Raw genomic sequence first — 54567 nt, 5'->3', positions numbered from 1 at the left:
GTCCAGCGGGTGACCGAGCAACAGCACCACGCCGCTGCCGGCCTCGGCGACCGCGGCCATCGCGGCGCGCAGGCTCCAGCGACCCGGTTGCTTGACCATCAGCAGGTCGCGCAGCGGGTCCATGTTGTGCACGCGAACCAGGGTCGGCTCTTCGGCGCAAACGGTGCCCAGAGTGAGGGCCATGTGCACGTCGCCTTCCACCGAATCACGATAGGTCACCAGGTTGAATTGGCCCAGTTCGCTGTCCAGTGGCTGCTCGGCAATCCGCTGAACGGTACGTTCGTGGATCATCCGGTAGTGAATCAGGTCGGCAATGGTACCGATCTTGATGTTGTGTTCGGCCGCGAACGCTTCCAGCTCAGCGCGACGGGACATGGTGCCGTCGTCGTTCATCACTTCGCAGATCACGCCGCTCGGCTCGAAACCGGCCATGCGCGCCAGGTCGCAAGCCGCTTCGGTATGACCGGCACGGGCCAGGGTGCCACCGGCCTGGGCCATCAGCGGGAAGATGTGGCCCGGGCTGACGATGTCTTCAGCTTTCGCGTCTTTCGCGGCAGCCGCTTGCACGGTGCGCGCGCGGTCAGCGGCGGAGATACCGGTGGTCACGCCTTCGGCGGCTTCGATCGACACGGTGAACTTGGTGCCGAAACCGGAACCGTTGCGCGGCGCCATCAGCGGCAGCTTCAACAGTTCGCAGCGCTCGCGGCTCATCGGCATGCAGATCAGGCCACGAGCGTGCTTGGCCATGAAGTTGATGTGCTCGGCCTTGCAGCATTCGGCGGCCATGATCAGGTCGCCTTCGTTCTCGCGGTCTTCGTCATCCATGAGGATGACCATCTTGCCTTGGCGGATGTCTTCAACCAGTTCTTCGATGCTATTGAGCGCCACAAGGCACCCCCCTTCTTTCGAATTTAGAGCTTCAGGATTTGAGGTAGCCGTTTTGGGCCAGAAAGCTTTCAGTGATGCCACCGGACGTTGGCTCTGCAGCCTTGTCGCCCAACAGCAGGCGCTCCAGATAACGCGCCAGCAAGTCGACTTCCAGGTTCACCCGGCGACCTGGCTTGTAGGACGCCATGATGGTTTCGCTCAAGGTGTGCGGGATGATCGTCAGCATGAATTCGGCGCCATCGACCGCGTTCACGGTGAGGCTGGTGCCGTCGACAGTGATCGAGCCTTTATGGGCGATGTACCTGGCCAGCTCCTTCGGCGCGCGAATACGAAATTCCACGGCGCGGGCGTTGTCGCTGCGCGAGACGATTTCGCCGACACCGTCGACGTGACCGCTGACCAGGTGCCCGCCGAGACGGGTGGTCGGGGTCAGGGCTTTTTCCAGATTGACCGGGCTGCCGCTTTTCAGGTCATTCATGGCAGTGCAGTCGAGGGTTTCACGACTGACATCGGCGGCGAAGCCGTCGCCCGGCAGCTCAACCGCCGTCAGGCACACGCCGTTGACCGCGATGCTGTCGCCGAGTTTGACGTCGCTCAGGTCGAGCTTGCCGGTTGAGACGTGCACCCGCACATCACCGCCCTTGGGGGTCAGTGCACGGATACTGCCGATGGATTCGATGATGCCGGTAAACATGGGGTTCTCCTTGAGAACGAAGCCAGCGCTAAGGCGATGGCCGGGAATTATACGCTCGCCGAAAGCACCGGCGTCGCAGTGACTCGCCAGTCATCGCCAACCGCGCGGATTTCAGTGATTTTCAGCTCGGGAGCGTCTTTCATATAGGCCAGCGGCCAGTCCAGCAGCGGACGCGCCGTGGAACCGAGGAACTTGCCGGCGATGAAGATCACGAATTCGTCGACCAGACCAAGCTGGGCAAACGCACCAGCCAGTCGCGGGCCGGCCTCGACCAGCACTTCGTTGACGCCACGATTGGCCAGTTCGATAAGCAACTGATGCAGATCGACCTGACCGTCGTCACCCGGCACGATCAGGCACTCCGGGCCGTTGGCATATTGTTCTTCGACCGCCATGCAGGTGGCGACCAATGCCGGGCCGGCCTTGAAGAACGGCGCATCCAGCGGAACCCGCAGGCGCCCATCGATCAGCACCCGCAGTGGCGGACGGCTCAGGGCCAGCGCGGTTTGTTCGGCATCCAGCCCCAGCTCATCGGCGCGTACGGTCAGGCGAGCACCGTCAGCCAGTACGGTGTCGGCGCCGGTCAGTACCACGCTGGCCTGTGCGCGCAAACGCTGCACGGCGGAACGCGCGGCCGGGCCGGTGATCCACTGGCTCTCGCCGCTTTCCATCGCTGTGCGACCGTCCAGGCTCATGGCCAGTTTGACCCGCACAAACGGCAAGCCGTGTTCCATGCGCTTCAGAAAACCTTGATTGAGCTGGCGCGCTTCAGCTTCGAGCACCCCGCTTTCGGTGGCGATGCCGGCATCAGCCAGACGCTGCAAGCCACGCCCGGCAACCTGCGGGTTCGGATCACGCATCGCCGCGACCACCCGGCCGACACCGGCATTGACCAACGCATCGGCACACGGCGGCGTGCGGCCATGGTGGCTGCACGGCTCAAGGGTGACGTAAGCCGTCGCGCCCCGGGCCAGTTCACCGGCAGCGCGCAGGGCGTGGACTTCGGCGTGGGGTTCGCCGGCGCGCTCGTGAAAGCCTTCGCCGACAATCTGCCCGTCGCGCACAACCACGCAGCCAACCCGAGGATTGGGGTGCGTGGTGTAGTGGCCCTTGCGCGCCAGTTCCAGCGCGCGCGCCATGAAGTGAGCGTCGAGGATGGCCTGCTCGGCGGCGCTGGTCATTCTTTCACCGGCTCGCGGGCAAGGCGGTCGATCTCTTCGCGGAACTCGTTGAGGTCCTGAAAGCGCTTGTACACCGACGCGAAACGGATATAGGCCACTTCATCGAGCTTTTGCAGCTCGGCCATCACCAGTTCGCCGACCACGAGGGATTTGACCTCGCGCTCGCCAGTGGCGCGCAGCTTGTGCTTGATGTGGACCAGAGAGGATTCGAGGCGCTCGACGCTCACCGGACGCTTCTCCAGGGCGCGTTGCATGCCCGCGCGGAGTTTTTCTTCGTCGAAGGGTTGGCGGCTGCCGTCGGTTTTGATCAGGCGCGGCAACACCAGTTCGGCCGTCTCGAACGTCGTGAAACGTTCGCCGCAGGCCAGGCATTCACGCCGGCGGCGCACCTGTTCGCCCTCGGCGACCAGACGCGAGTCGATGACCTTGGTGTCGTTGGCACCGCAGAAGGGACAGTGCATGGTGGCTGGCAACAAAAAAAGGGAGGGCCATGGTAGCGCATCCCGGTGGCAAGACAAGCCATAGGGTTTGCGGTATACAGACTGCCATGATCGTTTGATCCATGGATTTCATTTTGCTGGAGCTGCCAATGCCGCTACGACCGCTCGTTTTGCTCAGTCTTTTCGCCCTGCTGGTGGCCTGCGGCAGCGACAAGCCCAAGCCGCAGCCGCCGACACCAGGCCCTGCGCCGCAACAGGCGCAGAAAAAAGCCAAAGAGGCTGCCGATCTGGGTCCGCTGCCGGCCTATCAACGTGAACTGAGCGGCACTTTGCAAGGCGTGCCGGCCGGTGCCGAAGTCGAACTGGCGCTGCTGGTGATCGACGAGAAGTCGCGCCCGCAGCAATTGCTCGCCAGTTCCAGCCTGATCGGTAACAACCAGATCCTGCCGTTCCGCCTGCGTTTCAATCCAGAAGCCTTTCCAGCCGGCGCCAGGGTTGAGCTGCGCGGTCGGGCCACGCAGTCCGGCCAGTTGATCCTGCATCTGCCGTCGCAAACCATCACCCAGCCGACCACTCAGGCGCTGGGCCAACTGCAATTTGTCAAAGCACCATGACGGCACCGCTCGACCTGCAACAGGCGTTAGGTGAATTGCTCGGCGATGCCCGGCTCAAAGCCTGTGCATTGCCGGGCACTGACTTGCAGCTATGGCTGATCGACGGCGACAACATGCACCGCGAATTCAGCCCCGACGAAACCCGCCGTATCCTCCACGAGCCACCGTATTGGAGCTTCTGCTGGGCCAGTGGCCTGGCGGTGGCGCGTTATCTGGCGGCGTTTCCCGAGTGGGTACGCGGCAAGCGGGTACTGGATTTCGGCGCTGGTTCCGGGATTGCCGGGATTGCCGCCGTGAAGGCCGGCGCGCTGGAAGTGGTGGCGTGTGACCTCGATCCGCTGGCGATTGCTGCCTGCCGGGCCAACGCCGCACTCAATGATGTGCAAATGAGTTACTCGACGGATTTCTTCGCCGAGGCCGATCGTTTCGACCTGATCCTCGTGGCAGACGTGCTGTACGACCGCGAGAACCTGCCATTGCTCGATGCGTTTCTCAGCCGCGGGCGTGAGGCGCTGGTGGCGGATTCGCGGGTTCGGGATTTTCGCCATCCGTTGTACCGGCGCATCGAAATGCTCGAAGCCATGACCCTGCCGGATCTGGCCGAGCCGGAAGAATTCAGACATGTCAGCCTTTACCATGCGCGGCGTGACTAGAAGCTTCGCGAGCAGGCTCGCTCCCACAAGGGGTGGGTGAACGTCAGAGATCCAATGTGGGAGCGAACCTGCTCGCGAAGGCGTCCTCAAAGACGACACCTCTCTAAAATCTGCCCCCGCTTCCGGCCCCTCCCGCCAAGCCGTATAGTTGCCCCATCCACGCTTTTACGAGATCCCCCATGAGTCAGCAAACGCCGTACATCTTCGACGCCACGACTGCCGATTTCGACCAGTCGGTGATCGAGGCTTCCTTCAACAAACCGGTGCTGGTGGATTTCTGGGCCGAGTGGTGTGCGCCGTGCAAGGCGCTGATGCCGATGCTGCAAGGCATCGCCGAGAGCTATCAGGGCGAACTGCTGCTGGCCAAGGTCAACTGCGACATCGAGCAGGACATCGTCGCCCGCTTCGGTATCCGCAGCCTGCCGACCGTGGTGCTGTTCAAGGACGGCCAACCGGTGGACGGTTTTGCCGGTGCGCAACCGGAATCCGCGGTGCGCGCCCTGCTCGAACCGCATGTGCAGATGCCGGCGCCAACCGCTGCCGATCCGTTCGAGCAGGCTCAGGCGCTGTTCGATGAAGGGCGTTACGCCGATGCCGAAGCGGCGCTGGTGGTGATGCTCACCGAAGACAACAGCAACGCCAAGGCGCTGATCCTCTACGCCCGCTGCCTGACCGAACGCGGCGAACTGGGCGAAGCGCAAACCGTGCTCGATGCGGTCAAGAGCGATGAGCACAAGGCTGCACTGGCCGGGGCCAAGGCGCAGATCAAGTTCCTCGGCCTGGCTCGCGACCTGCCGGATGCCGCTGACCTCAAGGCGCGTCTTGCGCAGAATCCGCAGGACGACGAAGCGGTGTATCAACTGGCGATCCAGCAGCTGGCGCGCCAGCAATACGAGGCGGCGCTGGAAGCCTTGCTCAAGTTGTTCATCCGCAACCGCAGCTACGGCGAAGGGTTGCCGCACAAGACCCTGCTGCAAGTGTTCGAACTGCTGGGCAACGATCACCCGCTGGTGACCGCTTACCGGCGCAAGGTGTTTGCGGCGCTTTATTAAGCGCTCACTCGATCCAGCTGTAGAGCGGCGTATCCCCGCCGCTCGCCACCTTCACCCGTGCACTATGGCGCAAGCGCACCAGCAGGCGTTTGCCCGCCGCCGCGCTGCCGGTCAGGCCCTCAAGCTGATCCAGCAAGTCCGGGCCGCTGAGCTGACCGGCGTTGCGCAACAGGTCCTGCGCGACTTGCCACAACGCATCGTCCTGGTTCTGCGGTTTCGCTGCCGGGGTCAGCACTGCCGCCTGCGGCTGCTCGCTCTGCGTGTGCGCCCCAAGCGCCGCGCCCAGCTTCGCCCAATCGCTGTCATCCAGCTCCACCGTCAAATCCACCGGCATCGCGCCGACGGTTCCACGTATCCGCAACATCTGCTTCGCTCCTGCACATTTCTGACCTGCATGCTCCCACGGGACTTGTGCAACGCCAAGCAGGCGGGCAAACTCTGCGCACTTTCGTTATAAGATTACATAACAAACTCTTCACTTTACTTTCCGGAGATCGCTATGCGCCGTCTGCTGCTCGCTTTGCCGTTTGCCCTGTTGCCGCTGGCCATCGCCCACGCCGCCGATGAGCACGATCATGACCACGAGCACGGCAGCCTCGGCGCCCATGAACATGGCGTCGGCCGGCTGAACGCTGCGCTCGACGGCCAGACCCTGGAGCTGGAACTGGAAAGCCCGGCAATGAACCTGGTCGGCTTCGAACACGCTGCCACCACCGACGTCGACAAAGCCAAGGTCGTGGCCGCGCGCACCAAACTGGAAAACCCGCTGGCGCTGTTCAACCTGCCAGCCGCCGCCGGTTGCAAAGTCACCAGTCAGGAACTGCAAAGCCCGCTGTTCGGCGACAAGCCGGATGCCGACGACCATGACGATGATGACCACGACGAAGATGCCAAGGGCGGTGAAGCGCATCACCACGATCACAGCGAGATCCACGCCCATTATCAATTCAGCTGCGCGACCCCGGGTGCTCTGAAGACGCTGGATCTGGCGAACATCTTCAATACCTTCCCGGCGACCCAGAAAATTCAGGTACAACTGATCGGCCCAAGCGGCCAGCAAGGGACGGAAGTGACGGCCAAGGCGGCTGCCCTGAAATTCTGATCACACCGACAATCCCCTGTTGGAGCGGGCTTGCTCGCGAATGCGGTGGATCAGTCAACATAGATTTGGCTGATCCATTGCATTCGCGAGCAAGCCCGCTCCCACAAGGGGTTATGTGTTCACTTCATGAAACTGGTGCCATGACCCAAGCACTCATCGAACTGTCCGACCTGGGCTTCAACTGGCCCGGTCACCCGCCGCTGCTGGACATCCCGGCGTTTCGCCTGGAACCGGGCGAAACCCTGTTCCTCAAAGGCCCCAGCGGCAGTGGCAAGACCACCCTGCTCGGCCTGCTCGGCGGGGTGCAAAAACCCGGGCGCGGCAGCATTCGCCTGCTTGGCCAGGAGCTGACCGAACTGGGTGCCGGCGCCCGCGACCGCTTTCGTGTCGATCACACTGGCTACATTTTTCAGCAGTTCAACCTGCTGCCGTTTCTCTCGGTGCGCGAGAACGTCGAGCTGCCCTGCCACTTCTCGAAACTGCGTGCCGAACGGGCGAAACAACGTCACGGCAGTGTCGATCAGGCCGCCGCCACCCTGCTCGCCCACTTGGGCTTGAAGGATGAAAGCATCCTCGGTCGTCGCGCCGACTCACTGTCGATCGGGCAGCAGCAACGGGTCGCCGCCGCGCGCGCCTTGATCGGCCAACCGGAACTGGTGATCGCCGACGAACCGACCTCGGCACTGGATTACGACGCCCGGGAGAACTTCATTCGCCTGTTGTTCGCCGAATGCCGCGAAGCCGGATCGAGCCTGTTGTTCGTCAGCCACGATCAGAGCCTTGCGCCGCTGTTCGACCGTCACCTGTCCCTGGCCGAACTCAATCGCGCCGCCACGTCTGCCGAGGTCTGAGATGTATCTGTTTCGTCTGGCCATGGCCAGCCTGGCCAACCGCCGCTTCACCGCCCTGCTCACCGCTTTCGCGATCGCCTTGTCGGTGTGTCTGCTGCTCGCCGTCGAGCGCGTGCGCACCGAAGCCAAAGCCAGTTTCGCCAGCACCATCAGCGGCACCGACCTGATCGTCGGCGCCCGCTCCGGTTCGGTGAACCTGTTGCTGTACTCGGTGTTCCGTATCGGCAATGCGACCAACAACATTCGCTGGGACAGCTTCGAACACTTCGCCAGCAACCCGAAAGTAAAGTGGGCGATCCCGATGTCCCTCGGCGACTCGCATCGTGGCTACCGGGTGATGGGCACCACCGAGGCGTATTTCGAGCATTACCAGTACGGCCGCCAGCAACATCTGGAACTGGCTGATGGCCGGGCGTTTGCCACCGACCCGTTCGAAGTGGTGCTCGGCGCCGAAGTGGCCGAGGCGCTGCATTACAAGCTCGGCGACCAACTGGTGCTGGCCCACGGTGTGGCGGCGATCAGTCTGGTCAAGCACGACGACAAACCGTTCACCGTGGTCGGCATTCTCAAGCGCACCGGCACCCCGGTGGATCGCACGTTGCACATCAGCCTCGGCGGCATGGAGGCGATCCACATCGACTGGCACAACGGTGTGCCGGCCCGGGGCAACGGGCGGATCAGCGCCGATCAGGCGCGCAACATGGACCTGACGCCACAGGCAATCACCGCGTTCATGCTCGGTCTCAACAGCAAGATTTCCACGTTCGCCCTGCAACGCGAGATCAACGAATACCGAGGTGAGCCGATGCTGGCGATCCTTCCGGGCGTGGCCTTGCAGGAGTTGTGGAGCCTGATGAGCACCGCTGAAAAAGCGCTGTTCGTGGTCTCGTTGTTCGTGGTGCTGACCGGGTTGATCGGCATGCTCACGGCGATTCTCACCAGCCTCAACGAGCGTCGCCGGGAGATGGCGATTCTGCGTTCGGTCGGTGCGCGGCCGTGGCACATCGCAAGCCTGCTGGTGCTGGAAGCCTTTGCGTTGGCGCTGACCGGGGTGATCGCCGGGCTGGCGTTGCTGTACATCGGCATCGCCGCCGCGCAGGGTTACGTGCAGGCCAATTACGGGCTGTACCTGCCGCTGGCGTGGCCGAGCGAGTATGAATGGACGCTGCTCGGTGGCATTCTGGCAGCCGCGCTGCTGATGGGCAGCGTGCCGGCCTGGCGTGCATATCGCCAATCCCTGGCTGATGGCCTGTCGATCCGTTTATGAGGATGTTCACCATGCCCCGCGCTGTACTTGCGCTGCTGTTGCTGGTTGCCCTGCCCGTGTGGGCAGCGGCGCCGAAAGACCTGACCTGGTCGGAAATGATCCCGCCGGACGCCGCGCCGGAAGTACCGAACATGACGCCTCTGCACGACATGTCGAAGATGAGCGATGCACTCTCCGCCGAGTCCGCGCCGGCTGCCAGGCAGGACCTGCCCAACGCGCCGGTGGTGCCGAGCCTCGACGGTCAGAACATTCGTTTGCCGGGCTACATCGTGCCGCTGGAGGTCAACGAAGAGGGGCGCACCACGGACTTCCTGCTGGTGCCGTATTTCGGCGCCTGCATCCACGTGCCGCCACCGCCGTCGAACCAGATCGTGCATGTGAAAAGCGAAGTCGGCGTAAAGCTCGACGAGCTGTATCAGCCGTACTGGGTCGAGGGGCCGCTGCAGGTCAAGGCGTCCACCAGCGAACTGGCCGATGCCGGGTATCAGATGGATGCCGACAAGATTTATGTGTATGAACTGCCGGAGTGAATCCCGACAGTTTTGTACCGGTTGATCAATCGCCTTCGCGAACAAGCCCGCTCCCACATCTGGAATGCATTCACCTGTGAAAGCGGGCTTGCTCGCGAAGGGGCGGCAAAGGTTCCACAAAAAACCACCCCTTCACTGTTTCATTGAGCTGAGTCAAAAGACCGTATCAGTTGGCTTCATACCATAGGGCATCAGACATTTTTAACGTCCTTTTGGAGCTCCCATGAACAAGTCCTTGCTCAGCGCTTCGCTGTTTGCATTCGCGCTCGCAGCCCCGCTCGCCCACGCCCACGAAGCCGGCGACATCATCGTTCGCGCCGGTGCGATCACCGTCAACCCGAAGGCCGACAGCTCCAGCGTCAAGGTCGATCAGGGTCCGTTGAGCGGCACCAATCTGGGCGGCAAGGCGACCATGAGCAGCGACACCCAACTGGGTCTGAACTTCGCCTACATGCTGACCAACAACATCGGTATCGAGTTGCTGGCCGCCTCGCCGTTCGAGCATGACGTAAAAATCAAAGGCACCGCGCTACCAGCTGCCAACGGCAAACTCGGTACCCTGAAACACCTGCCGCCAACCCTCAGCGTCGTGTACTACCCGCTGGATGCCAAGTCGCCGTTCCAGCCGTACATCGGCGGCGGCATCAACTACACCTGGATCTACGACGAGCACGTCGGCAGCGAAGCCCAATCCAACGGCTTCAGCAACTTCAAGGCGAAAAATTCCTGGGGTCTGGCCTGGCAGGTCGGCGCCGACTACATGCTGACCGACAACATCATGCTCAACGCCCAAGTGCGCTATATCGACATCGATACCCGCGCCACCGTCGAGAACAACGCCGTGGCGCCGGGCACCCGTGCCAAGGTGAATGTTGATGTCGATCCATTTGTGTACATGGTGGGTCTGGGCTACAAGTTCTAAGGCAGATTCAACCAAGAACGTTCACGTGGTGGTGAATGAGGCTTTGGGTGAGCAGGCTTGGAACTGACGACGATCACGTGTGATCGATCGGGGATAAATCCCCTCGCCACAGGAATAGCGACATATTCCGGCCGTGAAAAAGGCGCCTGTAAAAAGGCGCCTTTTTCATGTCTGCGATAAACCTACTTGTCGAGCAACCGCGCCAGCCCCACACGCATCGGCGTCGGCTCTGGCAGCTTGAAACGCTCCAGCAAACGCGCGTTGTTCGCCCGCGAATGACGGATGTCACCGGAGCGCGCCGGGCCGTAGCTGACCGGGGGCAAATCGCCGACCACTTCCTGCAGCGCTTGCAGCATCTGCTTGAGGTTCATTGCCTGATTCCAGCCGACGTTCATCGCGCCCACTTCCACTTCAGGCTTGTCGATCGCCTGCACCAGCACATCAACCAGATCCTCGACATAGAGGAAATCGCGGGTCTGCTCGCCATCGCCGAACACGGTGATCGGCAGGCCTTTCTGCGCCCGTTCGCTGAAAATGCTGATGACTCCGGAGTACGGCGAGGACGGATCCTGGCGCGGCCCGAAGATATTGAAGAAGCGGAAGATCACCGGTTCCAGGCCATGCTGGCGGCGGTAGAAATCGAAGTAGTGCTCGCCGGCCAGTTTGTCCGAAGCGTACGGGGTCAGCGGAGCCTTTGGCGTCTCCTCGTCGATCGACTCGCCTTCACCGTTGTTGCCGTAGACGGCAGCGCTGGAAGCGAACAGCACACGCTTCACACCGGCTTTGCGCATGGCTTCGCAAACATTCAGGGTGCCGATGAAATTGCTCTGGTGAGTCTTCACCGGATCGTCCACCGAAGCCTGGACCGAGGCCACCGCTGCCAGATGCGCCACCGCGCTGCAACCTAGCATCGCCTGTGCGACCAGCGCGGCATCGGCGACGTCACCGACGATCAGCTCGACCTGCGGATTGTCCAGCGGCAGGTTGGCGCGTTTGCCGGTCGACAGATCATCGAGAATCCGCACCGAGTGACCCTTGGCGAGCAGCGCATCCGTCAGGTGCGAGCCGATGAAACCGGCGCCGCCGGTGATTAAAACAGGGCCTTCAGCCATGACGATAAAACCTATCCAGTAAAGCCGGGAGTGCCGCGCGCCAGGCGCGTGGCTTGATCCCGAAAGTGTGCAGAATTTTCTTGCAGGCGAGTACCGCGTGCTGTGGTTCTTCGGCGGCGTCCGGCCGCGCGGCATGTGCCTGGGCGGTCGGGGCTTCGATCGCCAGCTGATGCAAATTGCGAGCTTCGGTCAAAATCGCCTGACCGAGCGCCAGCGGCGTGGTCGCTTCATGGCCGGCGTAATGGTAAGTGCCCCACAGCGGCGCCGCGCAATCGAGTTGCTTGAGCACCGAAATGATCACCCGCGCCGCGTCATCCACCGGCGTCGGATTGCCCCGACGGTCGTCGGCCATGAGCAATTCGTCCGGTTGTTCGGCGCGGGCGAGAAAGCGCCCGAGGGTGCCTTCAGGGCTGTCATCGAGCAGCCAGCCGAAGCGCAACAGCACGTGTTGCGGGCACGTCGCACGAACGCTTTGTTCGATGCGCCACAGCGCCTGACCGCGCAGGCCCAAGGGCACCGGCTCGTCTTTTTCGCTGTAGGCAGTCGCCCGCGAACCGTCGAACACCCGGTAACTGGAAGGCTGCACGAGGATGATGTTGTGGTGCTGGCACAGCTCGGCCAGCCGCTCGATGGCGCGCTCCTGCCCGGCCAGACGGCTTTCGCTGACGGTTTCGGCCTGGAACCAGTCGAAATAGTAGGCGAGGTTGATCAACGCATCCGGACGGGTGTCGTCGAGCAGTTGCGTCAGGCTCGCGGCATCCCAGCCGTCTTCTGGCGGGCGGGGGGCGAGGAAACCGATGTCTTCCTCTGCACCGAGGCGAATCAGCGCCTGCCCAAGGGCATTTCCGCCGCCCAGTAACATAAGGCGCATTCGCATAGAGTCAGCAGGCCCAGTCTGATTGGAACGATGGCTTTAACGACAGTGTTTGTGACACTGCCGTCGATAATTGCCGGAATCGTTGCATTTTGCGGGTTTAGTGCGCAACCGTCACCCGTAAAGTGTAGATCGCCGGGAATTGTGCTGAATCAACTGGCCTGCTCGCGATGAAGCCCTGCCAGCCACTGGAGATCCCAGTGGTACTTGCATCTTGCCGCCCCCACCCGCATAACTTAAGCATGAATCTGCCCATCTCCAAGGACGCGGCCCTGGCAGGCTTTCACCCCGCCGTCAGCGCCTGGTTCAGCAGCACCTTCCCGACGGTCACCGCCGCCCAGGCCCGCGCATGGCCGTTGATCCGCCTGCGCCGCTCGACGCTGATCGCCGCGCCCACCGGCTCCGGTAAAACCCTCACCGCGTTTCTCGCCGTACTCGACGATCTCGTCCACCGTGGCCTGGAAAACCCCGACGGCCTGCCCGACGAAACCCTGGTGGTCTACGTTTCGCCGCTCAAGGCGCTGTCCAACGACATCCGCATCAACCTGCAGAACCCGCTGACGGGGATCACCGAGCAGTTGCGCCAGATGGGCCTGCCGCAATTGCAGATCACCACGGCCGTGCGCACCGGCGACACCCCGCAAAAAGAACGCGCCGCCATGCGCAAAAGTGCGCCGCACATTCTGGTGACCACCCCGGAATCGCTGTACGTGCTGCTCGGCTCCGAATCCGGGCGCAAAATGCTCGGCACCACGCGCACGGTAATCGTCGACGAAATCCACGCCATGGCCGCCGGCAAGCGCGGCAGTCACCTGGCCCTGAGCCTTGAGCGACTGCAAGCGCTATGCGCCGAACCACTGACCCGCATCGGCTTGTCCGCCACACAGAAACCGGTCGAAGCCGTGGCGCAATTTCTCGTCGGCCATGATCGCCCCTGCGAAATCATCGACATCGGCCACGCCCGTCCGCGGGATCTGGGCATCGAAGTACCGCCAGTGCCGTTGTCGGCGGTGATGCCCAACGATGTCTGGGAACGGGTCTACGACCGCCTCGCCGAGTTGGCCCGCGAACACCGCACCACGCTGATTTTCGTCAATACCCGGCGTCTGGCTGAACGCTTGAGCCGACACCTCAGCGAGCGTCTGGGCAAACACGCGGTAGCGGCGCACCACGGCAGTCTGGCCAAGGAGTTTCGCCTCGACGCCGAACAGCGGCTCAAGCGCGGCGAGCTGCAAGTGCTGATCGCCACCGCCTCGCTGGAATTGGGCATTGATATCGGTGAAGTCGATCTGGTTTGTCAGATCGCCTCGCCGCGTTCGATTGCCGGATTTCTGCAACGAGTCGGGCGCTCCGGGCACCAGGTCGGCGGCACGCCCAAAGGCCGGTTGTTTGCCACCACCCGCGACGACCTCATCGAATGCGCCGCCCTGCTCGACTGCGTGCGCCGTGGCGAACTCGACACCTTGCACATTCCCGAAGCGCCGCTGGATGTACTGGCACAGCAGATCATTGCCGAAGTCAGCTGCCAGGAATGGTCGGAAGACGCGCTACTGGCGCTATTTCGCCAAGCCTCGCCGTATCGCGATCTCGACGAAAAACACTATCTGGCGCTGCTGACGATGCTCGCCGAAGGCTACAACGGTCGTCAGGGCATCCGCAGCGCCTACCTGCATCGCGACGCCGTCAGCAGCACTCTGCGTGGCCGCCGTGGCTCGCAACTGACCGCCGTGACCAGCGGCGGCACCATCCCGGACAACGCCGACTACAGCGTGCTGCTGGAGCCGCAAGGCCTGAACATCGGCAGCGTCAACGAAGACTTCGCTGTGGAGAGCATTGCCGGCGACGTGTTCCAGCTCGGCAATACGTCCTATCGCATCCTGCGGGTGGAAACCGGCAAGGTGCGGGTCGAGGATGCCCAGGGTCAGCCGCCGACCATTCCATTCTGGCTCGGCGAAGCCCCGGGGCGCAGCGACGAATTGTCCTCGGCGGTGGCGCGCCTGCAGGCCACCCTCGACAACCTGCTCGGCGCCAGCCCCGGCGACCTGCAACCGGCGCTCGACTGGCTGACCGAGATCCTCGGCCTGAATGCCGCCAGCGCCGAGCAACTGGTGGAATACCTCGCCCGCGCTCGCCTGACCCTCGGCGCCCTGCCCTCACAAGACACGCTGCTGATGGAGCGTTTTTTCGACGAGTCCGGCGGCACCCAGTTGATCATCCACTCACCGTTCGGCAGCCGCATCAACCGCGCCTGGGGCCTGGCCTTGCGCAAGCGTTTCTGTCGCACCTTCAACTTCGAATTACAGGCTGCTGCCAGCGAAGACGCGATTGTCCTGTCGCTGTCCACAAGCCACAGTTTCGAACTCGATGACGTCTGGCGTTACCTGCACAGCAACAGCGCCGAGCACATCCTGATTCAAGCGGTTCTGGACGCGCCGTTGTTCGGCGTGCGCTGGCGCTGGAATGCCGGGGTGGCACTGGCGTTGCCGCGTTTTACCGGCGGGCGCAAAGTCGCGCCGCAGTTGCAGCGGATGAAAAGCGAAGACCTGATCGCCAGCGTATTTCCCGATCAGATCGCCTGTCTGGAAAACCTCGCGGGCGAGCGGGAAATTCCCGAGCATCCGCTGGTGGAGCAAACCCTCGATGACTGCCTGCACGAGGCCATGGACAGCAAAGGCTGGCTGGCGCTGCTGCGGCGCATGGAGCGTGGCGAGGTGCGTTTGCTCAGCCGTGATCTGCCGGCGCCGTCACCGCTGGCGGCAGAGATTCTCAGCGCGCGGCCGTACACCTTTCTCGACGACGCACCGCTGGAGGAGCGCCGGACCCAGGCGGTCATCAATCGGCGCTGGAGCGATCCGCAATCCACCGATGATCTCGGTGCACTGGATGCCGACGCCATCAGCGCGGTGCGTGAAGAAGCGTGGCCGACGCCGGCCAACATCGATGAAATGCACGAGGCGCTGATGAGCCTGGCGTGCGTCAGCGAGGCCGAAGTGCAGGCCAACGAATCTTGGCGCGAATGGTTGAACACGTTGACAGACAGTGGCCGCGCCTGCCGCCTGATGATCGCGCCACAGTGCTGGTTGTGGCTGGCGCGAGAACGCCTGACCTGCCTGCTGGCGCTTTATCCACAGGCTACGCTGCAACCGCAGCAGGAGGCCTTGCCCGGTTTCGACGAACCCTGGAGTTTCGATGACGCACAGGTCGAAGTGATCCGCGCACGGCTCGGCGCGTTTGGTCCGCTGCCGCTCGCGGCGATTGCCGGACCGCTGGCGCTGCCCACTGCGCAAGCCTCGCAAGCCCTCGCGCAACTGGAACGCGAAGGTTATGTGCTGCGCGGTCGTTTCACCCCGGGCGTGGCGGTCGAAGAATGGTGCGAACGGCATCTGCTGGCGCGTATCCATCGTTACACGGTCAAGCGTTTGCGCCGGGAAATCGAACCGGTGGCGTTGCAGGACTTCATGCGTTTCCTGTTCGACTGGCAGCACCTGTCCAGTACCACGCGCGGTCAGGGCAGCGCGGTGTTGCCGGCAATTGTCGGCCAGTTCGAAGGCTACCCGGCTGCGACCTCGGCGTGGGACAGCGACATTCTCCCGGCACGGCTCAAAGACTATTCGCCGAGCTGGCTGGATGACCTGTGCCGCAACGGCAAACGGGTGTGGACGCGGCTCAGTGCCCGGCAGAAAGTCAGCGGCACGGCCCTGCGCAGTACGCCGATTGTGCTGCTGCCACGCAGTCAGGTCGGGTTGTGGAGTGCACTGACCGAGCAGACGCCGGTCAGCGAGCTATCACCGAAAACCCAAAAGGTCCACGCGGCGCTCAGTCAGCACGGGGCACTGTTTTTTGATGAACTGATTCATGAAGCGCACCTGCTGCGCACCGAGCTGGAAATCGCCTTGCAGGAACTGGTTGGCGCCGGTCTGGTAAACGCCGACAGCTTCGCCGGCCTGCGCGCGCTGATCACCCCGGCGAGCAAGCGCCAGCAGCGCAGCAGTCGACGCGGACGCGGCGCGTTTGTCGGTGGCATGGACGATGCCGGACGCTGGGCATTGCTGCGCCGAGGGCCGTTGGTGGAGAACAGCCAGACGCCTTCGCCGCAAACCCTGGAACACATCGCCATGACCTTGCTGCGGCGCTACGGCGTGGTGTTCTGGCGCCTGCTGGAACGCGAGGCGGATTGGCTGCCGAGCTGGCGCGAATTGCTGCGCACATTTCATCGGCTGGAGGCCCGTAGCGAGATTCGCGGCGGACGATTTGTCAGTGGTCTGGCGGGAGAGCAATTTGCCTTGCCGGAGGCGATTGCGCTGCTGCGCGAGGTACGGCGACGGCCCCATGACGGCAGCTTGATCGCCGTGTGCGGGGTGGATCCGCTGAATCTGGCCGGGACGTTGTTGCCGGGGGCGAAGGTGCCAGCGTTGGCGAGTAATCGGCTGGTGTATCGGGACGGTCTGCCTGTCGCTGCCGAAATTGCCGGCAAGCAGGTTTTCTGGACAGCGCTGGATCAGAACGCCATGGAACAGGTGCGCAGCAAGCTGATACGGCATTGATGTGAGCTGGACGGACGTCTTCGCGAGCAGGCTCGCTCCCACAGTGTGATCGCGTTCCCCCTGTGGGAGCGAGCCTGCTCGCGAAAGGGCCAGCAATCCCACTCCAGAAATTTGCGCTAGGTCCGCGATTCCTGCGGCATCTTGCTCGCCATCAGCTCCCCCTCACCCTGACGACCGGGCAACAAAACCTGCTGTGGATAAGTCTGCGCGAAATGCACCACCGGACTGTTATCCACAAGCTTTTTCAAACGCTGGTTGAACGCCCGACTCACCGCATACTGCCCGCCCGACACGGTACGGAACTGCGCGGTCAGCACCACCCCGTTCAAATCCATCTTGTCCACGCCAAACACATCCAGCGGCCCTTGCAGGTTGTGCTTGAGGAACGGGTCTTCGCGGATCGAATCGCCGGTCTCGCGAATCAGTTCGATGGCCTTGTCGACATCAGTGTCGTAGGTGAACTGCACCGAGAAAAACGCATAGGCAAACTGCCGCGACTGGTTGGTGACCGCCTTGATCTGGCCAAACGGCACCGAGTGCACGAAACCCTTGCCGTCGCGCAGGCGCAGGGTCCGAATGGTCAGGCCCTCGACCGTGCCGGCGTGCCCGGAATCGAGCACCACCCAGTCGCCGATCGACAGCGTGTCTTCGATGATGATGAACAGCCCGGTGATCACGTCCTGTACCAGTTGCTGCGAACCGAAACCGATCGCCAGGCCGACCACCCCGGCACCGGCCAGCAGCGGCGCGACGTTGATCCCCAGATTGGCCATGGTGGTGATCGCGCAGATCACCACCAGGATGATTTTGATCGCGTTGCGCAGCAGCGGCAGGATGGTTTTGACCCGGGTGCTGGGCTGGCGCGACGAGCGTTTGCTGACTGGTGGTTTCAGCGCTTCCTGAATCGCCGTGTCGAGCACCACCCATAACAACCAAGTGACGAGGAAGATCAGGCCGATGCTGCTCAACGCGTTGCTGATCGCGCGGCCGACGGTGCTGCTCTGGGCGAAATCGAGCAGAGAGACGCCCCAGATACGCCCGAGAATATCGATAAAGGCAACGGCGATGACGATCCGCAACAAAGCGTGCAACAGCCTGAGAAACCGCTCCTTGTAAGCACTGCTGCGCTGGATCGCTTCGGCCTTTCGCGACTTGAACAGGTGCTGAAGAATGGTGCTGAGGAACACCGTGCCGATCAGCAGCACCGTGGTGAACAACGCACAGCGCAGGGCTTTCTGGTTGTCCTCGCCGATGCCGATCAGATTGACCGCCGAGACCAGCACCATCAGCACGATCGGCCAGTACCAGAGCCCGGAAAAAATTCGCAGTGACTCCTGCAACGAAGGTTGTTTCAGGCGCTGCGCCAGCGGCCGGTTGCGGATCAGGTGCGCCACCGGCCGGCGCAGACGAATCACCAGCAGACCGAAAATGATTGAAGCGATCAATCCGGTGAACACAGCGATGCTGCTGGTGATGTTGCCGCCCAGCTGGCGGGCGATCTGCGGGCTGGTCAACGCGTCACTGAGGGCGGCGAGGAAGCCGATCAGGAACAGTGGTTTCGGGCAGTAGTCGCGGATGATCCGCGCGGCGGGCCGTTTGTGGCCGACGTTGAACAGCACCACCACACACAGCAACATCGAGGTGGAAAAAATACCGCTGCTGGTGGCATACGCCAGACACAGCGCCAGCGCCCGCCCAACCGAGGCTTGCAGAAAGTGGCTGACGTACAGCGTCAGCGGCAGGCAGACCAGCGCCGGCAGTGTGTACGGCAGCAGATAGCCGAGCAGGTCCTGACTGCGCTGGCGGGTGCGCAGCCAACGACCTTCGCACAGACGTTTGGCCAGCAGGCTGCCCAGTACCGTGAGCAGCGCAAAGGCGCCAAGCCACACCCCGGACAACATCAGGAAATCCCCGGCGACGCTCCAGCCCGAGCGATCCGATGGCTGGTTGACCAACTTGTCGACTTCGTCCGCCGCGCGGTCGGCACGCAGGCGCCAGGCGTCGACCAGGTGCTCGTTGAGGTCGAGTTTGTCCTGCACGTCGTCGATGCTCGAACTGATCGCGCCGAGCAGACCACCCTGCACTATCGGCTCGGGCTCGGCGGCCTTGGTGGCGGTGGCCGGCACGCCGGGCAATGCCGCGGCTTCCAGTTCACTGGCGCCGAGAAACAGCAGTGCTCCCAGCACAATGGCGATCCTGAACTTGATCAAAACTCCGTTCTCCGTTGGCTGAACCTGTAAGGAACTGATCAGTAATTGCACGGCAAGTTCAAGAGCCCCCTTACCCCATTGGCAGCGGTCCGACGTTTCGCGAGGTATGGGGTGAGGGGGAGCGCTTTTGATCTTTGCGCCCAAGGCAAATATCAAATGCTCACCCCCGTATTTTTCCGCACAACCCAAACCCCGACACTGCGCTCCATTCAAACCTCTACCGGAGTGCTGTCATGCCCATTGCCTTGCTCGCGCTGACCCTCAGCGCATTCGCCATCGGGACGACCGAGTTCGTCATCGTTGGCTTGCTACCTACCATCGGCGCCGATCTGGGCGTCAGCCTGCCGTCCGCCGGATTGTTGGTCAGTCTCTATGCGCTGGGCGTTGCCATCGGCGCGCCGGTGCTGACCGCCCTCACCGGCAAAGTCCCGCGCAAACTGTTGCTGCTGTCGCTGATGGTGCTGTTCACCCTCGGCAACCTGCTGGCGTGGCTGGCGCCGAGTTATGAATCGCTGGTGCTGGCGCGGATCGTCACCGGCCTGGCGCATGGGGTGTTCTTCTCCATCGGCTCGACCATCGCCACCAGCCTGGTGCCCAAGGAAAAAGCCGCCAGTGCGATTGCGATCATGTTCACCGGCCTCACCGTGGCCCTGGTCACCGGCGTGCCGCTGGGCACGTTCATTGGTCAGCATTTCGGCTGGCGGGAAACCTTCCTCGCCGTCTCCGCACTGGGTGTGATCGCCTTCATCGGCAGCCTGTTGTATGTGCCGAACAACATCGCCCACAGCAAACCGGCATCGTTGCTGCAGCAACTGCAAGTGTTGAAACAACCGCGCCTGCTGCTGGTGTACGCCATGACCGCCATCGGTTACGGCGGCTCGTTCATCGCCTTCACCTTCCTCGCGCCGATCCTGCAGGACCTCTCCGGCTTCAGCGCCGGCACCGTCAGCCTGGTGCTGCTGGTGTACGGCGTATCGGTGGCGGTCGGCAACATCTGGGGCGGCAAACTGGCCGACAAACGCGGGCCGATCAGCGCCCTGAAAATCATTTTCTCCCTGCTGGCGGCGGTGCTGTTGGTGCTGACCTTCACCGCTGGCAATCCATGGCTGGCGCTGGCCACGGTGCTGGTGTGGGGCGCGGTGGCGTTCGGCAACGTACCGGGCCTGCAGGTGTATGTGGTGCGTCAGGCCGAGCATCACACACCGCAGGCGGTGGACGTGGCATCGGGGCTGAACATTGCTGCGTTCAACCTCGGGATCGCCGGCGGTGCGTGGGGCGGCGGACTGATCGTCGAGCACCTTGGCCTGATTCACACGGCGTGGATCGGTGGTCTGGTGGTGTTGGTGGCGTTGGCGCTGACAGCGTGGAGCGGACGCCTTGATCGCCTCGGCCCGACCTATGCCGAACCGGCTCAAGGCCGAGTATTCACGGGTCACTGAGTAACCTTGTGGGAGGGGGCTTGCTCCCGAAGGCGGAGGGTCAGTCAGCATCGATGACGACTGAACCACCGCTTCCGGGAGCAAGCCCCCTCCCACATTGCGATCCGTGCTTTTTGCAGAATGCGTACCGTCCGTAACGCCACCGAAACTTTCCCGAACCGCCCACAGTCATCAACAGACACAGGCTGTACGAGGACTGACAACGGGAGGGCGACATGGCAACGATTCACATCGGTATTTCCGGCTGGCGCTATGCCCCGTGGCGCGGGGATTTCTACCCCAAGGGACTGACCCAGAAGCGTGAATTGCAATTCGCTTCACGGGCGGTCAACAGCATCGAAATCAATGGATCGTTCTACGCCCTGCAACGGCCCGAACGCTACGCCCAGTGGTACAGCGAAACGCCCGACGACTTCGTGTTCAGCGTCAAGGCGCCGCGTTTCATCACGCACATCCGCCGCTTGCGCGAGATCGAAAAGCCGCTGGCGAATTTCTTCGCCTCGGGGGTGCTGGAGCTCAAGGAAAAGCTCGGGCCGATCCTCTGGCAGTTTCCGCCAAACTTCAAATTCGATCCCGAGCGTTTCGAACACTTCCTGTCATTGCTGCCCCACGACACTGAGGCCGCAGCCGCCCTCGCCCGTCAGCACGACGCCCACCTGCACGGCCATGCCAGCCTCAAAGCCTGGCGCAAAAAACCGCTGCGCCATGCTGTGGAAGTGCGCAACGACACCTTCATCGATCCCGACTTCATTCGTTTGTTGAAACGCTACAACACCGCTCTGGTGATCGCCGACACCGCCGGCAAATGGCCGTACCGCGAAGACCTCACCAGTGACTTCGTCTACCTGCGCCTGCACGGCGCCGAAGCGCTTTACGCCAGTGGCTACACCGACTCCGCACTGAAGCGCTGGGCTGAACGCATCGACGCCTGGCATCACGGTCGACAGCCCGGTGATGCGCACCTGATCGCGCCGCGCCTCAAACCACGGGCGCGCAAATCCCGTGAAGTGTTTTGCTATTTCGACAACGACATCAAAGTCCGCGCCCCTTACGACGCACGCAATCTTCTACAGCGTTTCGCCCTCGACAAACACCTCGCGACCACCCCTGGCGAGCCCGCTGACGAAGGGGTGCTGGCATGAGTGTTCCAGAGCCGGTGGGCTTCACCGATGAAGGCTCGATCGTCGCGCCATCAGTGCGCAGTTTCACCGTGCTGACGGTCAACACGCACAAGGGTTTTACCGCGCTCAATCGACGGTTCATCCTCCCCGAATTGCGCGAAGCGGTGCGCAGTGTGGCCGCCGACGTGGTGTTTCTGCAGGAAGTCCACGGCACCCACGAACACCATCCCAAGCGCTACAGCAACTGGCCGACGATGCCGCAGTACGAGTTCCTCGCCGACAGCCTCTGGCCGCAATTCGCCTACGGGCGCAACGCGGTATACCCGGAGGGCGATCACGGCAATGCGCTGCTGTCGAAGTTCCAGATCATCCGCCACGACAACCTCGACGTCTCGATCAATGGCCATGAGAATCGTGGCCTGCTGCATTGCGTACTGCGCCTGCCTGGCGATGGCGTTGAGGTGCATGCAATCTGTGTGCATCTGGGCCTGCGCGAAAGCCATCGCCATGCGCAACTGAAGCTACTCGGTCAGCATCTGGCGGAGCTGCCGGCTGATGCGCCGGTGATCGTTGCCGGTGACTTCAACGACTGGCGCCAGCGCGCCGATGCGTTGCTCAAACCCTGCGGTCTGCGCGAGGTGTTCGCCGAGCATCACGGCAAACCGGCGCGCAGCTTTCCAGCGCGGCTGCCAACCCTGCGCCTGGACCGCATCTACGTGCGTAACCTCAAGACCCGCCAGCCGAAAGTCCTGGCGAACCGCCCCTGGTCCCATCTGTCCGACCACGCCCCGCTGTCGGTGGAGATCGAATTATGAGCAGTGCGCCGCTGGAGAAATCCACCGTGGAACCGATCAGCATCAACCCGCCAGTACGCGAGCCCGGCCATGTCGACGTCGAGTACAGCTGGCAGGGCAACAACCGTGTCGAGTTGCTGGAAAACGGCGAGGAATATTTCCCCCGGGTGTTCGACGCCCTGCGAGCGGCGAAGAGTGAAATCCTGCTGGAGACCTTCATCGTCTTCGAAGACAAGGTCGGCGCGCAATTGCAGCAGGTCCTGATCGACGCCGCCCGGCGCGGCGTGCGCACCACCGTCAGCCTCGACGGCTTCGGCTGTGGCGAGTTGACCACCGGTTATCTCGCGGCGTTGAGCGACGCGGGCGTGCACCTGCAGATGTTTGATCCGGCGCCCAAACACCTGGGTTTTCGCACCAACTGGTTTCGCCGTTTGCACCGCAAGATCGTGGTGGTCGACGGGTTGGTCGCGTTCATTGGCGGGATCAATTTTTCCGGCGATCACCTGGCCGACTTCGGCCCCGAGGCGAAACAGGATTACGCCGTGCAGGTTCAGGGGCCGGCGGTCGCTGACATCCATCACTTTGCCCTGCTGCAAAGCGGTCGGCCGGGACGCGCACGGTTCTGGTGGCAGCGTCGGCGCCAGCGTCGCGCGGAAATGGCTTTCAGCGACCACGACGGCCAAGTGCGTCTGGTGTTTCGCGACAACGATCAGCACCACACCGATATCGAAGACGTGTACTTGCAGGTGCTGCGCCGGGCCCAGCGCCGGGTGGTGATCGCCAATGCCTACTTCTTTCCCGGATATCGCCTGCTGCGCGAGATTCGCAATGCCGCGCGCCGTGGCGTCGATGTCCGGCTGATCCTGCAAGGCCAGCCGGACATGCTGGTGGCGAAACTGGCGGCGCGCATGACTTACGACTACCTGCTCAAGGCCGGCGTGCAGATCCACGAATATTGCCAGCGGCCGCTGCACGGCAAAGTCGCGCTGGTGGATGAGGAATGGAGCACAGTCGGTTCGAGCAATCTCGATCCGTTGAGCCTGTCACTGAACCTGGAAGCCAACGTGCTGATCCGCGATCGCGCGTTCAATCAGCATTTGTTCCAGCGCCTCGAAGACCTGAGCCAGAACCACTGCAAGGCCATGGACCCGAGCAAGTCGCCACGCGGGCGGATCTGGCACATGACTGTGGGATTTCTGGTGTTCCACTTCCTGCGCCATTTCCCGGCAATGGCTGGTTGGTTGCCGGCGCATAAACCTCGGCTCAAGCCGTTTCGAGGTGACGCCTCATGAGCCATTCCCACGCGCAATCGGTGCCGGCCACGCACTCGCGATGGCATCGCTGGAAACGTCCACTGACCTTGCTGTTCTTCCTTGCGCTGATCGTGTTGCTGACGCTGTTCGCCACGCGCATCGAATGGGCAGAAGTGCTGCAAACCCTGACCGAATTCAAGGTGCGCACGCTGCTCATCGCCGCCAGCCTGACCTTGCTGAGCTTTCTGGTGTACGCCAGTTTCGACCTGATCGGGCGCACCTACATCCGCCAGGACCTGACCTGGAAGCAGATCCTCCCGGTAGGCATCATCAGCTATGCCTTCAATCTCAATCTCAGCGCGTGGGTCGGCGGCATCGCCATGCGTTATCGGCTGTATTCGCGCCTGGGTGTGAGCAAAGGCAACATCGCCAAAATCCTCGGCCTGAGCCTGGCGACCAACTGGTTCGGCTACATGACGATTGCCGGCGCGGTGTTCAGCAGTGGCCTGGTGAGCATGCCGCCGGGCTGGAAAGTCAGCAGCGACGCGCTGCAGGGCATCGGTGTGCTGTTGTTGCTGTCGAGTGCCGGCTACCTCGCCGCGTGCCAGTTCTCGAAGCGCCGCGAGTGGTCGATTCGCGGGGTAGAAATCAACCTGCCGTCGCTGCGCATGGCTGTCCTGCAATTACTGCTCGGTGCGCTGAACTGGTCGCTGATGGCGGCGGTGATTTTCACCTTGCTGCCGGGCAAACTGGATTACCCGCTGGTGCTCGGAGTATTGCTGATCAGTGCAATTGCCGGGGTCATCACGCACATTCCGGCGGGGCTCGGGGTGCTGGAAGCGGTGTTCGTCGCGCTGCTGCAACACGAGGCTTCACGCGGGAGCCTGGTGGCGGGGCTGCTGGCGTATCGGGCGATCTATTTTCTGTTGCCGCTGTTGATCACGGTGGTGATGTATCTGTTGGTGGAGGCCAAGGCGAAGGCGTTGCGGATCGAGAAGAAGCCTTCCTGATTGCGTTGTCGAGGCTGAAAAAGCTATCGCGAGCAGGCCCACTCCTACAGGGGAACGCATTCCAACCTGTGGGAGCGGGCTTGCTCGCGAAGGCGCCCCAGAGGACACCGCCGATCATGAGGACTGAATAATGCTCAACCGCTCACCGACCACCATCTCGGTAATCCAGTCCACCAGAATCGAGGTGTAGGCCTGCTGCGAAACCGGCTCGCTCAAGGCATGGTCAGCGCCGTCAATGATCCGGTGCGTCAACGAATGCGTCTGCTGACACGCCGCGCGATAGCTCATGATCGCCGTGTGGGGCACGTAATCATCGGTTTCCGATTCCACCAGCAACACATCCCCGGTGAATTGCGAGCAGGCATGCAGCGCACGGTTACTGTCGGCACGCACCAACGTCGCCCGATAATCACGCAAATCCGCCTTGTCCAGATCACGCTTGGGCGTGTGCCATTGCTCGTCGCGATACAGCGCCGGCACCCGCAGCGCCAGCCAGCGCACCGGGCGCAATGAAGTGAGGATCGAGGCGAGATAACCGCCATAACTGGTGCCGACCACCGCAATCGCCGAGGTGTCGAGCGCCGGGTGCGCCAGCAAGCGATCGTAAGCGGCAAGCAGGTCGCGCAGGTTGTCTTCTCGGGTCACCCGGGTCAGCGGGATGCCAGTACCACCGGTGTGCCCACGCAGGTCGAAGGTCAGGCATACGCAGCCAAGACCGGCGATGCCCTTGGCGCGCTCAAGGTCGCGCTCCTGGCTACCGCCCCAACCGTGCACAAACAACACGCCAGGCACTTTCGATTTGGGACTGAGAAACGTCCCGCTCATCTGTTCATCATCAATGTCGATTTGAATGCTTTCGCTTCTAGCCGTCATAGGGTTTGACCGTTACGTATTTGAGGAGAAAGTCGCTGTTCTCGGCCGGCCCGCGATAGATTTCGATGGCGTCTGCCGGCAAGGTTCGATCGCTGTAGGTTTCCACCGTCGACACACGGATCGCCGGCATCTGCGGATCGTTGACGAAGCTTTGCAGCGCCGCGAGTTCCGCGCTGCTGGCACCGCCCATGCGCCAGGATTGCTCGAGCACACCGCTGCGGGGTTTGCCACTGCTGTCCAGGCCCTGGGCAATGTCGTAGTTGCGCCGTGAGGCGTAGAAATCCGGATAGGCCTCATCTGCCGCCCGGTCGAAAATCTGCGCCTGCTCGATGGCCAGACGGACTTCGTCCGGCAACTCCAGCGCCAGCAGCTCTGCGTAACCGCCCTGCACCACCAGCAGATTCGAGCCGCCGTAGACGTCTTCGCCGTGAGCGTCCTTGGTCAAGTATTGATCACCGCAGTAGCTCAACACCTTGCCGCCGATGAATGACTGGCCGACGCTGTGGGTGAAGACCTTGCTCAAGTCCTGCTCCAGCACTACACCGTCGCGAAACAACCGGGCAGCCTCCGTACGGGCGAGCACTTCATCGAACGCGTCGAGGCTGTTGATAACTTCCTGGCCGCGACCGGCACAGGCGTGAATCGGCTTCAGACGGATCGGCCCGCTGTACAGCAAATGCTCGGCAGCAGGCCGCGCGTCTTCCAGGGCGAACACGGTCAGGCCATCGAGCACCACGTCACGTACGCGTTCGGAGAACAGCGGCGCCCAGCCTTGAGGCGCGTAGGCCAGATGGCTGCGCAAGCCATGGCTGATGGCTTTGGTGCAGATGAAATCGTGTTCGACGAATCCACCCCACAAGTCGTCCGCGCTTTTGATGCCCAAGGCCTGTGCCTGTCTGGCACCGACAAGGGTTTGCGTCGGCAGCCAGTAAAGGTCACGACCGCGGTGTTTTTCCGGGTCGTAGCTGCCCCCAAAATTGAGCCCGAGAATGTGCGCCAGCCAGCGGGCCAGCGCCTTGTTGGTCTGCACCTCATGTTGCGGCGCGCCAGCGCGCACCGAGTACGCGACGACCATTTTCCTGCTCGGTGTCGGGGTCATGCGTCCCCCTTGCAGCGGTTCGGTGGATGTAGTGATGAACGGTGCAGAGATCAGGCCAACGGTGGCGCTAGCGAAATATTCGACTAATCAAAAACTTGGCGAAAACGTGCTGGCATCAGGCCTGTTTCAATCTGCACGACCGGGCGTCTCCCCCCGGTAATTTGCACGATTTCCGCAGCACAACAATCCAATGTGGGAGGGGCCTGCTCCCGAAGGCGGTGTATCAGTCGACATCAATGTTGACGGCCCCTGCCTCATCGCGAGCAAGCCCGCTCCCACAGGGTATGTAGTGTCGGGACTATCCCGTGACACCAAACCGCGCCCGATAATCACTCGGCGCCAGCCCGGTGATTTTCTTGAAGATCGCGCGAAACGCTCCCGGGTCCTGATAGCCCACTGTCCAGGCAATGTGGTCGATGGTGCCGTTGGTGTATTCCAGCAACTCTCGCGCCTTGCCGACCCGCAGATGTTGGCAGTATTCGGTCGGTTTCAACCCGGTCGCAGCACGGAAGCGACGCAGAAACGTGCGTTCTTCCAGCCCCGCCCGCTCGGCCATCGAAGTCAGCGAAACGTCGGTCGCGCCGGTGCTTTGCAGCCAATGCTGAACCTTGATAATCGGCGCATCGCCATGACCCAGGATCGGCGCAAAATTGCTGCCGCAGGCACTGGCGCTGTCGCTGTGTTCCATCACCAGAAACCGCGCGGTACCGCTGGCGATGCTCGGCCCGAGCAGGCGATCGACCAGACGCAAACCCAGCTCCGACCAAGCCATCAGCCCAGCCGTGGTGATCAGGTCGCCGTCATCGACAATCGGCGTATCCGCCTTGAGCCGGATGTTCGGATAACGCTCGGCAAACGCCTTGGTCGAGGTCCAATGCGTGGTGGCGCTGCGACCATCGAGCAAACCGCTTTCGGCCAGCAGCAATGACCCCACACAGACACCGCCGAGGGTTGCGCCACGGGCATGCTGATCCCGCAGCCATTGCAGCAGCGCTGCTGAAACGCTGGCCGCAGAAAAGCCGCCGAGGGACGGTGGAATCAGCACCGCCTGTAAACCACAGTCGCTGCCCGGATGACTATCGTGGATCCGCTGCGGCGCCAGCTCGGCGTCGGCTTGCCAGTGGCTCACGCGCAGCACGGGCAACTGCGCCGCCTGATGCTCGGCAGCTATCCGGTTGGCGACCGCAAACAGATCGGTCAGACCATGCACCGCTGCCAGCTGCGCGCCCGGGTAAATCAGTACGCCCAGTTCCACCGTGGCGGCTCTTTCAACGCCCATGTCAGTTTTCCCCTGCTTATTGTCGGTACGGCCAATCCTCGAAACGCCGGCCAGCGCCAATACTGAATCCACTTCCAGCCCATGCATCGAGGACACACCCATGACCAGACAAGCGCTCATCGTAGTCGATATCCAGAACGACTACTTCCCTCAAGGCAAGTGGCCGCTGGTGGGGGCTGAAGCCGCCGCCGACAACGCCACGCGGCTGCTTGCCGCGTTCCGCGAGGCAGGCGATCCGGTGGTGCACATTCGCCACGAATTCACCTCGGCGGATGCACCGTTTTTCACCCCGGGCTCGGACGGCGCAAAATTGCACTCCAAAGTACTCAATCGCCCGGACGAGGCGGTGGTGCTCAAGCATTTCGTCAATTCGTTCCGTGAGACCGAGTTGCAATCGATCCTCGACGAACAAGGCATCAAGGACCTGGTGATCGTCGGCAGCATGAGCCACATGTGCATCGACGGCATCACCCGCGCCGCAGCGGATCTGGGCTACGGCGTCACGGTGATTCACGACGCCTGCGCCAGCCGCGATCTCGAGTTCAACGGCGTCACCGTACCGGCAGCCCAGGTTCACGCCGCGTTCATGTCGGCGCTGGGTTTCGCCTATGCCAGCGTGGTCTCGGCCGAGGAGTTTCTAGGGCGCTGATCCATCACGACACACTTGGCAAAACATGCGCCCGCCCCATCGCGGGCGTTTTTTCGCCTGTCATGAAAATCTCACGCGTGAGCCATTGATGGCACTTTGAATTGGTTGTAGTGTGGCTCACGCGTGAGATGTTCATAACGGAGTCATTGCCATGAAAAGTCGCTCCCCCACTGTTGCGTCAGAGAGCCCAAAGGGAGAGCGCTCGAAACCGTCCGCGAAAAAGCCGTCGAGCTTCTATATGAAGCAGATGCGCGCGGGCCTGGCTGCCGCCGGTTATGTGAAACACGAAACTTGGGTGCTTCCGGAAAACCGAAGCTTGCTCAAGCTAATGGAGCAACAGCTACGCCAACCGATTCTGGCTGGCTCATTCATGTCGGAGAATTACATGAGCGCAGGCAACAACTGGAACATCGATAGCCTCTTCAACGCCCTCAAGGCACTGGACGAGGTGGCTTCGCACGAGATCACACTGTCTCTGATCCAGAGCTCCGAACCCAGCATCAAGCTGGAAATGAACGAATTCGGCGGTCTGCCGATTCACATCGCCGTGGCCGGTGCACAGATCATCGTCGACACCGTGCTGGTGGACATCGACTCGATCACTGACGTGCGCGCCTTCAACGACGCCGTGCTGCGCAGCCGGGAAATGTTCCCGCTGTCGTCGATCGGTATCGAGTCGATGCCGAACGGGCAGACCGTCTACAACATGTTTGGCGCCCTCAGCGCCGACTCGAGCCTGACCAACGTCGTCACCGAGGTGAAAACCCTGGTCGACAACGTGCAGCGCGCGAGTGAAGCCTTCGAACACTTCTTCAAGTAATCAACAGGGAATATCCAATGACTCAGTCCATCTGGAGCAAGTTGTTCACCGCACTGCGCGGCGGAGCCAATGAAGTCGGCGAAGCGATCGTCGACCAACAGGCCCTGCGCATCCTCGATCAGGAAATCCGCGACGCCGACACCGCGCTGTCCAACGCCCGTCGCGAACTGGTCACCATCATGGCCAAGCACAAACTGGCCGCTGACCGCGTGAGCGAGTACGACGCCAAGATCAAGGACCTGGAAGCCAAGGCTGTTTCCGCACTGAACGCCGGCCGTGAAGACCTGGCAATGGAAGTGGCGGAAGCGATTTCGACCCTGACCAACGACCTGACCGCTGAAAAGGCCCAGAGCGATGAGTTCGGCACCTACGCCGAAAACATGCGCAAAGACATCAGCAAGGCCGAGTCGCGGATCAAGAGCCTGCGCCAGCAGGTGGACATGGCCAAGGCCCGTGACAGCGTGCAGAAGGCGCAAGTCAGCGCGTCCATCGCCAGCGGCGGCGCCAACGGCAAACTGGAAACGGCCGTCGGTACCCTGAACCGTCTGCAAGCCAAGCAGCAACAACGCGCCGCCGAGCTGAGCGCCGCCGATGAGCTGGCCGACGCTTCGACCGGCAACGACCTGGAACGCAAACTGCGCGACGCCGGCATCACGCCGAACGAAGGCAGCGCCAATGCGATTCTTGAGCGCCTGAAACAAAAATCCGCTCAGTAAGCAGCAACGCAAAACCCTTGTAGGAGTGAGCCTGCTCGCGATGAGGCCGGAACATTCAACCTCCGTGTTGTCTGCACCGCCGCCATCGCGAGCAGGCTCACTCCTACATGGTGTGCGCTATGCAATTGCTCCTGCTTGTTTACCGCCCGGCCCGGTACACTAGCGGCGCTTTTTATGACGAACACCTCCACCCGCCTCAAGGAATGTACCCATGGGATGGTTCAAAGACTTGCTGGGCACCAGCAACTGGCAGACTGCCGCGCCCGCTCCAGTAGCCGGCGGCCCACTCGGAATGGCACAAGGCAAAGGCGTGCGGTTCGATTCGACCCTGGCCTTGCTGCTCGATGGCAGCACCTCGGTGCAGGTTCCGGCAGCTGAGGCGATCTGGAGCGCCGGCTGGATCGACCTCGGCCAATCCAACAAGCTGCATCGCTACTACCTCAACAACGAGGACTTCTGGCTGCAGATCCACGTCACCGGTGACGACCAGATCGAGTCGGTCACCCTGTTCAACTATCTCAGCTACGTGACCGTCAACAGTGACGCCGAGCTGCAGCGCCTCGCCGGCCCCGACAGCCCGATCGGCCTGCCGACCTACACCCACGAAGGCGTTCAGTACAGTCGCGAGTGGGGCACCGAGCTGGGCCAGACCGAACTGGTGCCGCTGACTGAACACGTGGTCAACCCGGACGAAAGCTACACCATCGAACACCACTCCATGCTTTACGCGCGCGAGACCGGCCTGACCGATCGCCGCGAATTGCTGCTGTTCTCCGTCGAACAGGACGAAGAAGGCACCGTCAGCCTGAGCACCTCGCTGGGCATTTCGCTGTACACGACTGATCTGAGCACCATTTAAAAAGGAAGTTTTCCATGCTGGAAGTGCTGGCCGTTTCCCTGAACAAGACCGCGCTGGTCGGCTTCGTCGTCTACCTGATCGGCGCCGTGCTGCTGTTCATGCTGTTTCAGTTCGTCTACACCCGTATCACGCCACACAAAGAGTTCGAGCTGATCCGCTCCGGCAACATCGCCGCCGCCATCGCCCTGTCCGGCGCGATCATCGGTTTTGCGATTCCAGCCAGCAATGTCATCGCGTTTTCGGTCAATGTCCTCGACTTCGTGCTGTGGGCGGTAATCGCTGCCGTCGTGCAACTGCTGGCGTTCCTCGCCACCGGCCTGGTGCTCAAGGGCACATCCAGACGCATTGCCAACGGTGAAATCGCCTCGGGTATCTATGTGGCCGCAGTGGCCATCAGCGTCGGCATGCTCAACGCCGCGTGCATGACCCCGTCCAACTGATCGGCAGGAAGCCTTCGATGAAACGCAGCAAGTACGTTCAACTGTCCCTCGCCGCTTCGGTGGCGCTGGCGATTTCCGGCGAGGTTGCCGCGCAGGATCAGCAACGATTTCAAACGGTCGAGCAGTGCGTTGGCGCCGAAGTGGCCGCCGATGTCTGCTCCAACGCCTATGTCGCGGCATTGACCGAGCACCGACGCATTGCGCCGGCCTACGACGACAAGGCCAAGTGCGACGCGGACTTCGCCGCCGACTGGTGCCAGAAAAACTCCGACGGCCGCTTCGTGCCCAAGCTCGGCGGTTTCAAAGTGCCGCAGAACGGCGAGGCGCCGCAGGATCTGAATGCGATCGCCAACGCGCAGATGCCTGCCGGTGAAGCGGCCGCCGCGCAGAACGCGCAAAGCACTTCCCACTCATCCGGTGGCGGCAACGGCTGGCTCACAGGCTGGCTGATCGGCAATGCGATGAGCAACAACGCCAACCGCACCGTTTACCGCGATCGCGACACGCGTCAGACCTACAATACCTCGACGCAGTACCGCAAAATCGAATCGGCACCGCGCAGTCAACCGGACTACGAGAGCAGCAAAAGCAAACCGGTGAACGTCGCCTCGTCGACCTCCCGTGGCGGCTTCGGCAGCCAGTCCTCCGCCCGCAGCGGTTGGGGTGGCTGGGGCAGCAGTTCCGGACGTTCGAGCAGCTGACCATGAAGAAGATCCACTGCGCCGAGCGCCCCGACTGGAAACAGACTGCCGAAGGCCTCGGCTTTCTGTTCCACACCATCGACGACGAGCCGTACTGGGACGAAAGCGCCTACTACCAGTTCACGCTCGCGCAGATCGAAAACGATCTGGAGGACCCTACCACCGAACTGCACGAGATGTGCATGGACCTGGTCGACCGCGTGGTGCACAGCGAAGAATTGCTGGATCGCCTGAGCATCCCGGCCTCGTACTACGACATGATTCGCACGTCCTGGCTGGAAGGTCATCCGCATCTGTACGGACGCATGGACTTTTCCTACAGCGGCAACGGCCCTGCCAAGCTGCTGGAACTCAACTACGACACGCCGACCAGCCTTTATGAAGCCTCCGCGTTTCAGTGGGGCTGGCTGGAACAATGCATCGAGCGCGGAATGCTGCCGCGCCATGCCGACCAGTTCAACAGCATCGATAGCAAGCTGCATCAGGCGTTCGCCGAATTGCAGCTCAAGCGGCCGTTCTACTTTGCCTCGATGAAAGACTCGGTCGAGGACAAGGGCACCACCGACTACCTGCGGCTGATCGCGGAAAAAGTCGGCATCGAATCCCGGCACATCGACATTGAAGACATCGGTCTGACCGCCGATGGTCGTTTCGTCGACCTCGAGGATCGCTGGATTCCCCACCTGTTCAAGCTGCACGCCTGGGAGTTCATCTTCCACGAACCGTTCGGCGCGGCGATTGCCGAGTGCGATACACAGTTTTTTGAACCGGCGTGGAAGTCGATCCTGTCGAACAAAGGCGCACTGCCGCTACTGTGGGAGCGGCACAAGGGCCATCCAAATCTGCTCGCGGCGCATCTTGATCCGAACCCGGCCAACGCCGTGCCTAGGGGCTGGGTACGCAAACCGTACTTCTCCCGCGAAGGCGCCAACATCGAACTGCAAACGGCGCAAGGCCTGATCGTCAAAGAGGACGGCCCTTACACCGATGCGCCGTTCATCCTGCAGGAATTTGCGCCATTGCCGAAATTCGACGACAGCTACACGCTGATCGGCTCATGGGTGATCGGCGATCAGGCGGCGGGGATTGGCGTGCGCGAAGACAACAGTCTGATCACCAAGGATTCGAGTCGGTTTCTGCCGCACCTGATCCTCGATTGAGGAACACATCGGCTCCTGTGGGAGCGGCCTTGCTCGCGAAAGGGGATTGCCATTCAACCAGTGCGGCGACTGACCCGACGCCTTCGCGAGCAAGCCCGCTCCCACAGGAGATCGGTGGTAATCACGGACCTTGCGCAATGAAAAAGGCCCGTCGTTTTGAACGACGGGCCTTTTTTATTCAGCGCGGATGCAGCATCGAATCAGAACGGAATGTCATCATCAAAACTGTCGAAATCCGGAGCTGGTTGCGGCGCAGCCTGCTGTGGAGCCGGGGCCGAACGCTGCTGAGGAGCCGACTGCTGCGGGCGTGGAGCCTGCTGACGCGGTGCCTGCTGCTGGTAGTTGTTGCCACCGCCTTGTTGGTCGCCCTGTTGTGGACGGCCACCGAGCAGTTGCATGGTGCCTTGCATGTCGACCACGATTTCGGTGGTGTAACGCTTGATACCGTCTTTTTCCCACTCGCGGGTCTGCAGCTTGCCTTCGATGTAGACCTGCGAACCTTTACGCAGGTATTCGCCGGCGATTTCGGCAACCTTGCCGAACATCGAAACACGGTGCCATTCGGTCTTCTCGACCTTCTGACCGGTTTGCTTGTCGGTCCACTGTTCGCTGGTTGCCAGACTCAGGTTGGTCACGGCGTTACCGTTAGGCAGGTAGCGAACTTCGGGATCCTGGCCGCAAGTGCCGACCAATATGACTTTGTTAACCCCACGGGCCATAACGTTCTCCTAGGCTTCGCAAGCAGCCTCGGCCGGGTTGTTCACCAGGCGTTCGAGGGTGTCGCGATCCACTAATTCTTTGTCCAGTTTGATGTAAACAGCCGCTTCATCAGCAACTATCACTGCATCTGTTACCCCTACGAGGGCCTTGAGGCGCTCGACCAGACCCGCTTCGCGGATCGCCTCGGGCGACAACGGCAAGCGCAGGCTCGTCACGTAGGGAGGTTCGCGCATGGTAACAGCAAAGGCCAGCCAGATGGCAGCCAGACCGGCACATCCGAGGAACACAACCGACAGACCGCCATGCTGAAACAACCAGCCGCCGAGTATCCCGCCGAGTGCCGAACCGAGGAACTGGCTGGTGGAATACACGCCCATCGCCGTGCCCTTCCCGCCTGCCGGTGAAACCTTGCTGATCAGCGACGGCAACGAAGCTTCCAGCAGATTGAACGCGGTGAAGAACACCACCGTGCCGATCACCAGCGCCCGCAAGCTGTCACCGAACTGCCAGAAGAATAGCTCAGTGAGCATCAGCGTCAGGACGGCGCCGAGCAAAATTCGTTTCATTTTGCGTTTCTTCTCGCCGTAGATGATGAACGGGATCATGGCGAAGAAAGAAATCAGTAGCGCGGTCAGGTAGACCCACCAGTGCTGCTCTTTGGGCAACCCGGCTTTTTCCACCAATGCCAGCGGCAAGGCAACGAAGCTCGACATCAACATGGCATGTAACACAAAGATGCCCAGATCCAGACGCAACAGGTCCGGGTGCTTGAGCGTCGGCATCAAGGCCTGACGCGCCACGCCGGACTCACGATGCTGCAATGGCCCGGTTGATTTCGGCACCATGAACATGATGATCAGGATGCCGACCAGTGCCATGCCGCCTGTGGCGAGAAACAGTCCGGACAGACCGAATGCACGGGTCAACAGCGGACCGACGACCATCGCCACGGCGAACGACAGGCCGATGGTCATGCCGATCATGGCCATGGCCTTGGTGCGATGCTGTTCGCGGGTCAGGTCGGAAAGCAATGCCATGACCGCAGCGGAAATCGCCCCGGCGCCTTGCAGGATACGGCCGGCGATCACGCCCCAGATCGAATCGGCCTGAGAGGCCAGCACACTGCCGAGGGCGAACACGATCAGACCGATATAGATCACCGGACGACGGCCGATGCGGTCGGAAATGATCCCGAACGGAATCTGAAAAATCGCCTGGGTCAGGCCGTAGGCGCCGATGGCCAGGCCGATCAGGGCCGGAGTCGCTCCCGCCAGATCCATGCCGTAGGTCGCCAATACCGGCAACACCATGAACATGCCAAGCATACGGAAGGCGAACACCAGGGCCAGACCGCTCGCCGCGCGGGTCTCGCTGCCACTCATGCGTTCGCTGTGGGGATCGTGCATGGAAAAACCTCGTGTGAACCGGCGGCGATTCTACCAGTCCCATCGAAAGACGGGGTATATCGCGACGCTATGACGCGTATAGATGAAACTCTCTTCATGTAAGGTAAAAACCCTTCGTTTGATAGTGTGCATCCATCCAGTATTTGGCCGTATACTCCTACGTTTTCGACGCCCGCCAAGCGAGGCCACTTTGGACAAGATCCTGATACGTGGGGCCCGTACCCACAACCTGAAGAACATCGACCTGACCCTGCCACGGGACAAACTGATCGTCATCACCGGCCTGTCCGGATCCGGCAAGTCGTCCCTGGCCTTCGACACGCTGTACGCCGAAGGTCAGCGCCGCTATGTCGAATCCCTGTCGGCCTACGCCCGACAGTTTCTGTCGATGATGGAAAAACCCGACGTCGACACCATCGAAGGTTTGTCGCCGGCGATTTCCATCGAACAGAAGTCAACCTCGCACAACCCGCGCTCCACGGTTGGCACCATCACCGAAATCTACGACTACCTGCGCCTGCTTTACGCACGCGTCGGTACGCCACGCTGCCCGGATCACGACATTCCACTGGAGGCGCAGACCGTCAGCCAGATGGTCGACCTGGTGCTGGCTCAGCCGGAGGGCAGCAAACTGATGCTGCTGGCGCCGGTGATCCGCGAGCGCAAGGGCGAGCACTTGTCGGTGTTCGAAGAACTGCGCGCCCAAGGCTTCGTCCGTGCACGGGTCAACGGCCGCATCTGTGAGCTCGACGAGCTGCCGAAACTGGACAAGCAGAAGAAGCACTCGATCGATGTCATCGTCGACCGTTTCAAGGTCCGCGCCGACCTGCAGCAACGCCTGGCCGAGTCGTTCGAGACCGCACTGAAACTGGCGGATGGCATTGCCCTGGTCGCACCGATGGACGATGAGCCGGGCGAAGAGATGATCTTCTCTGCGCGCTTCGCCTGCCCGATCTGCGGCCACGCCATCAGCGAGCTGGAACCGAAGCTGTTCTCCTTCAACAACCCGGCCGGCGCCTGCCCGACTTGCGATGGCCTGGGCGTGAAGCAGTTCTTCGATATCAAGCGCCTGGTCAACGGCGAACTGACCCTGGCCGAAGGCGCGATTCGTGGCTGGGACAGGCGCAACGTCTATTACTTCCAGATGCTCGGCTCACTGGCCGCGCATTACGGCTTCAGCCTGGAGAAGCCGTTCAACGAACTGCCGGCCGATCAGCAGAAGTACATTCTGCATGGCAGCGGCTCGCAGAACGTTGACTTCAAGTACCTGAACGACCGTGGCGATATCGTCAAACGCTCGCACCCGTTCGAAGGCATCGTGCCAAACCTTGAGCGCCGCTACCGCGAAACCGAATCGGCCAGCGTGCGTGAAGAACTGGCCAAATTCCTCAGCACCCAGGCTTGCCCGGACTGCCGTGGCACCCGGTTGCGCCGTGAAGCGCGACACGTTTGGGTGGGCGAGAAAACCCTGCCGGCGGTGACCAACCTGCCTATCGGTGATGCCTGCGAGTACTTCGGCGAGCTGAAGATGACCGGCCGTCGCGGCGAGATCGCCGACAAGATCCTCAAGGAAATCCGCGAGCGCCTGCAGTTCCTGGTCAACGTCGGCCTCGACTATCTGTCCCTGGATCGCAGCGCTGACACTCTGTCCGGTGGCGAGGCGCAGCGGATTCGTCTGGCCAGTCAAATCGGCGCAGGCCTGGTCGGAGTTCTGTACATCCTTGACGAACCGTCTATCGGCCTGCACCAGCGCGATAACGACCGGCTGCTCGGCACCCTCAAGCACCTGCGCGATATCGGCAACACCGTGATCGTGGTCGAGCACGACGAAGATGCGATTCGTCTGGCTGATTATGTGGTGGATATCGGGCCGGGGGCTGGCGTGCATGGCGGGCAGATCGTTGCCGAGGGCACCCCTGCCGAAGTCATGGCACACCCGGATTCCCTGACCGGCAAATACCTGTCGGGCCGCGTGAAGATAGAGGTGCCGGCCAAACGCACACCGCGCAATAAAAAGCTGACCCTGTCGCTCAAGGGCGCACGCGGCAACAACCTGCGCAATGTCGATCTGGAAATTCCGATCGGCCTTCTGACCTGCGTGACCGGTGTGTCCGGCTCGGGCAAATCGACGCTGATCAACAACACGCTGTTCCCTTTGAGCGCTACCGCCCTCAATGGTGCGACCACGCTTGAAGCGGCTGCACACGACAGCATCAAAGGCCTTGAGCATCTCGATAAAGTCGTCGACATCGACCAGAGCCCGATCGGCCGCACGCCGCGCTCCAATCCGGCAACTTACACCGGGCTGTTCACTCCTATCCGCGAACTGTTTGCCGGCGTACCCGAGTCGCGCTCCCGTGGTTACGGCCCGGGGCGTTTCTCGTTCAACGTCAAGGGCGGGCGCTGCGAGGCATGTCAGGGTGACGGCCTGATCAAAGTCGAAATGCACTTCCTGCCGGACATCTATGTGCCGTGTGACGTGTGCAAGAGCAAGCGCTACAACCGCGAGACCCTTGAAATCAAATACAAGGGCAAGAGCATCCACGAAACCCTCGAAATGACCATCGAGGAAGCCCGGGAGTTCTTCGATGCGGTACCCGCGCTGGCGCGCAAGCTGCAGACATTGATGGACGTGGGTCTGTCGTACATCAAACTCGGCCAGTCAGCCACCACGCTGTCCGGCGGCGAAGCGCAGCGGGTCAAGCTGTCACGCGAGTTGTCCAAGCGCGACACCGGCAAGACCCTGTACATCCTCGATGAGCCGACCACCGGCCTGCACTTCGCGGATATCCAGCAATTGCTCGACGTGCTGCACCGCCTGCGCGACCATGGCAACACGGTGGTGGTGATCGAACACAACCTGGACGTGATCAAGACTGCCGACTGGCTGGTGGATCTCGGACCAGAGGGCGGCTCCAAAGGTGGGCAGATCATCGCCACCGGTACGCCGGAGGAAGTGGCCGAGATGAAGCAGTCTCACACCGGGCATTACCTCAAGCCGCTGTTGATTCGCGACCGTGCTTAACCGCCGGGCATGAAAAAGCCCCTGTCACCTCAGCGGTGACAGGGGCTTTTTTGTGTCTATGCAATCAGGTATGAGATTGCAGGTAATTTTCGAGACCGATGAGCTTGATCAGGCCCAACTGCTTTTCAAGCCAATAAGTGTGATCTTCTTCGGTGTCGTTGAGCTGAATACGCAGGATTTCGCGACTGACGTAGTCTTTGTGCTGCTCGCACAACTCAATGCCTTTGCACAGCGCTGCGCGAACTTTGTACTCAAGACGCAGATCAGCCTCGAGCATCTCTGGCACGGTGGTGCCGACGTCGAGATCATCCGGGCGCATGCGCGGGGTGCCTTCGAGCATCAGGATCCGGCGCATCAGAGCGTCTGCGTGACCGGCCTCTTCTTCCATCTCGTGGTTGATTCGTTCGTAGAGCTTGGTGAAACCCCAGTCCTCATACATCCGCGAGTGCACAAAATATTGGTCACGCGCGGCCAGTTCGCCGGTCAGCAACGTGTTGAGGTAATCGATAACGTCTGGGTGGCCTTGCATCGCCCTACATCTCCCTGCTTGAAAGTCTGTAGTTTGAACCAAGCTGACCGGAAGGTCACCCCGTTTCGCGCAATAAAAGCGAAGATATTCTGAGAAAAGCGGCCTAAATAACGCAAAAACCGCCCTAATGAGGGCGGTTCTGCTTCTCGTTTAGACTTCGTTAAGCTGTACGTTGAGCAGCTTTGCGATTGCTTCTCCATACGCCGGATCGGCCTTGAAGAAATGCTGTAACTGACGGTCAACCACATCAGGTGAAACACCGCTCATGGCGCCCGCGATATTGCTGACCAGCAAGGCTTTCTGCTCCTCACTCATCAAACGGAACAGCGCGCCCGCGTGGCTGTAGTAGTCAGTGTCTTCGCGATGATCGTACCGGTCAGCCGCTCCGCTCAAAGCCAAAGCAGGCTCGGCGTAGTGCGGCGCCTGCTTCGGCGACTCGATGTAGCTGTTCGGTTCATAGTTGGGTGCTGCGCCACCGTTGCTGCCAAAGGCCATCGAGCCGTCGCGCTGGTAGGTGTTCACCGGGCTGCGCGGGGCATTCACCGGCAGTTGCTGGTGATTGGTGCCAACACGGTAGCGGTGCGCATCGGCATAGGCGAACACACGGCCCTGCAGCATGCGGTCCGGCGACAGACCAACACCCGGCACCATGTTGCTTGGGCCAAATGCAGCTTGCTCGACCTCGGCGAAGTAATTCAGCGGGTTGCGGTTCAACTCCAACTCACCGACCTCGATCAACGGGAACTCTTTCTGCGACCAGGTCTTGGTCACGTCGAACGGGTTCTCGTAGTGAGCGGCGGCCTGTGCCTCAGTCATGATCTGAATGCACACGCGCCATTTCGGGAAGTCACCACGCTCGATGGCCTCGAACAGGTCACGCTGAGCGTAATCCGGGTCGGTGCCCGCCAGGCGCGCAGCATCAGCCGGCGCAAGGTTCTTGATCCCTTGTTGGGTCTTGTAATGCCACTTCACCCAGTGACGCTCACCTTTGGCGCTGATCAGGCTGTAGGTGTGGCTGCCGAAGCCGTGCATGTGACGGTAACCATCAGGAATGCCGCGATCCGAAAACAGAATGGTCACCTGGTGCAGCGCTTCAGGCGAATGCGACCAGAAGTCCCACATCATCTGGGCGCTTTTCAGGTTGCTCTGCGGCAAACGTTTCTGAGTATGGATAAAGTCGGGAAACTTCAGCGGGTCTCGAATGAAGAACACTGGCGTGTTGTTACCAACGATGTCCCAATTACCTTCCTCGGTGTAGAACTTCAGGGCGAAACCGCGCGGATCACGCTCGGTGTCAGCCGAACCACGCTCGCCACCTACAGTGGAGAACCGCAGGAATGTCGGGGTTTGCTTGCCGACAGCCTCGAACAGCTTGGCGCTGGTGTATTCAGTGATGTCGCGAGTCACGGTGAACGTGCCGTAAGCACCCGAGCCTTTGGCGTGCACGCGACGCTCAGGAATATTTTCACGGTTGAAGTGGGCAAGCTTCTCGATCAAATGGAAATCGTCGAGCAGCAGCGGGCCACGAGGGCCGGCGGAGCGAGAATTCTGGTTATCAGCGACAGGTGCGCCACTGGCGGTCGTAAGCGTTTTGATCTGGCTCATACGGTCCTCTTCCTCTGTCAGTCTTGAAACTGCCGGCTAATCGGCTTGCTGGGAAGTATTGATCATCGATGTGACAGCCACAAATTCATTAACCTTCAAGCATCGATAGAAAATTACTAACAACAAATCCCATCACATAATGACAACAGAACAGTGTCAGAAGCTTGTACGAACCGTGCATTTATTGCGGACACAAAAAACCGGGCACTAGGCCCGGTTTTTCGTTGCAGACTGACGTCTTACTCGGCGGATACAGCTTCGCCAGCAGTAGCACGATCAACCAACTCGACGTACGCCATAGGCGCGTTGTCGCCAGCGCGGAAACCGCACTTGAGGATGCGCAGGTAGCCACCCTCACGGGTAGCGTAACGCTTGCCCAGGTCGTTGAAGAGCTTACCAACGATAGCTTTCGAACGAGTACGGTCGAAAGCCAGACGGCGGTTAGCCAGGCTGTCTGTCTTGGCCAGAGTGATCAGCGGCTCGGCAACGCGGCGCAGTTCTTTGGCTTTTGGCAGAGTAGTTTTGATCAGCTCGTGCTCGAACAGCGACACCGCCATGTTCTGGAACATGGCCTTGCGGTGCGAGCTGGTGCGGCTCAGGTGACGCCCACTTTTACGATGACGCATGGTTCATTCCTTACCAAACACTACGTTCGGTGATTACGACGATCAGGCAGTCGCCTTGTCGTCCTTCTTAAGACTTGCAGGCGGCCAGTTGTCGAGGCGCATGCCGAGGGACAGACCGCGGGAGGCCAGAACGTCCTTGATTTCAGTCAAGGATTTCTTGCCCAGGTTCGGAGTCTTCAACAGCTCTACTTCGGTGCGCTGAATCAGGTCGCCGATGTAGTAGATGTTTTCCGCCTTAAGGCAGTTAGCCGAACGTACAGTCAGTTCCAGATCGTCAACCGGGCGAAGCAGGATCGGATCGATCTCGTCTTCCTGCTCGACAACCACTGGCTCACTGTCACCTTTGAGGTCGACGAACGCAGCCAACTGCTGTTGCAGGATGGTTGCAGCGCGGCGGATAGCCTCTTCAGGATCCAGAGTACCGTTGGTTTCCAGATCAATAACCAGCTTGTCCAGGTTGGTACGCTGCTCGACACGGGCGTTTTCCACCACGTATGCGATACGGCGAACCGGGCTGAACGAAGAGTCGAGCTGCAAGCGACCGATGCTGCGGCTTTCGTCTTCATCGCTCTGACGCGAGTCGGCTGGTTCATAACCACGACCACGAGCTACGGTGAGCTTCATGTTCAGGGCGCCGTTAGACGCCAGGTTAGCGATTACGTGATCGGGATTAACGATCTCGACATCATGATCCAGCTGAATATCGGCAGCGGTAACCACCCCCGAACCCTTCTTCGACAAGGTCAGCGTAACTTCGTCACGACCGTGCAGCTTGATGGCCAGACCTTTAAGGTTCAACAGGATTTCAATTACGTCTTCCTGTACACCTTCGATGGCGCTGTACTCGTGGAGCACACCGTCAATCTCGGCCTCGACTACTGCGCAGCCGGGCATTGAGGACAACAGGATGCGGCGCAGCGCGTTGCCCAGGGTGTGGCCAAAACCACGCTCGAGAGGCTCGAGAGTGATCTTGGCGCGGGTTGGACTGACAACCTGCACATCAATATGGCGGGGTGTCAGGAACTCATTTACCGAAATCTGCATGGATGCACCTATTTTCTAGCCCTTACTTGGAGTAGAGCTCGACAATCAGGCTTTCGTTGATGTCGGCGGACAGATCACTGCGAGCAGGAACGTTCTTGAAAACGCCCGACTTCTTCTCAGTGTCTACTTCTACCCATTCTACGCGGCCACGTTGGGCACACAGATCGAGAGCTTGGACAATGCGAAGTTGGTTTTTTGCTTTCTCGCGAACTGCAACCACGTCACCAGCACGAACCTGATACGACGGAACGTTTACGGTCTGACCGTTAACGCTGATCGACTTGTGCGATACCAGCTGACGGGATTCGGCACGAGTCGAACCAAAGCCCATACGGTATACAACGTTGTCCAGACGGCATTCGAGCAGTTGCAGCAGGTTTTCACCGGTTGCACCTTTCTTGCCAGCAGCTTCTTTGTAGTAGCCGCTGAACTGACGCTCGAGAACGCCGTAGATACGACGGACCTTCTGCTTTTCACGCAGTTGGGTGCCGTAATCGGACTGGCGACCGCGGCGTTGGCCGTGGATACCAGGTGCTGCTTCAATGTTGCACTTCGATTCGATCGCGCGCACGCCGCTCTTCAGGAAGAGATCGGTGCCTTCGCGACGAGCGAGTTTGCATTTTGGACCAATGTAACGAGCCATTCTTTACAATCTCCTGGATTACACGCGGCGCTTCTTCGGCGGACGGCACCCGTTGTGCGGGATTGGCGTCACGTCGGTGATGCTGGCGATCTTGTAGCCACAGCCGTTCAAAGCGCGGACTGCGGATTCACGACCTGGACCTGGACCTTTGACGTTAACGTCGAGGTTTTTCAGGCCGTATTCCAGCGCAGCTTGACCAGCACGCTCAGCAGCTACTTGAGCAGCGAACGGGGTGGACTTGCGGGAACCGCGGAAACCCGAACCACCGGAGGTAGCCCAGGAAAGAGCGTTACCTTGACGGTCGGTAATGGTCACGATGGTGTTGTTAAAAGAAGCATGGATGTGGGCGATGCCATCAACCACTGTCTTTTTAACTTTTTTACGAGGACGAGCAGCAGGTTTTGCCATGATTAAATTCCTGTCGATTCGCTGGGGCGATTACTTGCGGATCGGCTTACGCGGACCTTTACGGGTACGCGCGTTGGTCTTGGTACGCTGACCGCGTACTGGAAGACCGCGACGATGACGCAGACCGCGATAGCAACCGAGGTCCATCAAGCGCTTGATTTTCATGTTGATTTCGCGACGCAGGTCACCTTCAGTGGTGAACTTCGCCACTTCGCCACGCAGCTGTTCAATTTGCTCGTCGCTCAGATCTTTGATCTTTGCTGCTGGGTTTACCCCAGTATCTGCACAGATTTTCTGCGCAGTAGTGCGACCGACACCATAGATGTAGGTCAGCGAGATAACAGTATGCTTGTTATCTGGAATGTTAACGCCTGCAATACGGGCCATTCAGTGGGACTCCAATTGACAGCTACCTACGCCCCGGAAGCCAAGAAATAGGGCGCGAGATAATATCGCTGTAATAACAAATAATCAACCCGGCAGCGCACTAGCTGCCGGGCTTGAAGCACAATCACACTCAGCCTTGGCGCTGTTTGTGACGCGGTTCCGCGCTGCAAATTACTCGAACAACACCTTCGCGGCGAATAATCTTGCAGTTACGGCACAGCTTTTTCACCGATGCACGAACTTTCATCACCAACTCCTCGAACCTTATGGGTACTCAGCGCAACATGCCGCTGCCGTAACCCTTCAGGTTGGCTTTCTTCATCAGGGATTCGTACTGGTGCGAAACGAGGTGCGATTGTACTTGGGACATGAAGTCCATCACAACCACGACCACGATCAGCAACGAGGTCCCGCCAAGGTAGAACGGAACGTTTGCTGCAACCACCAGGAACTGGGGCAACAGGCACACGGCCGTCATGTAAAGAGCACCGAACATGGTCAAGCGAGTCAGAACGCCATCAATGTAGCGCGCAGACTGCTCACCTGGACGGATGCCCGGAATAAAGGCACCGGACTTCTTCAGGTTTTCCGCTACGTCTTTCGGATTGAACATCAACGCCGTATAGAAGAAGCAGAAGAAAATAATCCCTGCACTAAACAGCAGAATATTCAACGGCTGACCAGGAGCGATCGACTGCGAGATGTCCTGCAACCAGCCCATACCTTCAGACTGACCAAACCAGGCACCCAACGAAGCCGGGAACAGCAAAATGCTGCTCGCGAAAATAGCCGGAATAACACCGGCCATGTTCACCTTCAGCGGCAAGTGGCTTGTCTGCGCAGCAAAAACCTTGCGGCCCTGCTGACGCTTGGCGTAGTGAACGGCGATACGACGCTGACCACGCTCAATGAACACCACAAAACCGATAATCGCTACTGCCAGCAAACCGATGGCAACCAAGGCGAAAATATTGATATCACCCTGACGCGCAGACTCGAAAGACTGCCCGATTGCTCTCGGAAGACCGGCGACGATACCCGAAAAAATCAACATCGAGATACCGTTGCCTACACCACGCTCAGTAATCTGCTCACCCAGCCACATCATGAACATCGCACCAGCCACAAACGTGGATACCGCGACGAAATGGAAGCCAAAGTCACCAGTGAACGCAACGCCCTGCCCCGCCAGACCAATGGACATGCCAATGGCCTGAACGAGAGCGAGAACGACGGTGCCGTAGCGGGTGTACTGGCTGATCTTGCGACGGCCAGCTTCACCTTCCTTCTTCAACTGCTCCAGCTGCGGGCTGACGGCGGTCATCAGTTGCATGATGATCGATGCCGAAATGTACGGCATGATCCCCAGTGCAAAGATGCTCATCCGTTCCAGCGCGCCGCCGGAGAACATGTTGAACAAGCTAAGAATGGTCCCCTCATTCTGTCGAAACAGGTCTGCGAGTCGGTCCGGGTTGATACCTGGAACCGGGATGTGTGCGCCTATTCGGTAGACGATAATCGCCAGGAACAGAAAACGCAGACGAGCCCAGAGTTCAGACATACCGCCTTTGCCGAGCGCAGAGAGAGCACCTTGCTTAGCCATTTATTCCTCGAACTTGCCGCCAGCTGCTTCGATAGCCGCACGCGCACCTTTGGTGGCGCCGATTCCCTTGCCGATAGTGACAGCGCGAGTCACTTCACCGGACAGCATGATTTTCACACGCTGTACGTTGACGTTGATCACGTTGGCATCTTTCAGGGACTGCACAGTGACGATATCGCCTTCCACTTTAGCCAGCTCGGACAGACGCACTTCTGCGCGATCCATGGCTTTCAGGGAAACGAAACCGAACTTCGGCAGGCGACGGTGCAGCGGCTGTTGACCGCCTTCAAAGCCTGGAGCAATGGTGCCACCGGAACGGGAGGTTTGACCTTTGTGGCCACGGCCACCAGTCTTACCCAAACCGCTACCGATACCACGGCCCGGACGATGCTTTTCGCGACGGGAACCCGGCGCTGGACTCAGATCATTGAGTTTCATCGATTAACCCTCGACACGCAGCATGTAGTAGGCCTTGTTGATCATCCCGCGATTCTCGGGAGTATCCTGGACTTCTACAGTGTGACCGATGCGACGCAGACCCAGACCCTTAACACACAGTTTGTGGTTAGGGATGCGGCCGGTCATGCTTTTGATCAGCGTTACTTTAACGGTAGCCATGATCAGAAGATCTCCTTGACGCTTTTGCCACGCTTGGCGGCAATGGATTCAGGAGACTGCATAGCTTTCAAACCTTTGAAAGTGGCGTGAACCACGTTTACCGGGTTAGTCGAGCCGTAGCACTTGGCCAGAACGTTCTGAACGCCAGCAACTTCGAGGACAGCACGCATAGCGCCGCCAGCGATGATACCGGTACCTTCAGAAGCAGGCTGCATGTACACCTTCGAAGCGCCGTGAGCGGACTTCATTGCGTACTGCAGAGTGGTGCCGTTCAGGTCAACTTGAATCATGTTACGGCGAGCAGCTTCCATTGCCTTCTGGATCGCAGCAGGCACTTCACGCGACTTGCCACGGCCGAAGCCAACACGCCCTTTACCATCACCCACCACGGTCAACGCGGTGAAAGTGAAGATACGGCCGCCTTTAACGGTTTTGGCTACGCGGTTAACTTGAACCAGCTTCTCAATGTAGCCTTCGTCGCGCTTTTGGTCGTTATTTGACATAACTTAGAACTCCAGCCCAGCTTCACGAGCAGCATCAGCCAGCGCTTTAACGCGGCCGTGGTACTTGAAGCCAGAGCGGTCGAAAGCCACTTGCGAGACGCCAGCGGCCTTAGCACGCGTAGCGACCAGCTGGCCAACCTTTGTGGCCGCGTCGATGTTGCCAGTGGCACCATCACGCAGTTCTTTATCCAAAGTCGAGGCGCTTGCCAGGACTTTGTTGCCGTCGGCCGAGATGACCTGGGCGTAGATGTGCTGCGACGAGCGGAACACGCAGAGACGCACGACTTCTAGTTCGTGCATTTTCAGGCGTGCTTTGCGAGCGCGACGCAGTCGAGTAACTTTTTTGTCGGTCATTTGCTATGCCCTACTTCTTCTTGGCTTCTTTACGACGGACGACTTCGTCCGCGTAGCGCACACCTTTGCCTTTGTACGGCTCTGGTGGACGGAAGTCGCGGATCTCAGCGGCCACTTGACCTACCAGCTGCTTGTCGATGCCCTTGATCAGGATATCGGTCTGGCTAGGAGTCTCAGCGGTGATGCCTTCCGGCAGTTCGTAATCCACTGGGTGCGAGAAGCCTAGGGCCAGGTTCAAAACCGTGCCTTTTGCTTGCGCTTTGTAACCAACACCGACCAGCTGGAGCTTGCGCTCGAAGCCTTGGCTTACGCCTTGGACCATGTTGTTTACCAACGCACGCGTGGTACCGGCCATTGCGCGAGTCTGTTGATCGCCATTGCGAGCAGCGAAACGCAGCTCACCAGCTTCTTCAACGATCTCAACGGACGAATGGATGTTCAGTTCAAGAGTACCCTTGGCACCCTTCACCGAAAGCTGTTGGCCTGCGAATTTTACTTCGACACCGGCTGGCAGCTTAACGGGGTTCTTAGCGACGCGAGACATGCTTATCCCCCCTTAGAACACAGTGCAAAGAACTTCGCCGCCGACACCGGCAGCGCGCGCAGCACGATCCGTCATCACACCTTTGTTGGTGGAGACGATAGACACGCCAAGACCGCCACGAACTTTCGGCAGATCTTCAACGGACTTGTACTGACGCAGGCCTGGACGACTAACGCGCTTCACTTCTTCGATAACCGGACGGCCTTCGAAGTACTTCAGCTCGATGGACAACGACGGCTTAGCGTCGGTGGTGATCTGAAAATCCGCGATGTAACCTTCGTCCTTCAGGACTTTTGCTACAGCCACCTTCAGCGTCGAAGACGGCATGCTTACGACAGACTTTTCAGCCATCTGGGCATTACGGATTCGAGTTAGCATGTCCGCTAACGGGTCCTGCATACTCATGGGCTAGACGCTCCTAATACAGAAAAATTAGCCTTACGGCTACTACTTGTCGCCGAGAAACTCCGGGCATGAAAAACACGGGCTCAGGCGAGCCGGTCATTCTAGACACACCCCAGAAATGAATCAAGCCCCAAAAGGGGCTTGATTCAGATTCAAGGCCACCGATGGTCAGGTTCTTGCGAACCCGAACATCGAGACTTTGACAGCGATTACCAGCTGGCTTTAACCAGACCTGGAACGTCACCACGCATTGCCGCTTCACGCAGTTTGTTACGGCCCAGGCCGAACTTGCGGTAAACGCCATGCGGACGACCAGTCAGGCGGCAACGGTTACGCATGCGCGAAGCGCTTGCGTCACGTGGTTGCTTCTGCAGAGCTACGGTAGCTTCCCAACGCGCTTCTGGACTTGCGTTCAGATCGACGATGATAGCTTTCAGCGCTGCACGCTTGGTGGCGTACTTGGCAACAGTGAGCTGACGCTTCAGCTCACGGTTTTTCATGCTCTTCTTGGCCATTTTCCTACTCCAATCAGTTGCGGAACGGGAATTTGAAAGCACGCAGCAGAGCGCGGCCTTCATCATCGTTCTTGGCAGTGGTGGTCAGGGTAATGTCCAGACCGCGGAGAGCATCGATCTTGTCGTAGTCGATTTCCGGGAAAATGATCTGCTCTTTCACGCCCATGCTGTAGTTGCCACGACCATCGAAGGACTTGGCATTCAGGCCGCGGAAGTCGCGAACCCGAGGCAGGGAGATCGACAGCAGACGATCCAGGAACTCGTACATACGCTCACGGCGCAGAGTCACTTTGACGCCGATCGGCCATCCTTCACGGACTTTAAAGCCAGCGATGGATTTACGAGCGTAGGTCACAACGACTTTTTGGCCGGTGATCTTTTCCAGGTCAGCAACAGCGTGCTCGATGACTTTTTTGTCGCCGATCGCTTCGCCCAGACCCATGTTCAGGGTGATTTTGGTAACGCGCGGAACTTCCATCACGTTCGAAAGCTTAAGTTCTTCCTTAAGTTTCGGAGCGATTTCCTTCCGGTAAATCTCTTTTAGTCGTGCCATGGTCTTCTACCTAGCAGTGTTCAAGCATCAACCGCTTTTTGGGTCGACTTGAAGACACGAATTTTCTTACCGTCTTCTACTTTGAAACCAACGCGGTCAGCCTTGTTGGTTTCGCCGTTGAAGATGGCGACGTTGGAAGCGTGCAGTGGCGCTTCTTTCTCGACGATACCGCCCTGTACGCCCGACATCGGGTTAGGCTTGGTATGACGCTTGACCAGGTTCAGACCACCAACAACCAGACGGTTGTCAGCAAGAACCTTCAGCACCTTACCGCGCTTACCTTTGTCTTTGCCGGCGATCACGATGATCTCGTCGTCACGACGAATCTTTTGCATGTCGGATCTCCTTACAGCACTTCTGGGGCGAGCGAGACGATCTTCATGAACTTCTCAGTACGAAGTTCACGGGTCACTGGCCCAAAGATACGGGTGCCGATCGGCTCTTGCTTGTTGTTCAGAAGAACAGCAGCGTTGCCATCAAAGCGGATAATGGAGCCATCAGCACGACGTACGCCGTGACGAGTGCGGACTACAACAGCAGTCATCACTTGGCCTTTTTTCACTTTACCGCGAGGAATTGCTTCCTTCACGGTAACTTTGATGATGTCACCGATACCAGCGTAACGACGATGGGAGCCACCCAGCACCTTGATGCACATAACGCGGCGAGCGCCGCTGTTATCGGCCACATCGAGCATGGATTGAGTCTGAATCATATAATTTCTCCGACCCCTAGCCCTTAGACTTCCACAGCGCGTTCGAGAACATCAACCAGCGCCCAAGACTTGGTCTTGGCCATCGGACGAGTTTCACGAATAGTGACTTTGTCGCCGATGTGGCACTGATTGGTTTCGTCGTGCGCGTGCAGCTTAGTCGAACGCTTAACGTATTTACCGTAGATCGGGTGCTTAACGCGACGCTCGATCAGAACGGTGATGGTTTTGTCCATCTTGTCGCTGACAACACGGCCAGTCAGCGTACGGACAGTTTTTTCGGCTTCAGCCATGATCACTTACCTGCCTGCTGGTTGAGCACAGTCTTCACGCGAGCGATGTCACGCTTAACTTGCGAGAGCAGATGAGACTGCCCCAACTGGCCAGTTGCTTTCTGCATGCGCAGATTGAACTGGTCGCGCAGCAAGCCGAGCAGTTGCTCGTTCAGCTGCTGTGCGGATTTTTCACGAAGTTCATTCGCTTTCATCACATCACCGTCCGTTTAACAAAGGAGGTGGCGAGCGGCAGCTTTGCAGCAGCCAGGGCGAAAGCCTCACGCGCCAGCTCTTCAGAAACACCCTCGATTTCATACAGGACTTTGCCTGGCTGAATCTGGGCAACCCAGTACTCCACGTTACCCTTACCTTTACCCATACGAACCTCGAGAGGTTTTTTGGAGATCGGCTTGTCCGGGAATACACGGATCCAGATCTTGCCGCCACGTTTTACGTGACGGGTCAGAGCACGACGCGCTGACTCGATCTGACGAGCGGTGAGACGACCACGAGCAACAGACTTCAGCGCGAACTCGCCGAAGCTGACTTTGCTACCGCGCAATGCCAGACCACGGTTGTGGCCGGTCATCTGCTTGCGGAACTTCGTACGCTTTGGTTGCAACATTTGGCGTACCCCTTACTTAGCAGCTTTTTTACGAGGCGCTGGTGCTTGTGGCTTCAGCTCTTCTTGGCGACCACCAATTACTTCGCCTTTGAAGATCCAAACCTTTACACCGATCACACCGTAAGTGGTGTGAGCTTCGTAGTTGGCATAGTCGATGTCGGCACGCAGGGTGTGCAGTGGCACACGACCTTCGCGATACCATTCAGTACGTGCGATTTCAGCACCGCCGAGACGACCGCTCACTTGGATTTTGATGCCTTTGGCACCAATGCGCATGGCGTTCTGTACAGCGCGCTTCATAGCGCGACGGAACATTACACGACGCTCCAGCTGCTGAGCTACGCTCTGCGCAACCAGCATACCGTCGAGCTCCGGCTTGCGGATCTCTTCGATATTGATGTGCACAGGCACACCCATTTGCTTGGTCAGGTCCTGACGCAGTTTCTCAACATCTTCACCTTTCTTCCCGATAACGATACCTGGACGAGCGGTGTGGATGGTGATGCGTGCAGTTTGGGCCGGACGATGGATATCGATACGGCTTACGGACGCGCTTTTTAGTTTGTCTTGGAGATACTCACGCACTTTCAGATCTGCGAACAAGTAGTCCGCATAAGTCCGACCGTCTGCGTACCAGACGGAGGTGTGCTCCTTGACGATTCCCAGGCGAATGCCAATGGGATGTACTTTCTGACCCATCTCTTCGACTCCGTTACTTGTCAGCAACCTTGACAGTGATATGGCAAGACCGCTTGACGATGCGATCAGCACGGCCTTTGGCACGTGGCATGATGCGCTTCAGCGAACGCCCTTCGTTGACGAAAACGGTGCTGACCTTCAGGTCATCAACGTCTGCGCCTTCGTTATGCTCGGCGTTGGCTACGGCCGACTCCAGCACTTTCTTCATGATCTCGGCGGCTTTCTTACTGCTGAAAGCCAACAGGTTGAGCGCTTCGCCCACCTTCTTCCCGCGGATCTGGTCGGCGACCAAGCGGGCTTTCTGGGCGGAGATTCGAGCGCCCGACAACTTAGCGGCTACTTCCATTTCCTTACCCCTTAACGCTTGGCTTTCTTGTCAGCCACGTGCCCACGATAAGTGCGGGTACCGGCGAACTCGCCCAGTTTATGGCCAACCATGTCTTCGTTCACGAGAACTGGGACGTGCTGACGGCCGTTGTGTACTGCAATGGTCAGACCGACCATTTGTGGCAGGATCATCGAACGACGCGACCAAGTCTTAATTGGTTTGCGATCGTTCTTTTCCGCCGCCACTTCGATCTTCTTCAGTAGGTGAAGATCAATAAAAGGACCTTTTTTCAGAGAACGTGGCACTGTCGTATCCCTCTATTTACTTGCGACGACGGACGATCATTTTGTCGGTACGCTTATTACCACGAGTCTTCGCGCCCTTAGTCGGGAAGCCCCATGGCGATACCGGATGACGACCACCAGAGGTACGACCTTCACCACCACCATGTGGGTGGTCAACCGGGTTCATGGCAACACCACGAACGGTTGGGCGAACGCCACGCCAGCGTTTGGCACCAGCTTTACCCAGCGAACGCAGGCTGTGCTCGGAGTTCGAGACTTCGCCCAGGGTCGCACGGCATTCAGCCAGGACTTTACGCATTTCACCGGAACGCAGACGCAGGGTAACGTAAACGCCTTCACGAGCGATCAGCTGAGCCGAAGCACCAGCGGAACGAGCGATCTGTGCGCCTTTACCTGGCTTCAGTTCGATGCCGTGTACGGTAGAACCGACTGGAATGTTGCGCAGTTGCAGAGCGTTGCCTGGCTTGATTGGAGCCAGAGCGCCTGCGATCAGCTGGTCGCCAGCACCCACGCCTTTAGGGGCGATGATGTAGCGGCGCTCGCCGTCTGCGTAGCAGAGCAGTGCGATGTGAGCAGTACGGTTTGGATCGTATTCGATACGCTCGACAGTGGCGACGATGCCATCTTTGTCGTTGCGACGGAAATCGACCATACGGTAATGCTGCTTATGACCACCACCGATGTGACGAGTGGTAATACGGCCATTGTTGTTACGACCACCAGTCTTCGATTTTTTCTCGAGCAGCGGTGCGTGAGGAGCGCCTTTATGCAGCTCCTGGTTGACCACCTTGACCACAAAACGGCGGCCAGGGGAAGTCGGTTTGCATTTAACGATTGCCATGATGCACCCCTTCCTTACTCAGCACTGCTGCTGAAATCGAGATCTTGGCCTGGCTGAAGGGAGATAACTGCCTTCTTCCAGTCATTACGCTTGCCCAGACCGCGAGCAGTGCGCTTGCTCTTACCCAGAACGTTCAGGGTAGTGACGCGCTCTACTTTCACGCTGAACAGGCTTTCGACGGCCTTCTTGATTTCCAGCTTGGTTGCGTCAGTAGCAACCTTGAAAACGAACTGGCCTTTCTTGTCTGCCAGAACCGTAGCCTTCTCGGAAACGTGCGGGCCAAGCAGAACTTTAAATACGCGTTCCTGGTTCATCCCAGCAGCTCCTCGAATTTCTTCACGGCCGACACGGTGATCAACACCTTGTCGTATGCGATCAGACTAACTGGATCGGAACCTTGCACGTCACGTACATCTACGTGTGGCAGGTTACGAGCAGCCAGGTACAGGTTCTGATCAACAGCGTCAGACACGATCAGAACGTCGGTCAGACTCATGTTGTTCAGCTTGCCCAGCAGATCTTTGGTTTTCGGAGTTTCAACAGCGAAATCCTGAACCACGACCAGACGATCAGTACGCACCAGCTCAGCAAGGATGGAACGCATTGCTGCGCGATACATCTTCTTGTTCAGCTTCTGGGAGTGATCCTGTGGACGAGCTGCGAAAGTGGTACCACCGCCACGCCAGATTGGGCTACGGATAGTACCGGCACGAGCACGGCCAGTACCTTTCTGACGCCATGGGCGCTTGCCGCCACCACGAACGTCGGAACGGGTCTTTTGCTGCTTGCTACCTTGACGGCCGCCGGCCATGTAGGCCACGACTGCTTGGTGAACCAGCGTCTCGTTGAACTCGCCGCCAAATGTCAGTTCGGAAACTTCGATCGCTTGAGCGTCATTTACATTTAATTGCATGTCAGCTTCCCCTTAACCGCGAGCCTTGGCTGCTGGACGTACAACCAGGTTGCCGCCAGTAGCGCCAGGAACAGCGCCCTTGACCAACAACAGATTGCGTTCAGCGTCCACGCGCACTACTTCCAGGGACTGCACGGTCACGCGCTCAGCGCCCATATGACCGGACATTTTTTTGCCCTTGAATACACGACCAGGAGTCTGGCACTGGCCGATAGAGCCTGGGACGCGGTGGGATACGGAGTTACCGTGGGTGTTATCTTGCCCGCGGAAATTCCAACGCTTGATCGTACCCTGGAAGCCTTTACCCTTGGACTGACCGGTTACATCAACCAGTTGACCCGCGGCGAAGATTTCAGCGTTGATCAGATCGCCAGCCTGGTACTCGCCTTCTTCAAGACGGAATTCCATGGTAGTGCGACCAGCGGCAACGTTCGCCTTGGCGAAGTGGCCAGCTTGAGCTGCTGTTACACGCGAAGCGCGACGCTCGCCGACAGTGACTTGCACTGCACGATAGCCATCGGTCTCTTCAGTTTTGAACTGGGTGACGCGATTCGGCTCGATCTCAATGACCGTGACCGGAATGGAGACACCTTCTTCGGTGAAAATACGGGTCATACCGCATTTACGACCGACTACACCAATAGTCATGTTGTAAACCTCATGAGTGTACGGGGCTTTCACCCGCTATGGCCGCCCATTTCAGAGCGTTACACGACTAAGACCGAGTCTTAGCCGAGGCTGATCTGCACTTCCACACCGGCCGCAAGATCAAGCTTCATAAGAGCATCAACGGTTTTATCCGTTGGCTGGACGATGTCCAGAACGCGCTTATGAGTGCGGATTTCGTACTGGTCACGCGCGTCTTTGTTGACGTGCGGGGAAACCAGAACGGTGAACCGCTCTTTACGGGTAGGCAGTGGAATTGGACCACGCACTTGAGCACCAGTACGTTTCGCGGTTTCCACGATTTCCTGGGTTGATTGGTCGATCAGGCGATGGTCGAAAGCCTTCAACCTGATACGGATTTGCTGATTTTGCATTGGATTTCAGACTCCGGCTGCTATTCCCACCGGGCGCAATACGCCCGTTAAAAGGAGGCGCAATTCTATAGACGCCCCAGATAGGTGTCAACCCAATAAAAAAGCCCCCGCTGAGCGGGGGCTTTTTCAATTCATCAAGCAGACTCTATAAAAGAGAATTACTCGATGATTTTGGCTACGACGCCAGCGCCAAC

General features: G+C 59.9%; 65 protein-coding genes (1 of these 65 only partly in view). 22 read left to right on the top strand and 43 right to left on the bottom strand.

The features are described from left to right. The 4 genes in view from ribBA to nrdR are tightly spaced (at most 47 nt apart) and all read right to left on the bottom strand, a layout consistent with a single transcriptional unit that may run on beyond the window. Window positions 1-888, bottom strand: the 5' portion of a protein-coding gene (gene ribBA / locus U862_RS0106000) for a bifunctional 3,4-dihydroxy-2-butanone-4-phosphate synthase/GTP cyclohydrolase II (RefSeq protein ID WP_025109536.1). The gene continues 204 nt to the left of window position 1, outside the view; the window shows 888 of its 1092 coding nt (coding positions 1-888); the start codon lies at window positions 886-888; the stop codon falls past the left edge of the window. Window positions 889-919: 31 nt separating this feature from the next. Then, complete coding sequence (locus U862_RS0105995) at window positions 920-1582, bottom strand: riboflavin synthase (protein WP_025109535.1); 663 nt, start codon at window positions 1580-1582, stop codon at window positions 920-922. 47 nt (window positions 1583-1629) lie between these two features. Beyond that, entirely contained in the window at window positions 1630-2763 is a 1134-nt protein-coding gene (ribD, locus tag U862_RS0105990) for a bifunctional diaminohydroxyphosphoribosylaminopyrimidine deaminase/5-amino-6-(5-phosphoribosylamino)uracil reductase RibD (RefSeq protein ID WP_025109534.1), read from the bottom strand. After that, window positions 2760-3224: a transcriptional regulator NrdR gene (nrdR, locus tag U862_RS0105985; protein WP_007910946.1), complete on the bottom strand. Its 465-nt coding sequence runs from the start codon at window positions 3222-3224 to the stop codon at window positions 2760-2762. The genes ribD and nrdR overlap by 4 nt, the downstream gene beginning before the upstream one ends. 128 nt (window positions 3225-3352) lie before the next feature. On the opposite strand from nrdR, the gene U862_RS0105980 reads away from it, so the two are divergent. The 3 genes from U862_RS0105980 (at window position 3353) to trxA (ending at window position 5522) form a co-directional block, all read left to right on the top strand. Further along, entirely contained in the window at window positions 3353-3817 is a 465-nt protein-coding gene (locus tag U862_RS0105980) for a YbaY family lipoprotein (protein ID WP_025109533.1), read from the top strand. After that, on the top strand, window positions 3814-4470 hold the full coding sequence (locus U862_RS0105975; protein ID WP_025109532.1) for a methyltransferase: 657 nt from the start codon (window positions 3814-3816) through the stop codon (window positions 4468-4470). The genes U862_RS0105980 and U862_RS0105975 overlap by 4 nt, the downstream gene beginning before the upstream one ends. A gap of 179 nt (window positions 4471-4649) precedes the next feature. Then, complete coding sequence (trxA, locus tag U862_RS0105970) at window positions 4650-5522, top strand: thioredoxin (RefSeq protein WP_025109531.1); 873 nt, start codon at window positions 4650-4652, stop codon at window positions 5520-5522. 4 nt (window positions 5523-5526) lie between these two features. Here trxA and U862_RS0105965 read toward each other — a convergent pair whose 3' ends face one another. Then, window positions 5527-5886, bottom strand: coding sequence for a hypothetical protein (locus U862_RS0105965; protein ID WP_025109530.1), 360 nt, complete (start codon window positions 5884-5886; stop codon window positions 5527-5529). Between the two features lie 135 nt (window positions 5887-6021). Between U862_RS0105965 and U862_RS0105960 the strand changes: the two genes are divergently transcribed. The 5 genes from U862_RS0105960 (at window position 6022) to U862_RS0105940 (ending at window position 10194) form a co-directional block, all read left to right on the top strand. Next, a complete protein-coding gene (locus U862_RS0105960) occupies window positions 6022-6624 on the top strand; it encodes a DUF2796 domain-containing protein (protein ID WP_025109529.1) in 603 nt (200 codons plus the stop codon). A 140-nt stretch (window positions 6625-6764) separates the two neighbouring features. After that, the gene (locus tag U862_RS0105955) at window positions 6765-7475 is read left to right on the top strand and encodes an ABC transporter ATP-binding protein (RefSeq protein WP_007966120.1); all 711 of its coding nucleotides are present in this window, start codon (window positions 6765-6767) and stop codon (window positions 7473-7475) included. A 1-nt stretch (window position 7476) separates the two neighbouring features. Beyond that, window positions 7477-8742 carry an ABC transporter permease gene (locus U862_RS0105950; protein ID WP_025109528.1) on the top strand — a complete coding sequence of 422 codons (1266 nt, stop codon included), beginning with the start codon at window positions 7477-7479 and terminating at the stop codon, window positions 8740-8742. Window positions 8743-8753: 11 nt separating this feature from the next. After that, window positions 8754-9272 carry a DUF3299 domain-containing protein gene (locus tag U862_RS0105945; RefSeq protein ID WP_025109527.1) on the top strand — a complete coding sequence of 173 codons (519 nt, stop codon included), beginning with the start codon at window positions 8754-8756 and terminating at the stop codon, window positions 9270-9272. A gap of 223 nt (window positions 9273-9495) precedes the next feature. After that, the gene (locus U862_RS0105940; RefSeq protein WP_025109526.1) at window positions 9496-10194 is read left to right on the top strand and encodes an OmpW family protein; all 699 of its coding nucleotides are present in this window, start codon (window positions 9496-9498) and stop codon (window positions 10192-10194) included. 182 nt (window positions 10195-10376) lie between these two features. Here the strand turns inward: U862_RS0105940 and U862_RS0105935 are convergent, their stop codons facing one another. Together U862_RS0105935 and U862_RS0105930 are read right to left on the bottom strand one after the other, a co-directional pair. Beyond that, window positions 10377-11306 carry an NAD-dependent epimerase/dehydratase family protein gene (locus tag U862_RS0105935; protein WP_025109525.1) on the bottom strand — a complete coding sequence of 310 codons (930 nt, stop codon included), beginning with the start codon at window positions 11304-11306 and terminating at the stop codon, window positions 10377-10379. Beyond that, the gene (locus tag U862_RS0105930) at window positions 11299-12183 is read right to left on the bottom strand and encodes a sugar nucleotide-binding protein (RefSeq protein WP_025109524.1); all 885 of its coding nucleotides are present in this window, start codon (window positions 12181-12183) and stop codon (window positions 11299-11301) included. Before U862_RS0105930 ends, U862_RS0105935 begins: the two co-directional genes overlap by 8 nt. Window positions 12184-12422: 239 nt before the next feature. Between U862_RS0105930 and U862_RS0105925 the strand changes: the two genes are divergently transcribed. After that, window positions 12423-16724, top strand: coding sequence for a DEAD/DEAH box helicase (locus U862_RS0105925; protein ID WP_025109523.1), 4302 nt, complete (start codon window positions 12423-12425; stop codon window positions 16722-16724). Between the two features lie 116 nt (window positions 16725-16840). Here the strand turns inward: U862_RS0105925 and U862_RS0105920 are convergent, their stop codons facing one another. Then, window positions 16841-18934 carry a mechanosensitive ion channel family protein gene (locus U862_RS0105920; protein WP_025109522.1) on the bottom strand — a complete coding sequence of 698 codons (2094 nt, stop codon included), beginning with the start codon at window positions 18932-18934 and terminating at the stop codon, window positions 16841-16843. A gap of 233 nt (window positions 18935-19167) precedes the next feature. On the opposite strand from U862_RS0105920, the gene U862_RS0105915 reads away from it, so the two are divergent. The 5 genes from U862_RS0105915 (at window position 19168) to U862_RS0105895 (ending at window position 24551) form a co-directional block, all read left to right on the top strand. Continuing rightward, the gene (locus tag U862_RS0105915; protein WP_025109521.1) at window positions 19168-20373 is read left to right on the top strand and encodes an MFS transporter; all 1206 of its coding nucleotides are present in this window, start codon (window positions 19168-19170) and stop codon (window positions 20371-20373) included. A gap of 215 nt (window positions 20374-20588) precedes the next feature. After that, complete coding sequence (locus U862_RS0105910) at window positions 20589-21515, top strand: DUF72 domain-containing protein (RefSeq protein WP_025109520.1); 927 nt, start codon at window positions 20589-20591, stop codon at window positions 21513-21515. After that, window positions 21512-22309, top strand: a complete 798-nt coding sequence (locus U862_RS0105905) for an endonuclease/exonuclease/phosphatase family protein (protein ID WP_025109519.1) — start codon at window positions 21512-21514, stop codon at window positions 22307-22309. Before U862_RS0105910 ends, U862_RS0105905 begins: the two co-directional genes overlap by 4 nt. Next, complete coding sequence (clsB, locus tag U862_RS0105900) at window positions 22306-23580, top strand: cardiolipin synthase ClsB (RefSeq protein WP_025109518.1); 1275 nt, start codon at window positions 22306-22308, stop codon at window positions 23578-23580. Before U862_RS0105905 ends, clsB begins: the two co-directional genes overlap by 4 nt. Continuing rightward, window positions 23577-24551 (top strand): lysylphosphatidylglycerol synthase domain-containing protein, encoded by a 975-nt coding sequence (locus U862_RS0105895; RefSeq protein ID WP_025109517.1) that lies wholly within the window; start codon window positions 23577-23579, stop codon window positions 24549-24551. The genes clsB and U862_RS0105895 overlap by 4 nt, the downstream gene beginning before the upstream one ends. A gap of 114 nt (window positions 24552-24665) precedes the next feature. On the opposite strand, the gene U862_RS0105890 is transcribed toward U862_RS0105895, so the two are convergent. The 3 genes from U862_RS0105890 to U862_RS0105880 form a co-directional block, all read right to left on the bottom strand. Then, window positions 24666-25424, bottom strand: a complete 759-nt coding sequence (locus tag U862_RS0105890) for a S9 family peptidase (RefSeq protein ID WP_025109516.1) — start codon at window positions 25422-25424, stop codon at window positions 24666-24668. Further along, the gene (locus U862_RS0105885; protein ID WP_025109515.1) at window positions 25414-26523 is read right to left on the bottom strand and encodes a DUF3182 family protein; all 1110 of its coding nucleotides are present in this window, start codon (window positions 26521-26523) and stop codon (window positions 25414-25416) included. Before U862_RS0105885 ends, U862_RS0105890 begins: the two co-directional genes overlap by 11 nt. 298 nt (window positions 26524-26821) lie before the next feature. Beyond that, window positions 26822-27802 carry a GlxA family transcriptional regulator gene (locus U862_RS0105880; protein ID WP_025109514.1) on the bottom strand — a complete coding sequence of 327 codons (981 nt, stop codon included), beginning with the start codon at window positions 27800-27802 and terminating at the stop codon, window positions 26822-26824. Between the two features lie 100 nt (window positions 27803-27902). Between U862_RS0105880 and U862_RS0105875 the strand changes: the two genes are divergently transcribed. The 7 genes from U862_RS0105875 to U862_RS0105845 all read left to right on the top strand — a co-directional run bounded on the left by U862_RS0105875 (window position 27903) and on the right by U862_RS0105845 (window position 33147). Continuing rightward, window positions 27903-28451 carry a cysteine hydrolase family protein gene (locus tag U862_RS0105875; RefSeq protein WP_025109513.1) on the top strand — a complete coding sequence of 183 codons (549 nt, stop codon included), beginning with the start codon at window positions 27903-27905 and terminating at the stop codon, window positions 28449-28451. Between the two features lie 151 nt (window positions 28452-28602). Continuing rightward, complete coding sequence (locus tag U862_RS0105870) at window positions 28603-29271, top strand: YjfI family protein (RefSeq protein ID WP_025109512.1); 669 nt, start codon at window positions 28603-28605, stop codon at window positions 29269-29271. 17 nt (window positions 29272-29288) lie between these two features. Beyond that, window positions 29289-29987, top strand: a complete 699-nt coding sequence (locus U862_RS0105865) for a PspA/IM30 family protein (protein ID WP_025109511.1) — start codon at window positions 29289-29291, stop codon at window positions 29985-29987. 211 nt (window positions 29988-30198) lie between these two features. Continuing rightward, on the top strand, window positions 30199-30846 hold the full coding sequence (locus tag U862_RS0105860; protein WP_025109510.1) for a DUF2491 family protein: 648 nt from the start codon (window positions 30199-30201) through the stop codon (window positions 30844-30846). A gap of 14 nt (window positions 30847-30860) precedes the next feature. Further along, on the top strand, window positions 30861-31286 hold the full coding sequence (locus U862_RS0105855) for a DUF350 domain-containing protein (RefSeq protein WP_025109509.1): 426 nt from the start codon (window positions 30861-30863) through the stop codon (window positions 31284-31286). Window positions 31287-31303: 17 nt separating this feature from the next. After that, window positions 31304-31987: a DUF1190 domain-containing protein gene (locus tag U862_RS0105850; RefSeq protein WP_025109508.1), complete on the top strand. Its 684-nt coding sequence runs from the start codon at window positions 31304-31306 to the stop codon at window positions 31985-31987. 2 nt (window positions 31988-31989) lie between these two features. Beyond that, on the top strand, window positions 31990-33147 hold the full coding sequence (locus U862_RS0105845) for a glutathionylspermidine synthase family protein (RefSeq protein WP_025109507.1): 1158 nt from the start codon (window positions 31990-31992) through the stop codon (window positions 33145-33147). A 200-nt stretch (window positions 33148-33347) separates the two neighbouring features. Here U862_RS0105845 and U862_RS0105840 read toward each other — a convergent pair whose 3' ends face one another. Together U862_RS0105840 and U862_RS0105835 are read right to left on the bottom strand one after the other, a co-directional pair. Beyond that, window positions 33348-33866 carry a single-stranded DNA-binding protein gene (locus U862_RS0105840; RefSeq protein ID WP_003228709.1) on the bottom strand — a complete coding sequence of 173 codons (519 nt, stop codon included), beginning with the start codon at window positions 33864-33866 and terminating at the stop codon, window positions 33348-33350. A gap of 9 nt (window positions 33867-33875) precedes the next feature. Then, window positions 33876-35273 carry an MFS transporter gene (locus U862_RS0105835; RefSeq protein WP_025109506.1) on the bottom strand — a complete coding sequence of 466 codons (1398 nt, stop codon included), beginning with the start codon at window positions 35271-35273 and terminating at the stop codon, window positions 33876-33878. Between the two features lie 190 nt (window positions 35274-35463). On the opposite strand from U862_RS0105835, the gene uvrA reads away from it, so the two are divergent. Continuing rightward, complete coding sequence (gene uvrA / locus U862_RS0105830) at window positions 35464-38298, top strand: excinuclease ABC subunit UvrA (protein ID WP_025109505.1); 2835 nt, start codon at window positions 35464-35466, stop codon at window positions 38296-38298. 64 nt (window positions 38299-38362) lie between these two features. Here uvrA and bfr read toward each other — a convergent pair whose 3' ends face one another. From bfr to rpsJ, 30 genes are all read right to left on the bottom strand, one after another. Then, window positions 38363-38827 (bottom strand): bacterioferritin, encoded by a 465-nt coding sequence (gene bfr / locus U862_RS0105825; protein ID WP_025109504.1) that lies wholly within the window; start codon window positions 38825-38827, stop codon window positions 38363-38365. A gap of 150 nt (window positions 38828-38977) precedes the next feature. Continuing rightward, the gene (locus tag U862_RS0105820) at window positions 38978-40432 is read right to left on the bottom strand and encodes a catalase (protein WP_025109503.1); all 1455 of its coding nucleotides are present in this window, start codon (window positions 40430-40432) and stop codon (window positions 38978-38980) included. A gap of 239 nt (window positions 40433-40671) precedes the next feature. Continuing rightward, window positions 40672-41058, bottom strand: a complete 387-nt coding sequence (gene rplQ / locus U862_RS0105815) for a 50S ribosomal protein L17 (protein ID WP_003176402.1) — start codon at window positions 41056-41058, stop codon at window positions 40672-40674. A 42-nt stretch (window positions 41059-41100) separates the two neighbouring features. Further along, complete coding sequence (gene rpoA / locus U862_RS0105810) at window positions 41101-42102, bottom strand: DNA-directed RNA polymerase subunit alpha (protein ID WP_003186012.1); 1002 nt, start codon at window positions 42100-42102, stop codon at window positions 41101-41103. 22 nt (window positions 42103-42124) lie between these two features. Then, window positions 42125-42745, bottom strand: coding sequence for a 30S ribosomal protein S4 (gene rpsD / locus U862_RS0105805; protein ID WP_003176404.1), 621 nt, complete (start codon window positions 42743-42745; stop codon window positions 42125-42127). Window positions 42746-42763: 18 nt separating this feature from the next. Continuing rightward, window positions 42764-43153 carry a 30S ribosomal protein S11 gene (rpsK, locus tag U862_RS0105800; RefSeq protein WP_002555466.1) on the bottom strand — a complete coding sequence of 130 codons (390 nt, stop codon included), beginning with the start codon at window positions 43151-43153 and terminating at the stop codon, window positions 42764-42766. A gap of 30 nt (window positions 43154-43183) precedes the next feature. Beyond that, the gene (gene rpsM / locus U862_RS0105795; RefSeq protein WP_008374135.1) at window positions 43184-43540 is read right to left on the bottom strand and encodes a 30S ribosomal protein S13; all 357 of its coding nucleotides are present in this window, start codon (window positions 43538-43540) and stop codon (window positions 43184-43186) included. A 130-nt stretch (window positions 43541-43670) separates the two neighbouring features. Next, entirely contained in the window at window positions 43671-43787 is a 117-nt protein-coding gene (gene rpmJ, locus U862_RS29410) for a 50S ribosomal protein L36 (protein WP_002555468.1), read from the bottom strand. A gap of 27 nt (window positions 43788-43814) precedes the next feature. Beyond that, on the bottom strand, window positions 43815-45143 hold the full coding sequence (secY, locus tag U862_RS0105790; protein ID WP_003228718.1) for a preprotein translocase subunit SecY: 1329 nt from the start codon (window positions 45141-45143) through the stop codon (window positions 43815-43817). Then, window positions 45144-45581: a 50S ribosomal protein L15 gene (gene rplO / locus U862_RS0105785; protein ID WP_003228720.1), complete on the bottom strand. Its 438-nt coding sequence runs from the start codon at window positions 45579-45581 to the stop codon at window positions 45144-45146. It abuts the gene before it with no gap. Window positions 45582-45584: 3 nt separating this feature from the next. Next, window positions 45585-45761, bottom strand: a complete 177-nt coding sequence (rpmD, locus tag U862_RS0105780) for a 50S ribosomal protein L30 (protein ID WP_003176408.1) — start codon at window positions 45759-45761, stop codon at window positions 45585-45587. A gap of 2 nt (window positions 45762-45763) precedes the next feature. After that, window positions 45764-46264, bottom strand: coding sequence for a 30S ribosomal protein S5 (gene rpsE / locus U862_RS0105775; protein WP_003186035.1), 501 nt, complete (start codon window positions 46262-46264; stop codon window positions 45764-45766). A 3-nt stretch (window positions 46265-46267) separates the two neighbouring features. Then, window positions 46268-46618, bottom strand: a complete 351-nt coding sequence (gene rplR, locus U862_RS0105770; protein ID WP_003186037.1) for a 50S ribosomal protein L18 — start codon at window positions 46616-46618, stop codon at window positions 46268-46270. A 10-nt stretch (window positions 46619-46628) separates the two neighbouring features. After that, entirely contained in the window at window positions 46629-47162 is a 534-nt protein-coding gene (rplF, locus tag U862_RS0105765) for a 50S ribosomal protein L6 (RefSeq protein WP_003176412.1), read from the bottom strand. A gap of 12 nt (window positions 47163-47174) precedes the next feature. Beyond that, entirely contained in the window at window positions 47175-47567 is a 393-nt protein-coding gene (gene rpsH, locus U862_RS0105760) for a 30S ribosomal protein S8 (protein WP_007918458.1), read from the bottom strand. A 209-nt stretch (window positions 47568-47776) separates the two neighbouring features. Continuing rightward, window positions 47777-48082 carry a 30S ribosomal protein S14 gene (rpsN, locus tag U862_RS0105755; RefSeq protein ID WP_003228726.1) on the bottom strand — a complete coding sequence of 102 codons (306 nt, stop codon included), beginning with the start codon at window positions 48080-48082 and terminating at the stop codon, window positions 47777-47779. A 13-nt stretch (window positions 48083-48095) separates the two neighbouring features. Then, window positions 48096-48635 carry a 50S ribosomal protein L5 gene (rplE, locus tag U862_RS0105750; RefSeq protein ID WP_003210069.1) on the bottom strand — a complete coding sequence of 180 codons (540 nt, stop codon included), beginning with the start codon at window positions 48633-48635 and terminating at the stop codon, window positions 48096-48098. 20 nt (window positions 48636-48655) lie between these two features. Next, entirely contained in the window at window positions 48656-48970 is a 315-nt protein-coding gene (gene rplX, locus U862_RS0105745; RefSeq protein WP_003186046.1) for a 50S ribosomal protein L24, read from the bottom strand. A gap of 11 nt (window positions 48971-48981) precedes the next feature. Beyond that, window positions 48982-49350 carry a 50S ribosomal protein L14 gene (gene rplN / locus U862_RS0105740; protein ID WP_002555479.1) on the bottom strand — a complete coding sequence of 123 codons (369 nt, stop codon included), beginning with the start codon at window positions 49348-49350 and terminating at the stop codon, window positions 48982-48984. Window positions 49351-49373: 23 nt separating this feature from the next. Next, window positions 49374-49640, bottom strand: coding sequence for a 30S ribosomal protein S17 (gene rpsQ, locus U862_RS0105735; protein ID WP_003194644.1), 267 nt, complete (start codon window positions 49638-49640; stop codon window positions 49374-49376). Window positions 49641-49642: 2 nt separating this feature from the next. Next, window positions 49643-49834, bottom strand: a complete 192-nt coding sequence (rpmC, locus tag U862_RS0105730; RefSeq protein ID WP_002555481.1) for a 50S ribosomal protein L29 — start codon at window positions 49832-49834, stop codon at window positions 49643-49645. Then, window positions 49834-50247 carry a 50S ribosomal protein L16 gene (gene rplP / locus U862_RS0105725; RefSeq protein WP_003228729.1) on the bottom strand — a complete coding sequence of 138 codons (414 nt, stop codon included), beginning with the start codon at window positions 50245-50247 and terminating at the stop codon, window positions 49834-49836. Before rplP ends, rpmC begins: the two co-directional genes overlap by 1 nt. Before the next feature lie 12 nt (window positions 50248-50259). Then, entirely contained in the window at window positions 50260-50946 is a 687-nt protein-coding gene (gene rpsC, locus U862_RS0105720) for a 30S ribosomal protein S3 (RefSeq protein WP_003176422.1), read from the bottom strand. Window positions 50947-50959: 13 nt separating this feature from the next. After that, on the bottom strand, window positions 50960-51292 hold the full coding sequence (gene rplV / locus U862_RS0105715; protein ID WP_003103908.1) for a 50S ribosomal protein L22: 333 nt from the start codon (window positions 51290-51292) through the stop codon (window positions 50960-50962). Window positions 51293-51303: 11 nt separating this feature from the next. Next, on the bottom strand, window positions 51304-51579 hold the full coding sequence (gene rpsS, locus U862_RS0105710) for a 30S ribosomal protein S19 (RefSeq protein ID WP_003228731.1): 276 nt from the start codon (window positions 51577-51579) through the stop codon (window positions 51304-51306). A 16-nt stretch (window positions 51580-51595) separates the two neighbouring features. Then, a complete protein-coding gene (gene rplB / locus U862_RS0105705) occupies window positions 51596-52420 on the bottom strand; it encodes a 50S ribosomal protein L2 (RefSeq protein ID WP_025109502.1) in 825 nt (274 codons plus the stop codon). Window positions 52421-52434: 14 nt separating this feature from the next. Further along, window positions 52435-52734, bottom strand: coding sequence for a 50S ribosomal protein L23 (gene rplW, locus U862_RS0105700; protein WP_002555488.1), 300 nt, complete (start codon window positions 52732-52734; stop codon window positions 52435-52437). Beyond that, entirely contained in the window at window positions 52731-53333 is a 603-nt protein-coding gene (gene rplD, locus U862_RS0105695) for a 50S ribosomal protein L4 (protein WP_003228735.1), read from the bottom strand. Before rplD ends, rplW begins: the two co-directional genes overlap by 4 nt. 12 nt (window positions 53334-53345) lie before the next feature. Next, window positions 53346-53981, bottom strand: coding sequence for a 50S ribosomal protein L3 (rplC, locus tag U862_RS0105690; RefSeq protein WP_003228738.1), 636 nt, complete (start codon window positions 53979-53981; stop codon window positions 53346-53348). A gap of 80 nt (window positions 53982-54061) precedes the next feature. After that, complete coding sequence (rpsJ, locus tag U862_RS0105685; RefSeq protein WP_003186070.1) at window positions 54062-54373, bottom strand: 30S ribosomal protein S10; 312 nt, start codon at window positions 54371-54373, stop codon at window positions 54062-54064. Window positions 54374-54567 lie beyond the last annotated feature (194 nt).

The organism is Pseudomonas sp. H1h, assembly GCF_000633255.1.
GTDB lineage: Bacteria > Pseudomonadota > Gammaproteobacteria > Pseudomonadales > Pseudomonadaceae > Aquipseudomonas.
This window is presented reverse-complemented; position numbering and strand designations above follow the sequence as displayed.

Bases quoted from the DNA above. Each gene is read 5' to 3' on its own strand.
- U862_RS0105995 (WP_025109535.1), bottom strand. From the start codon at position 1,582: ATGTTTACCGGCATCATCGAATCCATCGGCAGTATCCGTGCACTGACC.
- ribD (WP_025109534.1), bottom strand. From the start codon at position 2,763: ATGACCAGCGCCGCCGAGCAGGCCATCCTCGACGCTCACTTCATGGCG.
- nrdR (WP_007910946.1), bottom strand. From the start codon at position 3,224: ATGCACTGTCCCTTCTGCGGTGCCAACGACACCAAGGTCATCGACTCG.
- U862_RS0105980 (WP_025109533.1), top strand. From the start codon at position 3,353: ATGCCGCTACGACCGCTCGTTTTGCTCAGTCTTTTCGCCCTGCTGGTG.
- U862_RS0105975 (WP_025109532.1), top strand. From the start codon at position 3,814: ATGACGGCACCGCTCGACCTGCAACAGGCGTTAGGTGAATTGCTCGGC.
- trxA (WP_025109531.1), top strand. From the start codon at position 4,650: ATGAGTCAGCAAACGCCGTACATCTTCGACGCCACGACTGCCGATTTC.
- U862_RS0105965 (WP_025109530.1), bottom strand. From the start codon at position 5,886: ATGTTGCGGATACGTGGAACCGTCGGCGCGATGCCGGTGGATTTGACG.
- U862_RS0105960 (WP_025109529.1), top strand. From the start codon at position 6,022: ATGCGCCGTCTGCTGCTCGCTTTGCCGTTTGCCCTGTTGCCGCTGGCC.
- U862_RS0105955 (WP_007966120.1), top strand. From the start codon at position 6,765: ATGACCCAAGCACTCATCGAACTGTCCGACCTGGGCTTCAACTGGCCC.
- U862_RS0105950 (WP_025109528.1), top strand. From the start codon at position 7,477: ATGTATCTGTTTCGTCTGGCCATGGCCAGCCTGGCCAACCGCCGCTTC.
- U862_RS0105945 (WP_025109527.1), top strand. From the start codon at position 8,754: ATGCCCCGCGCTGTACTTGCGCTGCTGTTGCTGGTTGCCCTGCCCGTG.
- U862_RS0105940 (WP_025109526.1), top strand. From the start codon at position 9,496: ATGAACAAGTCCTTGCTCAGCGCTTCGCTGTTTGCATTCGCGCTCGCA.
- U862_RS0105935 (WP_025109525.1), bottom strand. From the start codon at position 11,306: ATGGCTGAAGGCCCTGTTTTAATCACCGGCGGCGCCGGTTTCATCGGC.
- U862_RS0105930 (WP_025109524.1), bottom strand. From the start codon at position 12,183: ATGCGAATGCGCCTTATGTTACTGGGCGGCGGAAATGCCCTTGGGCAG.
- U862_RS0105925 (WP_025109523.1), top strand. From the start codon at position 12,423: ATGAATCTGCCCATCTCCAAGGACGCGGCCCTGGCAGGCTTTCACCCC.
- U862_RS0105915 (WP_025109521.1), top strand. From the start codon at position 19,168: ATGCCCATTGCCTTGCTCGCGCTGACCCTCAGCGCATTCGCCATCGGG.
- U862_RS0105910 (WP_025109520.1), top strand. From the start codon at position 20,589: ATGGCAACGATTCACATCGGTATTTCCGGCTGGCGCTATGCCCCGTGG.
- U862_RS0105905 (WP_025109519.1), top strand. From the start codon at position 21,512: ATGAGTGTTCCAGAGCCGGTGGGCTTCACCGATGAAGGCTCGATCGTC.
- clsB (WP_025109518.1), top strand. From the start codon at position 22,306: ATGAGCAGTGCGCCGCTGGAGAAATCCACCGTGGAACCGATCAGCATC.
- U862_RS0105895 (WP_025109517.1), top strand. From the start codon at position 23,577: ATGAGCCATTCCCACGCGCAATCGGTGCCGGCCACGCACTCGCGATGG.
- U862_RS0105890 (WP_025109516.1), bottom strand. From the start codon at position 25,424: ATGACGGCTAGAAGCGAAAGCATTCAAATCGACATTGATGATGAACAG.
- U862_RS0105885 (WP_025109515.1), bottom strand. From the start codon at position 26,523: ATGACCCCGACACCGAGCAGGAAAATGGTCGTCGCGTACTCGGTGCGC.
- U862_RS0105880 (WP_025109514.1), bottom strand. From the start codon at position 27,802: ATGGGCGTTGAAAGAGCCGCCACGGTGGAACTGGGCGTACTGATTTAC.
- U862_RS0105875 (WP_025109513.1), top strand. From the start codon at position 27,903: ATGACCAGACAAGCGCTCATCGTAGTCGATATCCAGAACGACTACTTC.
- U862_RS0105870 (WP_025109512.1), top strand. From the start codon at position 28,603: ATGAAAAGTCGCTCCCCCACTGTTGCGTCAGAGAGCCCAAAGGGAGAG.
- U862_RS0105865 (WP_025109511.1), top strand. From the start codon at position 29,289: ATGACTCAGTCCATCTGGAGCAAGTTGTTCACCGCACTGCGCGGCGGA.
- U862_RS0105860 (WP_025109510.1), top strand. From the start codon at position 30,199: ATGGGATGGTTCAAAGACTTGCTGGGCACCAGCAACTGGCAGACTGCC.
- U862_RS0105855 (WP_025109509.1), top strand. From the start codon at position 30,861: ATGCTGGAAGTGCTGGCCGTTTCCCTGAACAAGACCGCGCTGGTCGGC.
- U862_RS0105850 (WP_025109508.1), top strand. From the start codon at position 31,304: ATGAAACGCAGCAAGTACGTTCAACTGTCCCTCGCCGCTTCGGTGGCG.
- U862_RS0105845 (WP_025109507.1), top strand. From the start codon at position 31,990: ATGAAGAAGATCCACTGCGCCGAGCGCCCCGACTGGAAACAGACTGCC.
- U862_RS0105840 (WP_003228709.1), bottom strand. From the start codon at position 33,866: ATGGCCCGTGGGGTTAACAAAGTCATATTGGTCGGCACTTGCGGCCAG.
- U862_RS0105835 (WP_025109506.1), bottom strand. From the start codon at position 35,273: ATGCACGATCCCCACAGCGAACGCATGAGTGGCAGCGAGACCCGCGCG.
- bfr (WP_025109504.1), bottom strand. From the start codon at position 38,827: ATGCAAGGCCACCCAGACGTTATCGATTACCTCAACACGTTGCTGACC.
- U862_RS0105820 (WP_025109503.1), bottom strand. From the start codon at position 40,432: ATGAGCCAGATCAAAACGCTTACGACCGCCAGTGGCGCACCTGTCGCT.
- rplQ (WP_003176402.1), bottom strand. From the start codon at position 41,058: ATGCGTCATCGTAAAAGTGGGCGTCACCTGAGCCGCACCAGCTCGCAC.
- rpoA (WP_003186012.1), bottom strand. From the start codon at position 42,102: ATGCAGATTTCGGTAAATGAGTTCCTGACACCCCGCCATATTGATGTG.
- rpsD (WP_003176404.1), bottom strand. From the start codon at position 42,745: ATGGCTCGTTACATTGGTCCAAAATGCAAACTCGCTCGTCGCGAAGGC.
- rpsK (WP_002555466.1), bottom strand. From the start codon at position 43,153: ATGGCAAAACCTGCTGCTCGTCCTCGTAAAAAAGTTAAAAAGACAGTG.
- rpsM (WP_008374135.1), bottom strand. From the start codon at position 43,540: ATGGCCCGTATTGCAGGCGTTAACATTCCAGATAACAAGCATACTGTT.
- rpmJ (WP_002555468.1), bottom strand. From the start codon at position 43,787: ATGAAAGTTCGTGCATCGGTGAAAAAGCTGTGCCGTAACTGCAAGATT.
- secY (WP_003228718.1), bottom strand. From the start codon at position 45,143: ATGGCTAAGCAAGGTGCTCTCTCTGCGCTCGGCAAAGGCGGTATGTCT.
- rplO (WP_003228720.1), bottom strand. From the start codon at position 45,581: ATGAAACTCAATGATCTGAGTCCAGCGCCGGGTTCCCGTCGCGAAAAG.
- rpmD (WP_003176408.1), bottom strand. From the start codon at position 45,761: ATGGCTACCGTTAAAGTAACGCTGATCAAAAGCATGACCGGCCGCATC.
- rpsE (WP_003186035.1), bottom strand. From the start codon at position 46,264: ATGTCAAATAACGACCAAAAGCGCGACGAAGGCTACATTGAGAAGCTG.
- rplR (WP_003186037.1), bottom strand. From the start codon at position 46,618: ATGACCGACAAAAAAGTTACTCGACTGCGTCGCGCTCGCAAAGCACGC.
- rplF (WP_003176412.1), bottom strand. From the start codon at position 47,162: ATGTCTCGCGTCGCTAAGAACCCCGTTAAGCTGCCAGCCGGTGTCGAA.
- rpsH (WP_007918458.1), bottom strand. From the start codon at position 47,567: ATGAGTATGCAGGACCCGTTAGCGGACATGCTAACTCGAATCCGTAAT.
- rpsN (WP_003228726.1), bottom strand. From the start codon at position 48,082: ATGGCCAAGAAGAGCATGAAAAACCGTGAGCTGAAGCGTCAGCTCACT.
- rplE (WP_003210069.1), bottom strand. From the start codon at position 48,635: ATGGCACGACTAAAAGAGATTTACCGGAAGGAAATCGCTCCGAAACTT.
- rplX (WP_003186046.1), bottom strand. From the start codon at position 48,970: ATGCAAAAGATTCGTCGTGACGACGAGATCATCGTGATCGCCGGCAAA.
- rplN (WP_002555479.1), bottom strand. From the start codon at position 49,350: ATGATTCAGACTCAATCCATGCTCGATGTGGCCGATAACAGCGGCGCT.
- rpsQ (WP_003194644.1), bottom strand. From the start codon at position 49,640: ATGGCTGAAGCCGAAAAAACTGTCCGTACGCTGACTGGCCGTGTTGTC.
- rpmC (WP_002555481.1), bottom strand. From the start codon at position 49,834: ATGAAAGCGAATGAACTTCGTGAAAAATCCGCACAGCAGCTGAACGAG.
- rplP (WP_003228729.1), bottom strand. From the start codon at position 50,247: ATGTTGCAACCAAAGCGTACGAAGTTCCGCAAGCAGATGACCGGCCAC.
- rpsC (WP_003176422.1), bottom strand. From the start codon at position 50,946: ATGGGTCAGAAAGTACATCCCATTGGCATTCGCCTGGGAATCGTCAAG.
- rplV (WP_003103908.1), bottom strand. From the start codon at position 51,292: ATGGAAGTAGCCGCTAAGTTGTCGGGCGCTCGAATCTCCGCCCAGAAA.
- rplB (WP_025109502.1), bottom strand. From the start codon at position 52,420: ATGGCAATCGTTAAATGCAAACCGACTTCCCCTGGCCGCCGTTTTGTG.
- rplW (WP_002555488.1), bottom strand. From the start codon at position 52,734: ATGAACCAGGAACGCGTATTTAAAGTTCTGCTTGGCCCGCACGTTTCC.
- rplD (WP_003228735.1), bottom strand. From the start codon at position 53,333: ATGCAATTAAATGTAAATGACGCTCAAGCGATCGAAGTTTCCGAACTG.
- rplC (WP_003228738.1), bottom strand. From the start codon at position 53,981: ATGACTATTGGTGTAGTCGGTCGTAAATGCGGTATGACCCGTATTTTC.
- rpsJ (WP_003186070.1), bottom strand. From the start codon at position 54,373: ATGCAAAATCAGCAAATCCGTATCAGGTTGAAGGCTTTCGACCATCGC.